The 56623-nt window shown below is 62.9% G+C and carries 55 protein-coding genes and 2 tRNA genes (1 of these 57 cut by a window edge); 21 read left to right on the forward strand and 36 right to left on the reverse strand.

The window, feature by feature from the left end; all coding sequences use genetic code 11:
- From JWP26_RS12435 to JWP26_RS12465, 7 genes are all read right to left on the reverse strand, one after another.
- Positions 1-792, reverse strand: a 792-nt coding sequence (locus JWP26_RS12435; RefSeq protein WP_299727891.1) for an ABC transporter ATP-binding protein, incomplete at its 3' end; no start/stop codon positions are given.
- Positions 793-801: 9 nt separating this feature from the next.
- Positions 802-1890: a Gfo/Idh/MocA family oxidoreductase gene (locus JWP26_RS12440; RefSeq protein WP_299727894.1), complete on the reverse strand. Its 1089-nt coding sequence runs from the start codon at positions 1888-1890 to the stop codon at positions 802-804.
- The gene (locus JWP26_RS12445) at positions 1887-2906 is read right to left on the reverse strand and encodes a Gfo/Idh/MocA family oxidoreductase (RefSeq protein WP_299727897.1); all 1020 of its coding nucleotides are present in this window, start codon (positions 2904-2906) and stop codon (positions 1887-1889) included. Before JWP26_RS12445 ends, JWP26_RS12440 begins: the two co-directional genes overlap by 4 nt.
- Positions 2907-2909: 3 nt before the next feature.
- The gene (locus tag JWP26_RS12450) at positions 2910-3683 is read right to left on the reverse strand and encodes a carbohydrate ABC transporter permease (RefSeq protein WP_299728039.1); all 774 of its coding nucleotides are present in this window, start codon (positions 3681-3683) and stop codon (positions 2910-2912) included.
- Positions 3684-3792: 109 nt separating this feature from the next.
- Entirely contained in the window at positions 3793-4746 is a 954-nt protein-coding gene (locus JWP26_RS12455) for a carbohydrate ABC transporter permease (protein ID WP_299727900.1), read from the reverse strand.
- Between the two features lie 4 nt (positions 4747-4750).
- Positions 4751-6049 (reverse strand): ABC transporter substrate-binding protein, encoded by a 1299-nt coding sequence (locus tag JWP26_RS12460; protein ID WP_299727903.1) that lies wholly within the window; start codon positions 6047-6049, stop codon positions 4751-4753.
- Positions 6050-6304: 255 nt separating this feature from the next.
- On the reverse strand, positions 6305-6931 hold the full coding sequence (locus JWP26_RS12465) for a TetR/AcrR family transcriptional regulator (RefSeq protein ID WP_299727906.1): 627 nt from the start codon (positions 6929-6931) through the stop codon (positions 6305-6307).
- 265 nt (positions 6932-7196) lie between these two features.
- Between JWP26_RS12465 and JWP26_RS12470 the strand changes: the two genes are divergently transcribed.
- The 3 genes from JWP26_RS12470 (at position 7197) to JWP26_RS12480 (ending at position 10460) form a co-directional block, all read left to right on the forward strand.
- Positions 7197-8321 (forward strand): Gfo/Idh/MocA family oxidoreductase, encoded by a 1125-nt coding sequence (locus JWP26_RS12470; RefSeq protein WP_299728042.1) that lies wholly within the window; start codon positions 7197-7199, stop codon positions 8319-8321.
- A 154-nt stretch (positions 8322-8475) separates the two neighbouring features.
- Entirely contained in the window at positions 8476-9645 is a 1170-nt protein-coding gene (locus tag JWP26_RS12475; RefSeq protein ID WP_299727909.1) for a dihydrodipicolinate synthase family protein, read from the forward strand.
- Entirely contained in the window at positions 9642-10460 is an 819-nt protein-coding gene (locus JWP26_RS12480) for a sugar phosphate isomerase/epimerase (protein ID WP_299727912.1), read from the forward strand. Before JWP26_RS12475 ends, JWP26_RS12480 begins: the two co-directional genes overlap by 4 nt.
- Positions 10461-10536: 76 nt before the next feature.
- On the opposite strand, the gene JWP26_RS12485 is transcribed toward JWP26_RS12480, so the two are convergent.
- The 6 genes from JWP26_RS12485 to JWP26_RS12510 all read right to left on the reverse strand — a co-directional run bounded on the left by JWP26_RS12485 (position 10537) and on the right by JWP26_RS12510 (position 19489).
- A complete protein-coding gene (locus tag JWP26_RS12485; protein ID WP_299727915.1) occupies positions 10537-10986 on the reverse strand; it encodes a hypothetical protein in 450 nt (149 codons plus the stop codon).
- Between the two features lie 108 nt (positions 10987-11094).
- Positions 11095-12291 carry an RNA methyltransferase gene (locus JWP26_RS12490; protein ID WP_299727918.1) on the reverse strand — a complete coding sequence of 399 codons (1197 nt, stop codon included), beginning with the start codon at positions 12289-12291 and terminating at the stop codon, positions 11095-11097.
- A gap of 78 nt (positions 12292-12369) precedes the next feature.
- On the reverse strand, positions 12370-15288 hold the full coding sequence (locus JWP26_RS12495; protein ID WP_299727921.1) for an FAD-binding and (Fe-S)-binding domain-containing protein: 2919 nt from the start codon (positions 15286-15288) through the stop codon (positions 12370-12372).
- Positions 15289-15346: 58 nt separating this feature from the next.
- A complete protein-coding gene (locus JWP26_RS12500; protein ID WP_299727924.1) occupies positions 15347-17314 on the reverse strand; it encodes an NAD(P)-binding protein in 1968 nt (655 codons plus the stop codon).
- Between the two features lie 267 nt (positions 17315-17581).
- Positions 17582-18334, reverse strand: a complete 753-nt coding sequence (locus JWP26_RS12505) for a PadR family transcriptional regulator (protein WP_299727927.1) — start codon at positions 18332-18334, stop codon at positions 17582-17584.
- A 171-nt stretch (positions 18335-18505) separates the two neighbouring features.
- Positions 18506-19489 (reverse strand): complex I NDUFA9 subunit family protein, encoded by a 984-nt coding sequence (locus JWP26_RS12510; RefSeq protein ID WP_299727929.1) that lies wholly within the window; start codon positions 19487-19489, stop codon positions 18506-18508.
- 137 nt (positions 19490-19626) lie between these two features.
- Here JWP26_RS12510 and JWP26_RS12515 point away from each other — a divergent pair, with 137 nt between their 5' ends.
- From JWP26_RS12515 to JWP26_RS12555, 9 genes are all read left to right on the forward strand, one after another.
- Complete coding sequence (locus JWP26_RS12515; protein ID WP_299727932.1) at positions 19627-19989, forward strand: GFA family protein; 363 nt, start codon at positions 19627-19629, stop codon at positions 19987-19989.
- 83 nt (positions 19990-20072) lie between these two features.
- Positions 20073-20157, forward strand: a tRNA-Leu gene (locus JWP26_RS12520).
- Between the two features lie 162 nt (positions 20158-20319).
- A complete protein-coding gene (locus JWP26_RS12525) occupies positions 20320-20937 on the forward strand; it encodes a ribonuclease D (RefSeq protein WP_299727935.1) in 618 nt (205 codons plus the stop codon).
- A 6-nt stretch (positions 20938-20943) separates the two neighbouring features.
- On the forward strand, positions 20944-21582 hold the full coding sequence (locus JWP26_RS12530) for a hypothetical protein (protein WP_299727938.1): 639 nt from the start codon (positions 20944-20946) through the stop codon (positions 21580-21582).
- A complete protein-coding gene (locus JWP26_RS12535; protein ID WP_299727941.1) occupies positions 21579-22040 on the forward strand; it encodes an LptA/OstA family protein in 462 nt (153 codons plus the stop codon). Before JWP26_RS12530 ends, JWP26_RS12535 begins: the two co-directional genes overlap by 4 nt.
- Complete coding sequence (gene lptB / locus JWP26_RS12540) at positions 22037-22795, forward strand: LPS export ABC transporter ATP-binding protein (RefSeq protein WP_299727944.1); 759 nt, start codon at positions 22037-22039, stop codon at positions 22793-22795. Before JWP26_RS12535 ends, lptB begins: the two co-directional genes overlap by 4 nt.
- A 444-nt stretch (positions 22796-23239) precedes the next feature.
- A complete protein-coding gene (rpoN, locus tag JWP26_RS12545) occupies positions 23240-24739 on the forward strand; it encodes an RNA polymerase factor sigma-54 (RefSeq protein WP_299727947.1) in 1500 nt (499 codons plus the stop codon).
- A 358-nt stretch (positions 24740-25097) separates the two neighbouring features.
- Positions 25098-25673 carry an HPF/RaiA family ribosome-associated protein gene (locus JWP26_RS12550; protein WP_299727949.1) on the forward strand — a complete coding sequence of 192 codons (576 nt, stop codon included), beginning with the start codon at positions 25098-25100 and terminating at the stop codon, positions 25671-25673.
- Positions 25674-25718: 45 nt separating this feature from the next.
- The gene (locus tag JWP26_RS12555) at positions 25719-26186 is read left to right on the forward strand and encodes a PTS sugar transporter subunit IIA (RefSeq protein ID WP_299727951.1); all 468 of its coding nucleotides are present in this window, start codon (positions 25719-25721) and stop codon (positions 26184-26186) included.
- Between the two features lie 219 nt (positions 26187-26405).
- On the opposite strand, the gene JWP26_RS12560 is transcribed toward JWP26_RS12555, so the two are convergent.
- From JWP26_RS12560 to JWP26_RS12570, 3 genes are all read right to left on the reverse strand, one after another.
- Positions 26406-26693, reverse strand: a complete 288-nt coding sequence (locus JWP26_RS12560; RefSeq protein ID WP_299727953.1) for a DUF1150 family protein — start codon at positions 26691-26693, stop codon at positions 26406-26408.
- 15 nt (positions 26694-26708) lie between these two features.
- A complete protein-coding gene (locus JWP26_RS12565) occupies positions 26709-27128 on the reverse strand; it encodes an Hsp20 family protein (RefSeq protein WP_299727955.1) in 420 nt (139 codons plus the stop codon).
- A 258-nt stretch (positions 27129-27386) separates the two neighbouring features.
- Positions 27387-28604 carry an FAD-dependent monooxygenase gene (locus tag JWP26_RS12570; protein WP_299728046.1) on the reverse strand — a complete coding sequence of 406 codons (1218 nt, stop codon included), beginning with the start codon at positions 28602-28604 and terminating at the stop codon, positions 27387-27389.
- A 272-nt stretch (positions 28605-28876) separates the two neighbouring features.
- On the opposite strand from JWP26_RS12570, the gene JWP26_RS12575 reads away from it, so the two are divergent.
- From JWP26_RS12575 to JWP26_RS12585, 3 genes are all read left to right on the forward strand, one after another.
- Complete coding sequence (locus tag JWP26_RS12575; RefSeq protein WP_046134535.1) at positions 28877-29215, forward strand: P-II family nitrogen regulator; 339 nt, start codon at positions 28877-28879, stop codon at positions 29213-29215.
- A 23-nt stretch (positions 29216-29238) separates the two neighbouring features.
- Positions 29239-30636, forward strand: coding sequence for an ammonium transporter (locus JWP26_RS12580; protein WP_299727961.1), 1398 nt, complete (start codon positions 29239-29241; stop codon positions 30634-30636).
- Between the two features lie 384 nt (positions 30637-31020).
- Positions 31021-33735: a DNA translocase FtsK gene (locus JWP26_RS12585; protein ID WP_299727964.1), complete on the forward strand. Its 2715-nt coding sequence runs from the start codon at positions 31021-31023 to the stop codon at positions 33733-33735.
- Positions 33736-33746: 11 nt separating this feature from the next.
- Here JWP26_RS12585 and JWP26_RS12590 read toward each other — a convergent pair whose 3' ends face one another.
- The 14 genes from JWP26_RS12590 to JWP26_RS12655 form a co-directional block, all read right to left on the reverse strand.
- The gene (locus tag JWP26_RS12590; RefSeq protein ID WP_299727967.1) at positions 33747-35039 is read right to left on the reverse strand and encodes a folylpolyglutamate synthase/dihydrofolate synthase family protein; all 1293 of its coding nucleotides are present in this window, start codon (positions 35037-35039) and stop codon (positions 33747-33749) included.
- Between the two features lie 222 nt (positions 35040-35261).
- Complete coding sequence (locus tag JWP26_RS12595) at positions 35262-37769, reverse strand: methyl-accepting chemotaxis protein (protein WP_299727970.1); 2508 nt, start codon at positions 37767-37769, stop codon at positions 35262-35264.
- 226 nt (positions 37770-37995) lie between these two features.
- On the reverse strand, positions 37996-38973 hold the full coding sequence (accD, locus tag JWP26_RS12600; RefSeq protein WP_299727973.1) for an acetyl-CoA carboxylase, carboxyltransferase subunit beta: 978 nt from the start codon (positions 38971-38973) through the stop codon (positions 37996-37998).
- 265 nt (positions 38974-39238) lie between these two features.
- On the reverse strand, positions 39239-40063 hold the full coding sequence (gene trpA / locus JWP26_RS12605; RefSeq protein ID WP_299727976.1) for a tryptophan synthase subunit alpha: 825 nt from the start codon (positions 40061-40063) through the stop codon (positions 39239-39241).
- The gene (gene trpB / locus JWP26_RS12610) at positions 40063-41277 is read right to left on the reverse strand and encodes a tryptophan synthase subunit beta (protein ID WP_299727979.1); all 1215 of its coding nucleotides are present in this window, start codon (positions 41275-41277) and stop codon (positions 40063-40065) included. Before trpB ends, trpA begins: the two co-directional genes overlap by 1 nt.
- 59 nt (positions 41278-41336) lie before the next feature.
- On the reverse strand, positions 41337-41984 hold the full coding sequence (locus tag JWP26_RS12615) for a phosphoribosylanthranilate isomerase (RefSeq protein WP_299727982.1): 648 nt from the start codon (positions 41982-41984) through the stop codon (positions 41337-41339).
- 36 nt (positions 41985-42020) lie between these two features.
- Positions 42021-42383: a DUF1049 domain-containing protein gene (locus tag JWP26_RS12620; RefSeq protein ID WP_299727985.1), complete on the reverse strand. Its 363-nt coding sequence runs from the start codon at positions 42381-42383 to the stop codon at positions 42021-42023.
- Between the two features lie 30 nt (positions 42384-42413).
- A complete protein-coding gene (locus JWP26_RS12625) occupies positions 42414-42695 on the reverse strand; it encodes an integration host factor subunit beta (protein WP_299727988.1) in 282 nt (93 codons plus the stop codon).
- Between the two features lie 36 nt (positions 42696-42731).
- Positions 42732-43691: a signal peptide peptidase SppA gene (gene sppA / locus JWP26_RS12630; RefSeq protein ID WP_299727991.1), complete on the reverse strand. Its 960-nt coding sequence runs from the start codon at positions 43689-43691 to the stop codon at positions 42732-42734.
- 63 nt (positions 43692-43754) lie between these two features.
- Entirely contained in the window at positions 43755-44084 is a 330-nt protein-coding gene (locus tag JWP26_RS12635) for a BrnA antitoxin family protein (protein ID WP_299727994.1), read from the reverse strand.
- A gap of 1 nt (position 44085) precedes the next feature.
- Complete coding sequence (locus tag JWP26_RS12640) at positions 44086-44355, reverse strand: BrnT family toxin (protein WP_299727997.1); 270 nt, start codon at positions 44353-44355, stop codon at positions 44086-44088.
- Between the two features lie 48 nt (positions 44356-44403).
- Positions 44404-44910 (reverse strand): GNAT family N-acetyltransferase, encoded by a 507-nt coding sequence (locus JWP26_RS12645; protein WP_299728000.1) that lies wholly within the window; start codon positions 44908-44910, stop codon positions 44404-44406.
- 70 nt (positions 44911-44980) lie between these two features.
- On the reverse strand, positions 44981-46711 hold the full coding sequence (gene rpsA, locus JWP26_RS12650; RefSeq protein ID WP_299728003.1) for a 30S ribosomal protein S1: 1731 nt from the start codon (positions 46709-46711) through the stop codon (positions 44981-44983).
- 179 nt (positions 46712-46890) lie between these two features.
- A complete protein-coding gene (locus tag JWP26_RS12655) occupies positions 46891-47535 on the reverse strand; it encodes a d(CMP) kinase (protein WP_299728006.1) in 645 nt (214 codons plus the stop codon).
- 194 nt (positions 47536-47729) lie between these two features.
- Here JWP26_RS12655 and JWP26_RS12660 point away from each other — a divergent pair, with 194 nt between their 5' ends.
- Positions 47730-48140 (forward strand): TIGR02300 family protein, encoded by a 411-nt coding sequence (locus JWP26_RS12660; RefSeq protein WP_299728009.1) that lies wholly within the window; start codon positions 47730-47732, stop codon positions 48138-48140.
- Positions 48141-48337: 197 nt separating this feature from the next.
- Positions 48338-48413 (forward strand) — tRNA-Ala (locus JWP26_RS12665).
- A 68-nt stretch (positions 48414-48481) separates the two neighbouring features.
- Here JWP26_RS12665 and JWP26_RS12670 read toward each other — a convergent pair.
- On the reverse strand, positions 48482-48826 hold the full coding sequence (locus JWP26_RS12670) for a hypothetical protein (protein ID WP_299728012.1): 345 nt from the start codon (positions 48824-48826) through the stop codon (positions 48482-48484).
- Between the two features lie 136 nt (positions 48827-48962).
- Here JWP26_RS12670 and JWP26_RS12675 point away from each other — a divergent pair, with 136 nt between their 5' ends.
- The 3 genes from JWP26_RS12675 (at position 48963) to JWP26_RS12685 (ending at position 52126) form a co-directional block, all read left to right on the forward strand.
- Positions 48963-50114, forward strand: a complete 1152-nt coding sequence (locus JWP26_RS12675) for a winged helix-turn-helix domain-containing protein (RefSeq protein ID WP_299728015.1) — start codon at positions 48963-48965, stop codon at positions 50112-50114.
- A gap of 333 nt (positions 50115-50447) precedes the next feature.
- Positions 50448-51755 (forward strand): nicotinate phosphoribosyltransferase, encoded by a 1308-nt coding sequence (pncB, locus tag JWP26_RS12680; RefSeq protein ID WP_299728018.1) that lies wholly within the window; start codon positions 50448-50450, stop codon positions 51753-51755.
- A 125-nt stretch (positions 51756-51880) separates the two neighbouring features.
- Complete coding sequence (locus tag JWP26_RS12685) at positions 51881-52126, forward strand: hypothetical protein (protein WP_299728021.1); 246 nt, start codon at positions 51881-51883, stop codon at positions 52124-52126.
- On the opposite strand, the gene JWP26_RS12690 is transcribed toward JWP26_RS12685, so the two are convergent.
- The 5 genes from JWP26_RS12690 to tsaB form a co-directional block, all read right to left on the reverse strand.
- Positions 52123-52302, reverse strand: a complete 180-nt coding sequence (locus tag JWP26_RS12690) for a hypothetical protein (RefSeq protein WP_299728024.1) — start codon at positions 52300-52302, stop codon at positions 52123-52125. The genes JWP26_RS12685 and JWP26_RS12690 overlap by 4 nt on opposite strands.
- Positions 52303-52404: 102 nt before the next feature.
- The gene (locus JWP26_RS12695) at positions 52405-53211 is read right to left on the reverse strand and encodes a 1-acyl-sn-glycerol-3-phosphate acyltransferase (RefSeq protein ID WP_299728027.1); all 807 of its coding nucleotides are present in this window, start codon (positions 53209-53211) and stop codon (positions 52405-52407) included.
- Positions 53208-53600, reverse strand: coding sequence for a Fur family transcriptional regulator (locus JWP26_RS12700; protein WP_299728049.1), 393 nt, complete (start codon positions 53598-53600; stop codon positions 53208-53210). Before JWP26_RS12700 ends, JWP26_RS12695 begins: the two co-directional genes overlap by 4 nt.
- Before the next feature lie 87 nt (positions 53601-53687).
- Positions 53688-54167 carry a GNAT family N-acetyltransferase gene (locus JWP26_RS12705; protein ID WP_299728030.1) on the reverse strand — a complete coding sequence of 160 codons (480 nt, stop codon included), beginning with the start codon at positions 54165-54167 and terminating at the stop codon, positions 53688-53690.
- The gene (gene tsaB / locus JWP26_RS12710; RefSeq protein WP_299728033.1) at positions 54164-54772 is read right to left on the reverse strand and encodes a tRNA (adenosine(37)-N6)-threonylcarbamoyltransferase complex dimerization subunit type 1 TsaB; all 609 of its coding nucleotides are present in this window, start codon (positions 54770-54772) and stop codon (positions 54164-54166) included. The genes JWP26_RS12705 and tsaB overlap by 4 nt, the downstream gene beginning before the upstream one ends.
- Before the next feature lie 267 nt (positions 54773-55039).
- Between tsaB and lnt the strand changes: the two genes are divergently transcribed.
- On the forward strand, positions 55040-56623 hold the 5' portion of the coding sequence (gene lnt, locus JWP26_RS12715) for an apolipoprotein N-acyltransferase (protein WP_299728036.1). 24 nt of this gene lie beyond the right edge of the window; the window shows 1584 of its 1608 coding nt (coding positions 1-1584); it begins with the start codon at positions 55040-55042; the stop codon falls past the right edge of the window.

Raw genomic sequence — 56623 nt, forward strand, 5'->3', positions numbered from 1 at the left:
CGCAATATGCTCCGGCCGGGCCCCGATGGCTGCCGCCCCGTACTTCGCCGCTTCCGCTCCGTCGACGAAATTCATCTTCGGAGAACCGATGAACCCGGCGACGAACCGGTTGGCGGGCGTGCGGTAGAGCTCCATCGGCGTGCCGAACTGTTCGACATTGCCCGCGTTGAGCACGACGATTCGATCGGCCATGGTCATGGCCTCGACCTGGTCGTGGGTGACGTAGACCATGGTGGTCTTGAGCTGCTGGTGCAGCTCCGAGATCTCGAGGCGCATGTTGACGCGCAGGGCGGCGTCGAGGTTCGACAAGGGTTCATCGAACAGGAAGGCTTTGGGTTCGCGCACGATGGCACGGCCGATGGCGACGCGCTGGCGCTGGCCGCCGGACAACTGCTTGGGCTTGCGCTTGAGCAGCGGCACAATCTGCAGAATTTCCGCCGCCCGGGTCACGCGCTGCTCGATCTCGGCTTTCGGCACCCGCGCCGTCTCCAGCCCGAAGGCCAGGTTCTGGTACACATTCATATGCGGATACAGAGCATAGCTCTGGAACACCATGGCGATGCCGCGCTTGGCCGCCGGGATGTCGTTCATGCGCTGGTTGTCGATCACGAGGTCGCCCCCGGTGATCGGCTCCAAGCCGGCGATCATGCGCAGCAGGGTGGACTTGCCGCAGCCCGAGGGGCCGACGAAGACGGTGAATTCACCCGGCTCGATGGTCAGGTCGATGCCGTGGATGACCTCGATGTCCCCATAGGCCTTGACGATCTTGTTGAGCGTGACGCTGGTCGCCATGGCGGTCTCCTAGGTGCGGGCCAAAAACTCGGCGGGCACCCAACTTTTGTATTTGGGATGATCGGCGGCGATAGGCAGTTCGACGTCTTGATGGGTCGTCGAGGACGTATAGAAGGCGGTGACCAGTTCCAGCGCCCGGCGCGAGTCCTGGCTGGTGACGGGCAGCTCGGCCTTGCCGGTCAGCGCATCATGGAACCGGGCCATCTGCGTCTGGAAGCGGCTGGGCACATGTACCCAATCCTTGAGCAGCGCGTCGATCTTGGCCTTCGTCTCGGGATTACGCGGCAGGATCTTCCACACCTTGTCGCCCGGATTATAGGCCTCGTGGTCGCTTTCGAAGGTGACGTTCTCGAACGCAAACCGCAGCCGGGTAATCTCGTCGGCCGAGCCCAGAGTGGCAGTGAAGCTGCCCAGCGCGCCGCTTTCGAGTTCGAGCGATGCGGTGACGCAATCCTCGACTTCGATGTCGTTGACGCGGGTGGCGACGCGGCCGAACAGGCGCTTGATGTCGCCCATCAGGTAGGTGAACAGGTCATGCTGGTGGATGGCGTGCGTCATCAGCACGCCGCCCAACTCGGTGGCCCATTTGCCGCGCCACGGCACGGCATAATAGTCCGCCCCGCGCGTCCACAGCGTTTCCACGGTGCCGACATAGGGCTTGCCGGCAATACCGGCATCGATGATGGCCTTGGCCTGCTCGATGCCATCGCCGAAGCGATACTGGAACACCGGCATCAGCTTGCCCTTGGAGACCTTCTCCTGGGCAATCACGGCATCGACCTGCTCCAGCGAGCCGACCAGCGGCTTTTCGCAGATCACATGCTTGCCGGCCTGCAGCGCCGCCATCACCATGGGGTAATGCAGCATGGGCGGGGTGCAGATGTCGATGATGTCGATATCGTTCATCGCCAGCACGTCGTCGAAACTGGTGACGCGACGCTCGATGCCGAACTCGTCGGCGATCGGGGTCATGCGCTCGACATTGAGATCGCACAGCACCACAACCTTGAACTTGTCGGGATTGGTGATGTAGCCCTCAACGATGTGCGAGCGGCCGATGCCGACGCCGATGATCGCGACTGTCTTGATATCGCTCATTGCGCCCACTCCGTGCCGCGTTCTGCCATCTGCTGCGCCGTCAGCGCCAGCTTCATGGCATTGTAGCAGCGCTCCTGCGGCATGGCGGTTTCGGTGCGGTTGCGTACGTCATCGAGGAATGCCGGGCCGTAAGGCAACACGGTCTTACTGCAATCGATGTGGCGCGGGCCTTCCTTGTTGACGATGAACAGGTGGTCCTGGCCGGGCTGGCCGGCAATGTCGATATACTTACGCAGCTCGATATAGCCTTCGGTACCCAGAATGGTCAGGCGGCCGTCGCCCCAGGCGGGCAGGCCGGACGGAGTAAACCAGTCGACGCGGATATAGCCCGAGGTATTTTCCGTTTTCAGATGCACGTCGCCGACATCCTGGAGGCCCGGCTTGTCCGGATTGGCGCGGTTGGCCACGCTGGCGGAAACCACTTCGGCGTCCATGGCGCCCGAGAAGAACAGATACTGCTCGAACTGGTGGCTGCCGATATCGGTGAGGATGCCGCCGTAGCGGGCACGCTCGAAGAACCAGTCGGGCCGCTGGTTGTTGCGGATGGCGTGGGGGCCTAGGCCGACGGTGTTGATCACCTTGCCGATGGCGCCTTGGGCAATCAGGTTGCCGGCTTCGACGGTGGCGCGCACTTCGAAATGCTCGGAATACATCACGCTATAGATGCGGCCGGTCTCTTTTTGGACCTGCTTGATCTCCTCAAGCTGGGCAAACGTGGTCATGCCCGGCTTGTCGGAGAGTACGTCCTTGCCATGCTTCATGGCGGCGATCGAAATAGCGGCACGGTCAGCAGGGATGGCCGCCGTCACCACGATGGCGATCGAGGCGTCTTCAAGGATCGCCTTGGGATCAGCGACGCGCTTGGCTTCGGGGAATTTTGCCCCGAAAGCATCCGCAAGGTCATCCTCGAGCGCATAGAAGGCGACGAACTGCGCACCGGCAGTCTTGAGGCAATCGACCTGGCCATAGATATGGCTGTGATTGATGCCGATAGCGGCGAATTTCAAATCTGACATTTTTTAGCGTTTCATACCGGTCGTGGCGATGCCCTCGATGAGCAGGCGCTGGAAGAAGAGGAAGAACAGGAAGATCGGTAACAGCGACAGGATGGACATGGCGAACAGGCCACCCCAATCCGATTGTGCCGAGCTGTCCACGAAGGTGCGCAGGCCAAGCATCACCGTATAGGTGCGGATATCGCTCAGGTAGATCAGCGGCCCGAAGAAGTCGTCCCAGGTCCAGATGAAGGTGAAGATGGCGGCGGTCGCCAGCACCGGGGTCGAGAGCGGCAAGAGGATCTTCCAATAAATGCGCCACGGCGAGCAGCCGTCCATCATCGCGGCTTCGTTCAGCTCCTTGGGAATGCCGCGGAAGAACTGCACCATCAGGAAGATAAAGAAGCCATCGGCGGCCAAAAACTTCGGCACCACGAGAGGCAAGAACGTGTTCACCCAGCCCAGGTTGTGGAACAGCACATATTGGGGAATGAGGGTCACCTGATAGGGCAGCATCAGGGTCGCCAGCATCATGGCAAACCAGAACCCACGGCCCCAGAATTCCAGCCGGGCAAACGCAAAGGCGGCCAGCGAACAGGTCGCCAGATTGCCGATGATCGCCAGGATCGCGATGGTGAAGGAGTTGATGAAGAAGGTGCCAAAGCCCAGCCGCAAACCGTTCCAGCCGCGGAAATAGGAGTCGAGGCTGATGGCGCTGGGCCATAGCGAGGTCGAGGTGAAAATCTCGTTTTCCGGGCGCAGCGACGCCGAGAGCATCCACAGCAGCGGATAGAGCATCAGGATCGAAGCGCCGATCAGCAGTACATGCGCCAGGATCGACAGCAGGCGCTTGCGGGTTTTGACGGCCGCGGTCTGCTTTTCGGTGACAACTGTCAGACGCTGAACATCAGTCGTCATAGTGCACCCAGTATTTCGAGGTCAGGAAGGAGAAGGCGGTGAAGAAGCCGACGATCGCCAACAGGATCCAGGCCAGGGCCGACGCATAGCCCATGCGGAAGAAGCTGAACGCCTCCTGATAGAGATAGAGCGTATAGAACAGCGTCGAATTGATCGGATTGCCGGTGCCGCCCGAGATGATGAAGGCCGGCGTGAAGCTCTTGAAGGCCTCGATGGTCTGGATGATGAAGTTGAAGAACACCACGGGCGTCAGCAGCGGCAGCGTGATCTTCCAGAACTGGCGCCACTTGCTGGCGCCGTCGAGACTTGCGGCCTCATACATGTCGACCGGGATCTGGCGCAGACCAGCCAGGAAAATGATCATCGGCGAGCCGAACTGCCAGACCGACAGCACCACCAGCGTCCACAGCGAATAGTTCGGGTTGGAAATCCAGGCCGGGCCCTTGATGCCGAAGATCGCCAGCGCGTCGTTGACCACGCCGTCGCCGGCAAACAATTGCCGCCACAGCACCGCGATGGCCACCGAAGCGCCAAGCAGGCTAGGCAGGTAGAACACGGCGCGATAGAGCGGCAGGCCCTTCATGCCGCGATTGAGCAGCAGCGCCACGCCCAGCGCAAAGGCCAGCTTGAGCGGCACCGAGAACACCACGAAAAACAGGGTGACCCGCATCGAGGTGGAGAATTTCGGATCGGCGGTGAAGATGCGCACGTAATTGGCTGGCCCCACCCAGTCGGGCGCGGTCAAGAGGTCGAAATTGGTGAAGCTCAGATAGAGCGAGGAAATCATGGGCCCGAGCGTCAGCCCGAAAAACCCCAGAAACCAGGGCAGCAGGAACAGGTAGCCGCCTGCATTGCGGCTCCATAACTGGGACCAGACCGAGGGAGAGACCGCACGCTCCGTTGTCGGAGCGCGATTGGCGTCTTGAATGGAGCGCGCGGTCATAGGGTCACTTCTTTGCGCGGGCGAGGATTTCGGTCGCCTGGGCGAAGAAGGCCGGGCCGGCGTCCTGCGGGGACTGCTGGCCGAACGCAACTTCCTGGCTCTTGGTCTTGAGCGCCACGCCCACTTCACCGGCATTGGACGGTGGAGATGGCGGCAAGGCACCCAGCAGATCGCCAAGATTGGACACGAAATTCAGCGCGACCAGGCTCTGCTCGTCGAGCGATGGCTTGATGGCGTCGCGGGTGGAAGACTTGCACGGAATGCCGCGCTCGACGCCCAGAATGGTGGCGGCGTCGGGATTGGAGATGAAGTAGTCGATGAACTTGGCGCCTTCGGCCTGCTGCTTGGAGCTGGCACCGAGCGAGAAGAACATCGAGGGCTTGCGATAGTGACCGCCACCGCTACCCGCCTTGATGCGCGGATAGTTGGTCATGGTCAGCTTGTCCTTGTTCACCGCCTGGAAGGCGATCAGCTGGTTCGAATTGGCATAGGTCACCGGGGCCTTGCCCAGGGTGATCATGGTGTTTTCGATAGCGTCCGTAGCGTCGAGCGCCTGGTCGTCTGGCGACACGATAACGTCGGCAGCCCGCAGGTCGGCCCAGAGCTGGAACCAAGCAGTGATGTCTTCGGCGGTGAAGCCGGCGAGACCATCAGCGGTATAAAGTGCCTTGCCCTGCTGGCGCAGCCAGTTTTCGAGGCCCGGCTCGCCACCCGAATAGTCGCTCCACAGCTTCATGCCGGCGCGCTTGTTGGACGAGTTCCACTTTTCGGCCATTGCGGGCAAGTCGGCATAGCTCAGGTCGCGCGTCGGCAGCTCGATGCCGGCTTCTTCGAAGGCGGTGGTGTTGACCATGATGGCCGTCGAATTGGCGCCCAGGCTGATGCCATAGAGCTTGCCGTCGACCTTGCCGCCGTCGAGCTGGTCCTTGTCGAAATCATCCAGGTTCAGGCCATTGCCGATGAATTCGTCGAGCGGGGCGATGGCGTTGCGCTTGGCGTATTCAACGATATAGCGATAATCCATCTGGATCACGTCGGGCGAATTGCCGCCGGCGGTCTGGGTGGCGAGCTTGGGCCAGTAATCGGCAAAGGCGAGGAACTCGCCGTCGAATGTCGTGCCCGGACTGGCCTTGGTATAAAGATCGGTCACCCCGTAGGTGCGATCGGCGCGGGCCTGGCCGCCCCAGAAGATCAGTCGCATGCGGGTTTCCTGCGACATTGCGGGACCCACGCCGGCAGCAGCGGCGGCGAGCAGCGCGGTGCTGCCCATCAGGAATTGGCGACGGTCGATAGAGATGCTCATATAGTTTCCTCCCGGTGAATTTCGCCGTCCAACAGAGCGGACAGGCATGTGGCCAGCGACCTCCCCGTCGCTAAATAACCAACTGGTTACAACTTTGGGTCAGTGTGGGCGCTGTGTCAACCCGTCGTGACGCAATCTTGTATGGAAGTGTAGCGCGGCTGAGGGGTGCAGGTAAAGGGTAGCTGTTACGGACTCGTTAACACCCCAGTTCGAGCCAGCAAGAAATCCAGCATGCTGGATGAACAGCGGCGCAATTCATGCCGGCTTGGTGCGCAGATAATCGAGCACCATCTGCACCGCCTGGGCCTCGCGCTCCTGCACCATGGCAAAGCCCGAGAGGTCGCGCCCGAAGATCACCGACAGCGTATTCATGTTGGACACATAGAAATAGCCGAGGCCCGCTATGGAGATATAGAGCTGCACCGGATCGACATCGGAGCGAAAAACGCCCGCCGCGCTGCCGCGCTCGACGATCGCCTGTAGTTCCGCCACCAAGGGGGAATGCAGCTGCGGAATGTCCTTCAGCTGTTTGAGAAACCGCGCATTCTGCAGGTTCTCAACCGCCAAAAGCCTTGGAAACCAAGGGTTTGCCAGATAATGCCGGAAGGTGAACCGCACCATGCGCCCCACCGCCTCGACCGGATCGAACTGCCCCAGCGACAGTTCCCGCTCACCCCGCCGGATTTCGCTATAGGCATCGAACAGCACCGCCGAATACAGCGCCTCCTTGTTCCCCCAGTAATGATAGAGCAGCCGCTTGTTGGCCTTCGCCCGCGCCGCGATGGCGTCGACCCGGGCGCCGTTAAACCCCTCGGCACAAAATTCGTCCCGCGCGGCCTTCAGAATCGCCGCCTTGGTCCGCTCCGGATCGCGTGGCCGCACCACTGTCTCCGGACCGCGCGGCGCACTTATCCCTACCGCGTCAGGTTCTGGCAGGTCTAAATTGTCGCGTTTGTCCATGGCGATACGGTGTCCCCTGCTCGCAGGTCAATCTCTTATCCCCTACCAATTCAACCCGGCCGACGGCAATCCTGGACGTTGGGTTAAGCACGGGTCTTGACGCTCTGCTTGCGTCGAGTGTATCTAAGTAACTAACTAGTTACAAGAAGGGAGACACGCAGTGGCGGAACAACGGCTAGGCCTGATCATGCATGGTGTGACCGGCCGCATGGGCTACAACCAGCACTTGGTGCGCTCGATCCTGGCGATCCGCGACCAGGGCGGCATCGCGCTCGCTAATGGCGACCGGCTGGTGATCGACCCGATCATCGTCGGGCGCGATGGCGACAAGATCGAAAGGCTGGCCAAAAAGCACAATATCGCCCGCTGGGGCACCGATATCGATGCGGCCCTGGCCAATCCCGAGGATACCGTTTTCTTCGACGCCGGCACGACGCTGATGCGCGCGTCGCTGCTGGAACGGGCGCTCGACGCCGGCAAGCATGTCTATTGCGAAAAGCCGATTTCGGACGATCTCGACGTCGCGGTCGCTCTCGCCAAGAAGGCTCGCAGTTCGGGGCTCAAGCATGGCGTTGTGCAGGACAAGCTGTTCCTGCCCGGCCTCCTCAAGATCAAGATGTTGGCCGATAGCGGCTTTTTCGGCAAGATTTTGTCGGTGCGCGGCGAGTTTGGCTATTGGGTCTTCGAGGGCGATTGGCAGGCGTCGCAGCGCCCGAGCTGGAATTATCGCAAGGGCGACGGCGGCGGCATTATCCTGGATATGCTGTGCCACTGGCGCTATGTGCTCGATAATCTGTTCGGCGAGGTCAAGGCCGTTTCCTGCCTCGGCGCCACCCACATTCCCGAGCGCGTCGACGAAAAAGGTAATCGCTTCAAGGCCGATACCGATGACGCCGCCTATGCGACGTTCGAACTTGAAGGCGGCGTGATCGCCCAGATCAATTCGAGCTGGACCACCCGAGTGCGGCGCGACGATCTCGTGACCTTCCATGTCGATGGCACGCATGGCTCGGCCGTCGCGGGCCTGCACAAATGCTGGACCCAGCACCGGGTCAACACGCCCAAGCCGGTGTGGAACCCCGACCAGCCGCAGACCATGAACTTCTTCGCCGATTGGGAAGAAGTGCCGGACAATTGGCCGGCGCAGAACGGTTTCAAGGCGCAGTGGGAAATGTTCCTCAAGCACATCGCCGAGGACGCGCCCTGGCCTTACGGGCTGGAAGCGGGCGCCAAGGGCGTGCAACTGGCGGAACTCGGGCTCAAGAGCTGGGCCGAGCGGCGCTGGCTGGATGTGCCCAAGCTGGAATTCTGAGTGGGGCCGAAAGGCCCCCTCACCCGGCCCAATGGCCGACCTCTCCCCCAAGGGAGAGGTGTCGCAAGACCAGTCAATGTGCCCTTTTTCACCTCTCCCTTGGGGGAGAGGTCGGCGCGTAGCGCCGGGTGAGGGGGCCTTTCGGAGGCGCACCATGCCGACCATCAACCTGCCCAATCCCGACCGTACGATCTCGTCTTATAAACTGTCCGGCACGCCCATCCCTTTCGTCCAGCACAAGGCCAGCGACTTCAATCGCATCGCCTATGCGGCGGCCCACGTTGTTGCCGACCCGCTGGCAAACAACGATCCCTGGCTGACCCCCGCCATCGATTGGGACACGACCCTGGCATTCCGCCACCGGCTCTGGGACCTCGGCCTCGGCGTCGCCGAAGCCATGGATACCGCCCAGCGCGGCATGGGCCTGACCTGGACCGACGCGCAGGAGTTGATCCGCCGCGCCCAGGCCGAAGCGCGCACTCGCGATGACGCGTTGATCGCCTATGGGGCGGGCACCGACCATTTGGCGCCGGGACCCGACGTCACCATCGACCAGATTATCCGCGCCTATGAAGAGCAGGTCGGGTTCGTCGAGGGCGAAGGCGGCCGCGTCATCCTTATGGCCAGCCGCGCGCTGGCTGTGGCGGCGAAGTCCCCCGACGACTATGCCAAGGTCTATGGCCGCATCCTGAGCCAGGTGAAGCAGCCCGTGGTGATGCACTGGCTGGGCGAAATGTTCGATCCGGCGCTGGCCGGCTATTGGGGCGATGCGGATCACGACAAGGCCATGGATGTCTGCCTCGACGTGATCGCCGCCAATGCGGACAAGGTGGACGGGATCAAGATTTCCCTGCTGTCGGCAGAGAAAGAGATCGCCATGCGGCGGCGGCTGCTGGCATCGGTCAAAATGTATACCGGCGACGACTTCAACTATGCCGAGCTGATTGCCGGGGACGACCAGGGCTATTCCCATGCCCTGCTTGGCATTTTCGACGCCATCGCGCCGGCAGCATCGGCGGGCCTCGCGGCGCTCGGCAAGGGCAATAACAACGAATTCTTCGACCTGCTCGAACCCACCGTGCCACTGAGCCGGCATATTTTCGCGGCACCGACACGGTTCTACAAAACCGGCGTGGTGTTTCTGGCCTATCTCAATGGCCTGCAGGGCCACTTTTCGATGATCGGCGGGCAGCAATCGACCCGCTCGTTACAGCACCTGGCCGAATTGTTCCGGCTGGCCGACAAGGCGCGGGTGCTGGCCGATCCGGACCTTGCGGTGGCTCGCATGAAGGCGGTCCTGGCTGTACATGGGGTAACGGCATGACCCAGATTTCGCTCAATCTGGCGACGACGCGCGAAGTCTGGGGGTTTAAGGACGCGGTGGACGGGTGCCTCCGCGCTGGCATCACGGCGATTTCGCCGTGGCGCGATCAGGTCGCCGCCATCGGCTTGGACGAGGCGGCGAGAATCGTTGCGGCCAATAATCTGCGCGTCACGGGCCTCTGCCGCGGCGGCATGTTTCCCGCCGAGACGACCGAGGGTCGCCAAAAGCAGATCGACGACAATCTGCGCGCCATCGACGAGGCGGCGGCGCTGAATGCCGATTGCCTGGTCCTGGTGGTGGGCGGCCTGCCGGGCTCATCCAAGGATATCGTGGGGGCACGGCGCATGGTGACCGACGGCATTGCGGCCATGCTGCCGCATGCGCAGGCCTCGGGCATCAAGATTGCCATCGAGCCGCTGCATCCGATGTATGCGGCTGACCGTGCCTGTGTGAACACGATCGATCAGGCGCTGGATATCTGCGAGTTGCTGGGGCCCAATGTGGGCGTCGCCATCGACGTCTATCACGTGTGGTGGGACCCATACCTGGCCGCCGCGATTGCGCGGGCCGGCCGGTTGAACCGGATTTTCGCGCATCATATCTGCGACTGGCTGGTGCCTACCACCGATATGCTGCTGGATCGCGGCATGATGGGTGATGGGGTGATCGACCTGCCTGCCATTCGCGCCATGATCGAAGCGGCCGGCTATTCCGGGCCGCAGGAAGTGGAGATTTTCTCCAAGGACAATTGGTGGAAGCGGCCGGGTGACGAGGTTTTGGCCGTCATCAAGGAGCGCGTGGCGAGCGTCTGCTGAACGGCACACGACGCAGAGCAAAAAAAGGACCCCCGGACAGCTCCGGGGGTCCTTTTGGCAATACGGAACCGAGCGTCTACGACGCGCGGTTATAGGCCAGGGTCTTGCACAGCACCGCGGCGCGGCACCCCTGAATATCGACAGTGTCGGGACCGGTCTGGGTCACGGTCGCGTCGGCACTGATGCCACCGGCGGTTAGCGAGCCCTTCCATTCACTGGGGCCGGTCTGTTTTGCCTGCATCACCTGCTTGCCGACAAAGGCAAGGTTTTCTTCCGTGGCCGATTCGCCCTTCAGAGTGGCCAGCACGGCGCAAAGGTCGGTGCCGGAATCACCGCAGAGTGAAAATTCAAACGACGTACCGAACTCGTCGACAAACGTGCCAGTGGGACCGGCTGCCTGTGCGGCGGCAGGAGCTTCGGCTGCGGGAGCGGCTGGCGCAGGCGCCGCGGCGTCCTGAGCATAGGTCGGCAAAGCCGTGGCCGCAAACAGCAGGCCGATAGACAAAGTCTTGGTAAGGGTATGCATGGGATGCTCCATTCTGTAACAACGCCCGCCCCACGCAGTCGTTTTGATTATTGACGGAGCCAAACGCGCCTTCTCCCGATGCGGTTGCGTCGGCGCGACAAACTGTCGTCAACGGCGGAACGTGGCAGCGATCTCGATATGCGTGGAATGGACAAATTGGTCCACCGCAACGAGGTTTTCCATTCCATAGCCGCCGCCGATCAAAATTGCGGCATCGCGGGCAAAGGTCTTGGCATCGCAGGCGACCATGATGATGGTCTTGACCTTGGACATGGAGAGCTGTTCGACCTGGGCCTGCGCCCCGGCCCGGGGCGGATCGAGCACCACGGCGTCGAAAGCGTCGAGTTCGTAGCGGGTTAAAGGTTCGCGGAACAGATCGCGCGGCCTGGCGGTGATTTCGCGCAGGTTTTTAGTGAAGCGGCGGGCCTTGTCGAGCGCCAGAATGCCGGCCTTGTCGTTGTCAGCGGCATAGACCGGGCGCGTTTCGGCAAGCCGTAGCGCAAAGGGCCCGACGCCGCAGAACAGGTCGGCCACGGCCTTGGATTTGCCGGCGGCCTCGGCGACGTAATCGGCCAGGATGGTTTCGGCAGCGGCGGTGGCCTGCAAAAAACTGCCGATCGGCAGTTCGACGCGGGCGCGGCCCATTTCCACGATCGGCTGCTGCGCCTGCAGCACCATTTCGCCGTTTAGGGCCAGCCGGGCCAGCTTGAAACGACCCATCAAGGGCATCAGCCGCTCGGCGCGGGCCTGCTTCTTTTCGGTGCGCACGGCAACGTCAAGCCCGGTCAGGGTCGCGGTGAAGGCAATATCGGCCTCGCCGATGGCCAGCATGACGGCACGAGCGATTTCCGGCGCGCGCGCGAGGCCGGGCACGAGGATGGGGCAGGCATCGAGGTCATGAACCTGATGGCTGCGCAGGCGCATATAGCCCGAGCCCTCCTTGCGCGCGTGCATGGTGGCGCGGCGACGGCCATTGCCGGAAGCGTCGATAAAGCGCCCGACCTTGGCGTCGATCCCGGCGAAGTGCAGCGGGGTTTCGACCAGTGCGGTCTTGAACGCCTCGTAGCTGGGGCGATCCATGTGCTGCAACTGGCAGCCGCCGCAGGCCCCAAAATGGGGGCAGAATGGCTCAATGCGATTGGGAGACGGCGTGGTCAAGGACACGAGTGTCCCGCGACCGCCTTCCGCATCGAGTTCAATGACCTCGCCCGGCAGGGCCAGCGGCACATAGACCTTCCGGCCGTCAATCTCGGCGACACCCTCGCCCTTTTGGCCAAGGCTGGTGATGGTGGCGGTGAAGGTCATGAGGATCCGGGGCTTGCTGAAGGGGTTCAGTAGCCGGACGGGGCCGATGGGGCAAGGGTAGAGGGCAACCGGCCGCCGTCAGGCGACCGGGCGGCTCACATATTCCAGCAGGCTCGCTAGCCCCACAAAGGGGATGCCGGCCTGTTCGCTCAGCCCCGACGCGCATGTGGATACCGTCGACACACCAAGCGTACAGGATGCAGGTATGTCCTGCCGGACGAATCTTGTGGCGTGCTCATTCAGTTCGGGAATGAACAGGCCCTTGTCACCCGCGTAACCGCAGCAGGTGACGGAGGAGAGCACGGCGATTTCGGTGGCGCAGGCACGGGCGATGGTTTCGGTGGCGGGCTGTTCCTTGAGGCGCTGCGCCGAACAGTTGTGATGCACAGCGACCACCGCTAGCGGCTGGGTGATGGTCAAGCGCGGCAGGATGTGGGTGACGAGGAATTCGGCGGAATCCAGCACCGGGGCGGTGCCGGGAAATTCGCGCAGGTGCTTGGCGCAGGTCGAGGCATCGGTGACGACGGGGACGCTGCCATCGCCGGAGAGCGCATCGAGCTGGGTCTTGAGCGCAGTACCGACGCTGGCGGCCTGCTCGGGAAAACCCTTGGACTGGAAGGGCTGGCCGCAGCATTGGCCATTCAGATGCTCGGGCATGACGGCGTCGAAACCGGCGCGCTCCAGCAGAGCCAGCATGGCGTCGGGAACCGACAACAGATCGTAGTCCGACTTGGTCGCACCGAACATGCGGGTGGCACAGGAGGGGAAATAGACAATGCGTGGCCGGCCCGACAACGCGACCGGCACGGGGAAGCCGGTGGTCTTGGGGTCTTGGCGATCCACTGGAAGCGTCGGCGCGCCCGGGCCAGGCTTCAGGGCCTTATAAATGCGCGGAACACGCTTGCCGGTGAGACGGCGGGCGGTTTCGGTGACAGATTCGACCACGGGAGCGGAAACCACGGACTTGGCCATGTTGGCGAGGCCAACGCCGCCGCGCATCGCGCTTTCGATACTGCCTGTATGTTTGGCGGCAAAGCCGGCGACGCCGCGCGCAAAATCGCCGCGACGTTCGGTGCGCTGGCCGATGATCATGGTGCCGGTTTCGATGCCGACGGGGCAGCGCAGGGAACAGAGATTGCACGCGGCGCAGGTATCGAGGCCGGCATATTGAAAATCGTCGTCGAGCCGCTTGAGCAAGGTGGGATCTTCGCCGCTGCGGCGCAAGCGAGCCCGTTCGCGGGTGACGGCGATGCGCTGACGGGGCGAGAGGGTCATCTGGTGGCTGGGGCAGGCCGGCTCGCAGAAGCCGCATTCGATGCACAGATCGACCAGGTCGTCGGCCAGCGGCATGACCTTGAGATGCTTGATGTGAATTTTGTCATCGGCGTTCAGCAGCACGCCGGGATTGAGCAGGTTTTCGGGATCGAACAGAGCCTTGATGCGATGCATCAGCCCATAGGCCTTGCTTCCCCATTCGGCTTCGACGAAGGGGGCGATGGCGCGGCCGGTGCCGTGTTCGGCCTTGAGACTGCCGCCATAGCGAATCGAGACCAGGTCCGACAAGGCCTTGGAGAACATATCAAATTTGTGGGCAGCGTCGGGTTTCGAGAAATCGTCGCTCATCTGGAAATGCAGGTTTCCGGCGAGAGCGTGGCCGAAGATGATGGCGTCGTCATAACCGTGATCGTCGAGCAGAGCGCGCATGTCGAGCACGAATTCTGCCAGCCGCTCGATCGGCGCGGCGACGTCTTCGGTCAGCATCGAGGTGCCCTTAGGGCGAGCGGCGCCACCCGAGGCGAAGAAGCCTTTGCGGATATCCCAGAGCGCGTGGGAGCGGTGCTCGTCGGTGGAGAAATCGATGTGGGTGGCGCCCTCTGAGGCCAGGAGCGCAACGGCCTTGGCGACTTCGGCCTCGAGCGTCGTGGCGTCGGGCGCGGTGACGTCGATGAGCACGGCGGGGGAATTGTCGGTGAGGTAGGGGCGCAGCGGCGCGAGCGGATCGAGGTGTTCCACCGTGGCCAGGGCGCGGCGTTCGATATATTCGGCGGCAGTAACGCCGGTGGTGACGTGAACGCCGTTATTGGCCAGCTTGATGATGGCGCGACCGGCCGATTGCGGATCGGGGAACGGCACCAAGGCGGTGGACTTGAAGGGGTGCTCGGGGACGGTGTTGTAGGTGACCTCGGAGACGAAGCCGAGGGTGCCTTCGGAACCGACCATGAGGTGGATCAGGATATCGAGAGGGTCGTGATAATCGACCAGCGCATTGAGCGAATAGCCGACGGTGTTCTTGATCTTGTACTTTTTGCGGATCAGCGCGACCAGGTCGGGATCGGCCATCACCTCGTGATGGAGGGTATGGAGGCCCTCGAGCATGGCGGCGTGCGTGGCGCGGAACTCTGCGCGCGAGGCCTCGTCGCCACTATCCAGCATGGTGCCGTCGGTGAGGACGATCCGCAGGCGGGCCATGGTGTGATAGGTGTTCTGGGCGACGCCGCAACACATGCCGGACGAATTGTTGTTGACCACGCCGCCGATCTTGCAAGTGGCCTGCGACGCGGGATCGGGCCCGATCTTGCGGTCGAATTTTTTCAGCGCCGCATTGGCGTTGGCGACGATGATCGCCGGCCCCAGCGTGATCTGATCGGCGCCGGGATGGATGCGCATGGTGCGCCAGCCATCGCCCAGCACAGCGAGGACGCCATCGGTGACGGCCTGCCCCGACAGGGACGTGCCGGCTGCCCGGAAGGTGATCGGCAGCTTTTCGGCGCGGGCGGCAGCCATGACGGCGCGCACATCGTCCTCGGAATTGATGAACACCACCGCGGCTGGAATCAGCCGGTAGGATGACGCATCGCCGGACCAGGCATAGGTCATCAGCGGGTCAGTCATCATCTTATTGGCGGCGATGACGCCCTTGAGCCGGGCGACGAGGCGTTCGCCGGCGGCCTGGCGGTCGAGAAGCTGGGGCGGCGCGATTTCGATGGTGTCTTGCATGGCGTCGGTACTAACATGTTAGTTGGCCCGACGCCAAGCTGAATGCGTTACTGCGTCACTAAAGACCGATCATATCGAGGGGCGGGCCGGGGAATTTCGAGAATTCGGCAAGCTTGGCCTTATCGCCCAGGAGTTCGCTGACGGCGCGGGCGGCCTGGTCCATGGCGGAATGAGCATAGGCGTAAGCGCCGGCATCGGAATTGGCGATGGCGATGCGGCCCCAGCCCTTTCGTGACGCCTCGATGGGGAGGGGGCCATCGGGCCAATACTGGTCCCAAGGGCGCATATATTCGAGGGCGTAGCCGTGGCTCCAGCGATTGCAGGTGATGGCCTCGATATCGGTAGCGGCATCGAAACCGCCCGCCTTGAGGGCGCGATCCAGCATGTCGCGGATTTCAAATTCCATCTGCTCGAAAGTCAGGTCCATCAGGCTATAGCGGCCGGCGGTGGCCTGATCACGGGCGCCCAGGGCCGGATCGGGGGTGACGACGACCTTGGAGATGTGCAGCAGCACCGGATCGTCGGGCTTATCGGCGAAGGCGTAATCGCCCATGGTGACCGGCATATCGATATTGGCGCCATCCCAGAAGCCCGAGGGGCATTCAAAACTGTCGATGCCCAGCTTGGCGAAAGCCTGCCAGTTCTTGAGCTGCACATTGGTATAGATCAGCGGCACCTTGACCTGATCGTTGAGGGCCTCGACCTGCGCGGCCGGCAATTCGCTGGTGATGTGGGGAATGACGCGGTGCCAGCAGGCCAACACCACATTGGCGCCGGTGACGGTTTTGAGCGCGCCGTTATCGACATAGGTCAGGATGACATTGGTGGCCTCAGTTGGCGGGCCATCATGGGCGACGCGGACCACCGAGGCGTTGAGGCGCAGGCGGGTGGGATTTTCGGGATTATCGAGAGCGCCGTAATCGAGCTGGGCGGTGACGAGGTCCTCCATCGTGGTGCCGGGCACGGCAGCAGGCACCAAAGCACGGACCAGCGCACGGGCGACGCCGCCATTGCCGTCGGGGAAATGATAGATGTAGTCGTCCGGATCGGTCAGCACGAGGCGGCCGGAGGGGCTCATGGTTTTATAGGGCACTTCCCCAAGGTCCATGCCGTCGAAGCCGGGATTGCCATTGCCCCAGGCATCGAGCGCCGTGGTGGCTTCGACACCGACGCCGAAATAGGCGCCGGTGGAGGCCTGGAAATAGGCGATGAGTTGCGGATCGTAGCCGCAGGTCTTGGTCAGGAAATCGGCATAGGTGGTCTTGGACAGAACCTCGAATTTTTCATCGCGTGATTTGCCGGGGAGATAATCGGGCGGGGAATCAATCAGCTCGATGAGGTTCGTTTTGGCTTTATCGTTGAGCGGCGTCTGGGGCACCCAATCGGCGGCCAGCTCGGTGGTTTTGACCAGGGTGTCGGCGCCGAACACTTCCTTGCGGAAGAACACCGATTCCCCGAGGCTGCGGTCTTCGGACCAGGACTGGTCGTAATAGTCGTTGAACTTTTCGGTATCGATGCCGATGTCGACCAAGAGCTGTTTGACCAGCGGGGAAAAGTAGCTCGGCGTCTGCAGCGATTCCGAACCGCCATAGCCGATCAGTTTTTTGCCGTTGGAGGCGGTGAATTCGTTGCGGCGGGCATGGCCGCCGAAATCATCGTTGTTTTCGAGGATGAGGATTTTGGCGTCTGGCTGCTGCTGGCGCCACAGCACGGCCGCGGCGAGGCCCGAAATGCCGCCGCCGACCACGACGAGGTCGTAGTGCTCGCCGGAGTCTTCGGGCTTGGGGGCGGTGTCCCAGAAGGTGCCGTCGCGTACGGCGTGCATGATGTCCATGGCCTTGGGGCTATGGCCGCGCAGGCCGGTCAGCGCTGGTGGATAGGGCACCGGAGTGACGGCATGGGCGATACCGGGCAGCAACGTCGTGGCCGCAGCGCCAGCGACGGTGAGGGCGACGCCATTGAGAAAATCGCGGCGGGTAATAGCCCGATCCATGCCCAGCGCCTTGGCGCGATCCGAAAGGCTCATGCAGCTTCTCCCTCAACGAGTTGCCAGTGGCAAGGAGGAGAACATGGCGGGAATTTTGAGGGGTGGCAATGCGGGGGCGGGCTTGAAGCAATAGCAAACTCGGTGTCATCCCGGGGCAGGCCGGGGCCCATCCCGAGATTATTCAACCCACCGCAAGGTCGCAAAGCATGACCACCTTGCGGCTGTGGGGGAATCTCGAGTTGGGTCCCGGCCTGCGCCGGGATGACACCGTTTTTGGGGAGGCGTCCTCGTTCGATTAGAGCGCTCTCAGATATCCACGTCGTCTTCGCGCGGGGTATCGGCGAGGCCGTTGATCTCGACGGCCGCCTTGCGCAGGATTTCGGCGAGGCGGCGTTGAGTGTCTTCGCTTTTGCCGCTGGCGGTTTTGATGGCGGCCTTGAGGTCACGGCGAGCGTCGTTGACCTCAGGCAGCACATCGGCCATGTCGCGATCGGGGCCGAAGGGCCAACCGGGTCCGGGGCCATGACGATGGCCGGGACCACCACGGCGATCGGGGCCGCCGGGCTCGCCTTCGCCGCGATTGAACGGCCAGTCGCTTTTGGCGAAATCGCGGAAGCGGTTCATCTGTTCGCCGGCTTTCGCCAGGAAGTTTAGCGTCGATTCGATGGCTTCGCGATTGTCGGCCAGGTGGGCACGACCTTCGTCGGTGATGGTATAAAGCTTTTTGTTGCCATCGACCTGGCTGGTGACGTAGCCGGCCTCTTCGAGATAGGTCAGCGCCGGATAGACGATGCCGGGGCTGGGCGAATAAAAGCCCACCGATTGTTCCTCGATCGCCTTGATCAGGTCATAGCCGTGGCGCGGCTGCTGCTCGATCAGGAACAGCGCGACGAGACGCAGGTCGCCCGAGGCGAGCATGCGGCCAATGCGGAAATTGCCGCCCATATTGCCAAAACCCTCCCCATCGCCGCCGCCCTGCGCGAAGCGGCCCCAGCCACGGCGCGCCATGGCTTCAAGCCGACGCCAATTGGGTTCTCCGTCCCTAAAATATTGTCCCATGATGGGTCTCCGATATATCTTGGTTGCGTTGAAATCCAAGATGGGCGCCAGTTTTGGCGATTTCAAGATATATCTTACGATTGTTTTTAGATGATGAGTGGACGCAAAAAGAAAACCCCCGGGCAAGGCCGGGGGTCGATTCAGCGTCGCGATGAGTTGGGGCAGAGCCGCCTAGATTTCGCTATGGCTTGCTTCGACGCGGTCGAACTGGCCGTGCTTGCGGAAGCGCCACATATAGGTGGGCAGGATAGTGTCCATCGCGGTGGGCGTGATGCCGAAGGCCGCGAGGGTGCGCTTGTCGCGCATCGCGGCTTCGGAGACGACATTGTCGGTGCCCAGCAGTTCGACCTGGTCGGCGGTGATCAGCGGCTTGAACGGCAGGATGGCGAGAGGCAGCGCCAGCAGACGGGCAACCGCCGATGGCAATGGCAGCAGCGCCGGGGTGCGGCCGGCTTCGCGCAGGATGCGGATCAGCAGATCCTTGTGGGTTTCGATTTCGGGGCCGCCGATCTCGTAAATGCGGCCAGTCTTGACCTGGCCTAGCGCCGCCATGGCGATGGCCTCGGCGACGTCGCCGACATAGACCGGCTGAAAGCGCGTCGCGCCGGAAATCAGCGGCATTATGGGGAGCATGCGGGCGAGGCCACCCATCATGTTGAAGAAGCCGTCGTCGCGGCCGAACATCAGCGAGGGGCGCAGGATCACGGCCTGCGGGAAGGCCGCGAGCACGGCGGCTTCACCGGCCAGCTTGGACTGGGCGTAAAGGCTGTTGGTGGCGATATCGACGCCGAGGGCGGACATATGCACCAAGGAAGTGACCCTGGCGTCGCGCGCGGCGGTGGCGACGTTGGCCGCGCCTTCCGTGTTGATCGCCGAAAACTTCTGCGCGCCGCGCTCGAAGCCGATGGCGACCAGGTTGATGACGATATCGGCGCCTTTGACGGCGCGTTGCACCGATGCAAGATTGCGCACATTGGCCTGGATCGGCAGGATCTGGCCGACCGTGCCCAGCGTCTTGGTGTGGCCGGCGAGGTCGGGGCGGCGGGTGGCGACGCGAATGCGATAACCTTGACGGGCCAGCAACTGGATCACTTGCGTGCCCACGAACCCGGCGCCGCCAAAAATGGTGACGAGTTGCGGTTCAAAACGATCCATGACAAGGCTCCGGCAGGCGCAAGGGTTGGCCTGCTTCTAGCGCAAGGGCGGGCGCGCTGTCGAGGGCCGTGGCGGAATTGACCTTGACTCATTGGCTCGTTTGTTCTTGTTTTGTTCGAACAACAAAGGAGCAGGCCATGGCCGAAGCAAGACTTTATCACGGGCAATGCCATTGCGGCGCGGTGCGCTACACCGCCCATACCGATCTCGAAGGACTGATGGATTGCAATTGCTCGCGCTGCAAGCGGCTGGGCTGGATTTTGAAATCGGTGCCGGCGGCGGAGTTTATCCTGCTCGGCGGGGCGGACAGCCTCGTCGAGTATCGCTTCAACACCGACAAGATCGAGCATCTATTCTGTGGCGTCTGCGGCATCGAATCATTTGCGCGCGGCAAGGACCGGCAGGGCAATGATCTGGTCATGCTCAACGTCAATTGCCTCGACGACGCCCCGGCGATCGACCGCAACAGCATTACGCATTGGGACGGCGCCAATGCCTGAGCGGGCTCGCGTCACCGCCCTGACACATAGCGCGCGAAAGCGTGTTGACATCGGCGCCGGGGCAACCTAGTTACACCGCGCTTGCCCAGATGGCGGAATTGGTAGACGCGCACGGTTCAGGTCCGTGTACCGCAAGGTGTGGAGGTTCGAGTCCTCTTCTGGGCACCAATATCTTGAACCGCAAGGTTCATTCAGTACGCCGACCGCGCAACTCGCCCGGTCGGCGTTCTGGTTTTCGGGCATGACGGCTGGCGTCACACCAGCGTGCTCCCGCCTTCCCAATGCCTTCATGCTGTGCCATCACGTCTCAAACGCAACACCGAGACCGACATGGCTATCAGACTGCATCGCGGGGACTTGCCGAACCTTCATAATTATACCGGTCGGGAAGTGGCGATCGATACCGAGACCATGGGGCTGCATCCGCATCGCGACCGGCTCTGCGTGATCCAGCTGTCGCCGGGCGATGGCAGCGCCGACGTGGTGCAATTGCCCCAGGGCGTCAACGAGGCGCCGAACCTGGTCAAGCTATTGACCGATCCCGATGTGACCAAGATTTTCCATTATGCGCGCTTCGACGTGGCGGCGCTGCAGAACCGTTTTGGCGTGGTGACGGGGCCGGTCTATTGCACCAAGATCGCGAGCAAGCTGGTGCGCACCTATACGGACCGGCACGGGCTCAAGGACATCGTGCGCGAGCTGCTCAATATCGACCTCTCCAAGCAGCAGCAGAGTTCGGACTGGGGCGCCGAGAAAATAAGCGACGCGCAGCTCGAATATGCGGCTTCCGACGTGCTTTATCTGCATGATCTGAAGCGCCATCTCGACCGTATGCTGAAGCGCGAAAACCGCATGGAGATCGCGCAGGAATGCTTCGCCTTCCTCAAAACGCGGTGCGAACTGGACCTGTTGGGCTGGGATGAGACCGATATTTTTGCCCATAGCTGAGTGCCCATGACCGCGCATGCCGACACCGCCCCGCGCCTGCGAACCTATCAGCGCCTGGTGCTGCGCAATCGGGTCGTGGGCGTGTTGCGGCTGGCGGTGCCCCTGCTGGGCGTGGTGGTGCTGGTGCTGCTGGTGGGGCAGATCTATCTGTCGAGCCTGGGCAACCGGTTCGGCGTCGGACAGATTTCGGTGACGCGCGACCGGGTCACCATCGATGCGCCCCAATATTCCGGCGTGCTGGATGACGGCTCGGTCTATCGCGTGTCGGCCACATCGGCCGCTGCGGCGCTGAACGCCACCGACGTGATGGATTTGATGACTGCCAGCATCAACATCGTGCGCACCGATGGGGTGACCATGGATTTGAGCGCCAACATGGCGCGGCTCGACACCACGCGGGAGCTGGTGATTATCGCCGGCGACACGCATGTGGTGGAAAGCACGGGAACCACCAGCACGTTTGCCAATTCAGTCTTCGATTGGCAGAAGCAGGAGCTGACCGGCAAGGGGCCGGTGGTTGTGGACTATGCCGACGGCACCCATCTGGTGGCCAAGGGTCTGCTCTATAATGCCAAGACCGCAGTCTGGACTTTCACCGCCGCGACAGTCACCCTGCCCGATACGCCCGGAGCCGAAGCACCATGAGAATGTTATCCAAAGTGTTCGGCGTCGGATTGAGCCTGTTGCTGGCGGGAACCGCCACGGCGGCCGACAAGGTGCAGATCACCGCCGACACCTTCACGGTGACCGAGACCAGCCATGAGGCGGTGTTCACCGGCAATGTGGTGGTCAATCATCCAACCGTCCTGGTGCATGCCGACAAGGTGGTGGCCACCTATGGGGAAGGCGGCACGACCGATATCAAGACCTTCGTGGCCACGGGCCATGTGGAGCTCAAGACCAGCGACCAAAACGCTACCGGCGAGAAGGCCGTGTTCACGCCGAGCGACCAGTTGTTGCGCCTGACCGGCAATGTGCTGGTGACCAATTCGGGCGGCACGGTGGGCTCGGGCGAGCTGGTGGTGAACCTTGCGACCAATGTGTCGACCTTTACGGGCGGCAGCAGCGGCAAGCGGGTGACCGGGGTGTTCACCTCGCAATGACCGATAGCGTAAGCAAGGCCAGGATCGACCAGACCGGCTGGCTGGTGGCGCATAGCCTGGCCAAGAGTTTTGGCAAGCGCGCCGTGGTGCGCGACGTGTCGATCGCGGTGCGGCGGGGCGAGGCCGTGGGGCTTTTGGGCCCTAATGGCGCCGGCAAGACCACGGTTTTCACCATGATCATGGGGCTGGTAAAGCCCGATAGCGGCAGTATCAACCTCGATGGGCAGGCGATCACGCATCTGCCGCTGTTCCAGCGCGGGCGGCTGGGCATTGGCTATCTGCCGCAGGAGCCCTCGATTTTTCGCGGCATGACGGTGCGCGGCAATATCATGGCGGTGCTGGAAAGCCATGTGCGCAGCAAGGCCGACCGCAAGGCGCGGCTGGAGTCGCTGCTGGAAGAATTCTCCATCAGCCACCTGGCCAGCGCCAATGCGCTATCGCTGTCGGGTGGCGAGCGGCGCCGCGTGGAAATCGCCCGGGCGCTGGCGGCGGACCCGGTGTTCATGCTGCTGGACGAGCCGTTTGCCGGCGTCGATCCGATCGCGGTGGCTGAGGTCAAGGGACTGGTCAAGCAGTTGACGCGGCGCGGCATCGGCGTGCTGGTCACCGACCATGCGGTACGCGAGACACTGGGGCTGGTCGACCGGGCCTATGTGATTCATGGCGGCAAGGTGATGATCCAGGGCAAGCCCGAAACCATCAGCGCCGATCCGGATGCGCGGCGGGTGTATCTGGGCGAGAATTTCGAGATTTGAGAGGCGGCATTGGGCGCAATAGCGCCCTGCCTTGGGATCTCGCGCGCTCTGCCTGAATCCAGCGCGACTTGCAATCTCGCTGCTCCCTGATGCCGCTCCACCCACTCCCTTCCCGCGGACTTGATCCGCGGGCCACCCTCAATACGGCATGCGCGACGAGAGGCCCGCGGATCAAGTCCGCGGAAAGGACGGTGGTTGGGAGGGATCGTGCCGACTGACGGTGCATAGCGTCGCACTAGCTGCAGTTGGTGGAAGGCATTGTGCCGGCTGGGGATGCGCAGCGTTGCATCTGCGGCGACGGGTAAGAGCCTTGCAACCGGCCGACACCTGGCCACTTGGCACGGAACTTGCCCTCGCGCTTGCCCCTCGCGCCGAATTGAGTCATGGTCCGGCCGGGAAGTGGCTGGCAACGGCCAAAAGTTTTGCCTCAGGGACCATTCATTCATGGCGCTTTCGCCGCGGCTGGAGTTTCGCCAGGCCCAAAGCCTGACGCTGACGCCGCAGTTGATGCAGTCGATAAGGCTGCTGCAACTGAGCCACCTCGAACTCAACGATTTCGTCGATGCCGAGCTGCTGCGCAACCCGTTGCTGGAGCGCGAGGATGGCGGCGACACCGACGCGCCCGAAGCGCCGGAGCGCGCGCCCGAGGGCCAATCCTACGAAGACACGGTCGAGCATGGCGACCGCATCCAGAGCGCCGACACCATCGCAGATGGCTATGATACGTCCGTCGAGAATGTATTTCCCGACCAGCCGGGGCAGGATCAGCTCAATCCGCAGAGCCGACTGGATCGCAATGGCGCCAGCGAAGGCGGGGAAGCTCCCGATATCGACCAGTTCGTGGCGGCCCGGCCGCGCCTGAGCGATCATCTGGAAAACCAGACCAACATGATCCTGCGCACGCCGGCCGACCGGCTGATCGCACGCTATCTGATCGATAACCTCAATGAGGCCGGGTATCTGGCGGTCGAGCCGCAGGCCATTGCCGACCAGCTTGGAGCCGAGCTGGCCGATGTCGAGGCGGTGTTGCAGGCGGTGCAGGGCTGCGATCCGCTCGGGGTATTTGCGCGCTCGGTCAAGGAATGCCTCGCCATGCAGTTGCGCGAGAAGGATCGGCTCGACCCGATCATGATGCGGCTCTTAGATAATCTGGAAATGCTGGCAGACCACAATATGCCGGCGCTGATGCGGGCGGTCGGCTGCGACCGCGAGGACATCAACGAAATGCTGGCCGAACTGCGCCAGCTCGACCCCAAGCCGGGCCGCGCCTTCGACGTGGGGCCGGTGGAAGCGGTGGTGCCCGATGTGTTCGTGCGGCCGGGGCCGGCGGGCGACTGGCAGATTGAGCTCAATACCGAAGTGCTGCCCAAGGTTCTGGTCAACCGGGTCTACTATGCGACGGTGACCAAGAAGGCCCGCGACAGCAGCGAGAAGGCGTTTCTGAGCGACTGCCTGCAGACGGCGAATTGGCTGACCAAGAGTCTCGACCAGCGGGCGCAGACCATTTTGAAGGTGGCGGCCGAAATCGTGCGGCAGCAGGACGGGTTTTTGCTGCATGGCATTGCCCATTTGCGGCCGATGACGCTGAAAATGGTGGCCGAAACCATCGAGATGCACGAATCGACGGTCAGCCGGGTGACCTCGAACAAATACCTGTCGACCCCGCGCGGGCTGTTCGAGATGAAATACTTCTTCACCACCGCGATTGCGTCCAGCGATGGCGGGGTGGATCATTCGGCCGAGGCGGTGCGCCATCGCATCCGGCAGTTGATCGATGCGGAAGCGACCAGCGACGTGCTGAGCGACGACACCATCGCCGAAGTGCTCAAGCGCGAACAGGGAATCGACGTGGCGCGCCGCACTGTGGCGAAATATCGCGAGGGCATGAACATTCCCTCATCGGTGATCCGGCGGCGGCAGAAGAAGAATCTGGAACAGGCCTAGGCAGAGCCGCGTTTGCGGCTCCTCATGCGAGCTCACCACAACCACGACGTCATTCCCGCGCAAGCGGGAACCCATTCGTCGGCCGTTTTTTGCTATATGGGCGTCAAAGGGCGCGGCGACGGGCACTGTCCGCTTTCGGACGGAAGGCTAAAGCCCTTGCCCCCTCATGTCACGCTTTTAAACGAACTCTTGCGGGGTGTTGCGCATTGCCTCCCTTAGCCGAGCGGGTCTAGCATCGGGGGAACGGCACACCCATATCCAACAGGTATGAGCGTGACGTGATCCCGAAGGACGGGAACCCGGCTTTCGGCTACTCAAGCGTCGGTTTTCGACGACAAAAACAGCGAAAGAGGAACCCATGACCTTACGAGTTTCCGGCAAGAACATGGATGTTGGCGATGCCTTGCGCGGCAAGGCGGAGGATCACTTTGACGCCGTTGTCGCCAAGTATTTCGATGGCGGCTATGACGGGCATTTGACGCTAACCCCTGATGGCATCGGCTTTAGGGCCGATTGCATCGTGCATCTCGACAGCGGCGCCATGCTGCAATCGAGCGCCCAGGGCGGGGACGCGACATCGGCCTATGAGGTGATGGCGCTCAACATCGAAAAGCGGCTGCGCCGCTACAAGCGGAAACTCAAGAGCCACGGTAAGGGTATCAAGGCCAATGGCGACGACACGTTGGCCCAATATACCGTGCTGGGCGCGTCCGACGAACTCGACGAGCTAGACGAAGACTATGCACCACCCGTGATTGCCGAGACCACCAAGAACCTGCGTTCGCTCAGCGTAGGGGAGGCGGTGATGGAACTGGACCTGACACAATCGGGTGTAGTGGTATTCCGCCATGCTGGACATGGCGGGCTGAATGTGGTCTACCGCCGCTCCGATGGCAATATAGGCTGGATTGATCCAGCGCTGGGGGCAAATTAGGTCCCCACCAGTACAGACCAGAAGAACTATTGCGGGACTGAATTCATGGAATTGGCCGATATCCTGGCTGAGCGCGCCGTGCTGACTTGCACGGGCGTCAAAACCAAGCGCCAACTGTTCGAACAACTGGCCAACAAGGCTGCTGAACTCACCGGACGCTCCAAGACTGAACTCTTCGAGGCTATCGAAAGCCGCGAAGAGCTTGGCTCGACCGGCTTGGGCAATGGCATTGCGATTCCCCATGGCAAGGTGGCGGGGCTCAACCGGGTGTGTGCGGTTTTTGCGCGCCTGGACGAGGCCATCGAATTCGACGCGCTCGACGACCTGCCCGTCGATATCGTGATGATGCTGCTGGCCCCCACCGGGGCCGGCGCGGACCATCTCAAGGCCCTGTCGCGCGTGGCGCGTGTGCTGCGCAACGAGCATGTTTTGGACGAACTGCGCCGGCTCGATACGTGCGACGCGATCTATGGCCTGCTGACCGCTCCGGTGGCTTCCACCAAGGCGGCTTGAGTTCCGCTCGATCCTCAAAAACGCAAAACCCTCGGGGAAGCCCGAGGGTTTTTTGGTTTTGATGCTCACGCTATCCCACCCACCGCCTTCCCGCGGACTTGATCCGCGGGCCACTCGCCGCATGTGCTGCCGCTGGCTTTGGCCCTTGGAGACCCGCGGATCAAGTCCGCGGGCATAACGGCGGGGGTGGAGCACTTTGGGCCCCGATGGCAGCGGCGATCAGTGCAGCGTCGCCAGACCCAGATTCTTGTCACCAAGCCAGTCGGTGACCGCGTCTTCGGTGTCGGTAACCAGCAGTGGGGTGCCGTCGGCCGACATCACCAGTTGGTAAAGCCCGTCGGTGTCGAATTGCGCGTCGGTAATCATCTGCGAGAGCGCATCGCCGCCAATGGCGCGCACATAGGCCACGGCATTGCCCCCAAGGGCAGCAAACTGGGCGCTCGTCAGATCCTTGAGCGGGTGGATAACGTTACCGACATTGGCCTCGTCATTGCGTTTTTCATACATTTTCAGGCCCTTTCCTCATAATGAGCGAATTTCGATACGGCGGGCGACCTTCAGCGCTTGCGGGCGCTCTAATGCAACAACGAGCATACCATGCCCTAAAGTTGCATCTTTCACGATCATCCCATCGGCCAGGAGGAACGAGCGCTGGAATTGCCGCGCCGCGATACCGCGGTGCAGATACTCCTTGCCGGGTTCATCCTTCTGGCGTCCGCGCACCATGATCTGGTTATCCTCGGCCATGACTTCGAGTTCGTTGGCGGCAAAGCCCGCCACCGCGATCGAGACCAGGAATTTCTCGGTGCCGTCGGGCAGGACGGTTCGCTCGATATTATAGGGCGGGTAGCCGTCGGCGGATTTTGCCAGCCGATCGACCCGCTCTTCGAACGCATCGAAGCCCAATAGGAACGGGGCAGAGAACACAGAAATACGCGACATCAGGGGCGTCCTTGATAGCAAGCAACGTCTGGGCCGGACCCGTAGCAAAGTGGCATCCGGCGCCCATGCCAAGATATGGGGAACGGCGCGGTGGGTTCAAGTGTGGAGGAGTGGAACCGTGCCACGCCGTCGTGGTTCGAGGCTCGCGAAGGGCTCGCACCTCACCGTGAGGGCTACTCTCAGATCGCCATTCTCCCAGTAGCCCTCGTGGTGAGGTGCCTCTTCGGCGCCTCGAACCACGGGGGCGAGGCACTATGCCTAGATCGGTAGCCCCGATAACAACCTTGGCCCATTCGACCCCACCCCCGCGGCGGCGCGGATCATGGCGGATTTGACCGGTTCGGAACGGTCGACGAGGCCGAGGCCGAAATCACGGAGGGCGCGAACGGGGGCGATTTCGTTGGAGAACAGGCGGTTCATGGTGTCGGTGACCATGGCCATGGCGGAGGTGTCGAGGCGGCGCCAGCCTTGGTAGCGGGCAAGCACATCGTCGCTGCCGTGGTCGAGGCCGAGGCGGAGGGCCTCCACGACGACTTCGGCCAGGGCGGCGACGTCCTTGAGGCCCAGGTTCAGGCCCTGGCCGGCGATGGGGTGCACCACATGGACGGCGTCGCCGACCAAGGCCAGGCGGGGCGCGACGAAATCGCGGGCGATCCTCATGTGGAGGGGGAAAGCCTGCAATTTGTCTTGGGCAATTACGGCGCCCAGCGTCGAACCCATGACCGATTCGATGGTAGCGTTGAGCTCGTCCGGGCCCATGGCGAGGAATTTCGGAGCGTCGGCGCTGGCCTCGGTCCAGACCAGAGAGGAGCGATTGCCCTTGAGCGGCAGGCTGGCAAAGGGGCCGGCAGGCCGGAAATGCTCGTAGGCGGCGCCATCATGGGGAAGCTCGTGACTGATCGTCGTCACGAGGCCCGATTGCTTATAGTCGTGGGCGACGGTGGTGATGCCCGCCATGGTGCGCAGTTTTGACTGGCCGCCATCGGCTCCGACGACGAGAGGGGCGCTGAGCAGGCGTCCGTCGGCCAGCGTTAGCACGCCCGCCATGCCGTCGGCGGCAAAGTGTTCGATCTCAACAGGGGCGATCACGGTAATGCTGGCGGCGGCGGCATCGAGCAGGACCTGCCCCATGATGCTGTTGGGCACCATATGGGCAAAGGGCTCGCCCGGCGCGACATCGCCCGCAAAGCTGAGGAAGAGCGGCCGCGACAGGTCGCCGGTACCCGAATCGGTGATGCGCATCGCCGTGATGGGTTGCGCGGCCTCGACCATTGGGGACCAGACGCCCAGTGCCTCAAACACCCGGCGCACGCCTGCCCCAACGGCCGAGGCGCGATTATCGCGCGGCACGGCCAGCGGGCGGCGATCGACCAGGCCAATGCGAATGCCCCTGGCGGAACGGGCCAGCGCCAAGGCTAGCGTCAGCCCGACCGGCCCGCCGCCCACGATCAGCACATCGAACCGCTCGCTCTGCATCGTCATCCGCCTCGTTTGAAGACCACAGTTTCGCCGCCCAGACATGGCGATGCAAGACGCGTCAGCGCCGCGGGCACTGTGCCGTAATATTGCCCAAATTGGCCAGGTTCTGCACAAAAATCAGGCATCTTTTCATCCTGCTCGGGCAAATCTGCATTATGGATTTGGTAACCCCTTGTTTTCAAGGCGTATTTCGGTCGTCAGCCGACTTGGCACGGGTCTTGAGTCTATAGGGCTATTCCAGACTGACGCCAAATTGCAAAGGGGCTCTCATGAAACTGGTGATAGCGATTATCAAGCCATCACGCCTCGAAGAGGTTCGCCAGGCTCTCAACTCACTCGACGTCCACGGCATGACCGTGACCGAAGTGAAGGGATACGGCCGCCAAAAGGGGCATTCCGAAATCTATCGCGGCACCGAATACGCCGTGCACTTCCTGCCCAAGCTCAAGGTCGAGATCGCGGTCGATGATGCCCTCGCCGATGCCGTGTCCACGGCTATCCGCGACAGCGCCCAGACCGGCCGGATCGGCGATGGCAAGATCTTCGTCCTCGATCTGCTCGCTGTCACCCGCATTCGCACCGGCGAAACCGGCGCGGCCGCCCTTTAAGCGTCATTCGGAGAGAAACAGAAATGACAGGTCTCAAGACGTCAAAACTACTCGGGGGGTCACTGCTCGCTTCCCTGGCGATGAGCGTCGCCGCTTTCGCCCAAGACGCGGCCGCTCCCGCCGCTGATGCAGCCGCCGCCGTCGTCGCCGAAGTCGCCCCCCATGTCGACAAGGGCGATACCGCCTGGATGCTGGTGTCCACCATGGCGGTCATCGTCATGACGGTGCCGGGCCTGGCTCTGTTCTATGGTGGCCTCGTGCGCTCCAAGAACGTGCTCTCCGTGCTGACGCAGGTGTTTGCCGGCTTCGCCATGATCGCCCTGCTCTGGGTGGCTTATGGCTATACGCTGGCCTTCAACGGCGCGACCGATGGCAGCGGCCTGTCCAACTTCGTCGGCGACTTCTCGAAGTTCTTCCTCGTGGGTATCGGCCCCGACTCGACCACCACGACCTTCTCGGCGGCCTTCCTGCTGCCCGAAATGGTGTTCGTGATCTTCCAGCTCACCTTCGCGGCCATCACCGCCACCCTCATCGTCGGCGCCATTGCCGAACGCATGAAGTTCGGCGCCTTGCTGGCGTTCCTGGCCATCTGGTTCACCTTCTCCTATATCCCGATCGCCCACATGGTCTGGTATTCGGGCGGTCTGCTGTTCAAGCTGGGCGCCTATGACTTTGCTGGCGGCACCGTGGTTCATATCAATTCCGGTGTGGCCGCCCTCGTCGCCTGTCTGGTTCTGGGGCCGCGTATCGGCTACCTCAAGGAGCCGATCGCTCCGCACAATCTGGTGCTGACCTATATCGGCGCCGGTCTCCTCTGGTTCGGCTGGTTCGGCTTCAATGCCGGCTCCAATCTCGAAGCCAACGGCCTCACCGCCATCGCCCTGCTCAATACCATCACTGCTCCTGCTGCCGCAGCCCTGGTCTGGATCCTTTGCGAAAAGATCAGCCGTGGCCATGCTTCGGCCCTGGGCGCCGTGACGGGTGCGGTTGCGGGTCTCGTCGCCATCACCCCGGCTGCCGGTTTTGCCGGTGTGGCGGGCGCCATGGTGCTGGGCGGCGTCGCCAGCGTGGTCTGCTTCTGGGCGGTCGTGTCGCTCAAGCAGATGTTCAAGTATGACGACAGCCTGGACGTGTTCGGCGTGCATGGTGTTGGCGGTATCGTCGGCGCCCTGGGCACCGCCATCGTCGCCACCCCGTCGCTGGGCGGTTACGCCCTCGGCGAGGCGGCGGCCTATTCGTGGACCAGCCAGTTCATGATCCAGCTCGAAGCCGTGGCGATCGCCGTGGTGTGGTCAGGCGTCGTGGCCTTCGTCGCGCTGATGATCGTCAAGGTGGTGTTCGGCGGCCTGCGGGTTGCGGAAAGCGCCGAAAGCGATGGCCTGGATATCGCCACTCATGGCGAGCACGCCTACAACAGCTAAGTGCAATTTTCCGGGCGGCGAGACTCGCCGCCCGGCTCCCCCGTCTGCGCATGATCTGGTCCGAAAACCGGCTTCCACTTTTCGGGATCATGCGAACGCCAAAAGAATTGATCGCCGCGTGCAGCTCGTGTTCCTCTTGGCCCGCCACAGAGGCTTCCCACTCGCAAAACCGCACGGGCTGCACACCACGATCAATTGGCTGAACAAAGTGCCGCACTGCCAGTCCTCCCCGAGGGCAATGCGGACGACAAGGGCCTGCCGGACCGGCGGGCCCTTTTTCTTGGACCGGCGACCGATGGTTAGCATGAGATTAACCCCAGCCTTCTAGCATGAGGCAACATTGGGCAAGGATCGTCCGCGCCCGGTAGAGACTGTTGCCCGCCCATGCCGACACATCCCACCCCCATGCTCGACGAAGTGCGTTCCATGCCCGCGCGTGGTCCCAAGCCCCGGGCCAAGATTGCTGCACCCGTGGCGCCCAAGGCGATTGCCATCCATATTCCGCTGCGACTGGTCGGGTTGATCGTGCTGGCGGTGGTGGGGATATGCCTGGCGGCACTGGCATCGTGGTCGGTGGATGATCCCAGTTTTTCCTATGCGACCAGCAAGGCGCCGGCCAATTGGCTGGGCTTTCCGGGCGCGGCTATCGCCGACATCGCGTTCCAGACGCTGGGGTTGGCGGCTTTGGTGCTGGTCGTTTCTCCGGCCCTGTGGGGCTGGGCGCTGGCGCGCAAGCGCGTCGTCACCGGCATGGGGCTGCGCGCCCTGGCGTGGATCGGCTCGACCTTTTTGGCGGCCGGCGTGCTGTCCTTCATCGCCATGCCGGCCACCTGGCCGCTGCCGACGGGTCTGGGCGGCCTTGTGGGCGGCCTGTTCAGCAACACCGCGGCTTCGATCGCCGGGGCGCCGGTCAGCGGGCTGATGGGCACGCTGTTCGCTATCATCATCGCCATTCCGACTTTGGCGCTGTTCTGGATCGGCATGGGGCTGGGCCATACCATTTCGGCCGCGCCGCAGAAGGTATCTGCCGCGGCAGCGCGTCGTGGGCAGCCGGCGGTTGCGGACGATGAGCCCGAAACCAACCCACTGGTCGATATCGTGCTCGGCGCCATGGTGCATACCGGCTACTCCTTGCGCACCGCCTTCCGCCGCGCTCGCGAAAGCCATGCGCAGCGCCGCGAGGATGAAGCCGCGTTCCGCGATAGTGACCGCGAGCCGGGCATGGACGTGGCTGTCGAGCCTGTCGTCGGCCGCCAGGAGCCCTCGATGGCCCCGACGCAGCGCCGCATTCACGCGCCGGCCGAGCCGGCGTTCGAGCAGCCCCGCGCCGAGCCGCGCATCAACGCGCCCAGCGACTATGACGATACCGAGCTCGACTATCCGGCCGAGCCTGAAGATGACGACCTGCCCTTCGTGCCCGACGTGCCGGCACCGGCCGTGGTCAACCATCACCAGCGCGGCGATTCGCGCTTTCATCCGGCTCCGCCACCAAGCGGCATCTCGCCGCGCGTGTCCGCCCCCCCTGCCCGCCCCGTGCAGGGCCAGCGTATTGCCCGCGAAGCCCAGGGCTCGTTCCTCGACGCGCCGCTTGGTTTTGAGCTGCCGCCCCTGAGCCTCTTGGCCGAACCCAAGCACAAAGGCCCCTCCGAAGAGCACAATCCCGAGCGGCTGGAAGCCATGGCGCGTCAGCTCGAAGGCGTGCTGGAGGATTTCGGCGTCAAGGGCGACATCATCAATGTGCGCCCCGGCCCGGTGGTGACGCTGTTCGAACTGGAGCCGGCTCCGGGCATCAAATCGTCCCGCGTGATCTCGCTGGCCGACGATATCGCCCGCTCGATGAGCGCGATTTCCGCTCGCGTCGCCGTGGTGCCGGGCCGCAATGCCATCGGCATCGAGCTGCCCAATCACAATCGCGAAATGGTGTATTTCCGCGAAATGCTGGCCTCGACCGATTTCGAGAAAATGAAGGGCAAGCTGCCCATCTGCCTGGGCAAGACCATTGGTGGCGAGCCGGTGATCGCCGATCTCGCCCGCATGCCGCATCTGCTGATCGCAGGCACCACCGGTTCGGGCAAGTCCGTCGGCATCAACACCATGATCCTGAGCCTGCTCTACCAGATGACGCCCGAGCAGTGCCGCATGATCATGATCGATCCGAAAATGCTCGAACTCTCAATCTATGACGGCATTCCACATCTGCTGACCCCCGTCGTCACCGACCCGCAAAAGGCGGTGGTGGCGCTCAAATGGGCCGTCCGCGAGATGGAAGACCGCTATCGCAAGATGAGCAAGATCGGCGTGCGCAATATCGACGGCTTCAACCAGCGCGTAAACGAATCCAAGGCCGAGGGCCGGGTCATCACCCGCACGGTGCAGACCGGGTTCGACCGCGAAACCGGCGAGGCGATCTTCGAGAGCGAGGAATTCAACCTCGAGCCGCTGCCCTATATCGTGATCATCGTCGACGAAATGGCCGACCTGATGATGGTAGCCGGCAAGGACATCGAAGGCGCCATCCAGCGGCTCGCCCAGATGGCCCGCGCCGCCGGCATCCACATCATCACCGCCACGCAGCGCCCGTCGGTGGACGTCATCACCGGCACGATCAAGGCCAACTTCCCTACCCGCGTCAGCTTCCAGGTGACCTCAAAGATCGACAGCCGCACCATTTTGGGCGAACAGGGCGCCGAGCAGCTGCTGGGCAATGGCGACATGCTGTATATGGCGGGCGGCGGCCGCATCAAGCGCCTGCACGGGCCGTTCGTCGCCGATAGCGAAGTGGAAGCCGTGGTCGCGCATTTGAAGACCCAAGGCTCGCCGGATTACCTCGATAGCATCGTGGCCGATGAGGACGAGGGCGGCGGCGACATGGGCGACAGCGGCGGTGGCGACGATTATGCCGGCTCGGGCGACGAGCTTTACGACAAGGCCGTCCATATCGTTCTGACCGACAAGAAGGCCTCGACCTCCTATATCCAGCGCCGCCTGGCCATCGGTTACAACAAGGCGGCGACGCTGATCGAGCGCATGGAACGCGAAGGCGTCATCTCCCAGGCCAACCATGCCGGCAAGCGCGAGATTCTGGTGGGTTCGGACTAGGTCCGAGCCGCCTAGTCGGGAATCGTGCCGTTGCGGTGCAGGACCTGGCCCGCGAGGTAGAGCGAGCCGGAAATCACCACCCGGGCATTGCGGACTTCGGCCGCCGACCGCAGGGCCGCGTCGATCGAGCGGCTGGCGGTGGCGGGGAAGCCGGCACCGCGCAAGGCATCGGCGATGAAGGCGGCCTTGTGGGCGTTGGGCTCGCCCGGAATGGTCAGCGTCAGGATGCGCTCGGCCATGTTGGCAAACGGGGCCAGCACGTCGGCGGGGACGCGGGTGTTCATCATACCCATGATCAGCACCAGCGGCGCCGGACGGGATAGGTTCATATCGGCCAGCGCCCGGGCCAAGGCGCGCGTGCCGTGGGCATTGTGACCACCATCGAGCCAGAGTTCGGCACCGGGGCCGAGCAGGTCGCGCAGCGGGCCCTGCAGCGACGATAGCCTCGCCGGCCAAACCACCGTCTGCAGGCCCTTTTCAATCGAAGCGCTATCGACCGGCAGGTTGAAATGGCGCACGGCCGCAATGGCGGTGCCGGCATTGTCGAACTGGTGCGCCCCGATCAGTTTGGGGCGTGGTAGATCGAGGAGCCCGGCTTCGTCCTGATAAACCAGGCGGCCATCCTGTTCGTAAGCATCGAAATCCTGGCCAGCGACGAAGGGCGTAACGCCGAGGCGGCGGGCAACCCTGTCGATACTGGCCAGCCCCTCATCGGCTTGACGGGCGATCACGGCGGGACTGCCGCGCTTGAGAATGCCGGCTTTTTCGACGGCGATCTTGCCGATGGTATTGCCGAGGAACGCCATGTGGTCGAGATCGACCGGGGTGATGATGGTGCCGAGCGGATGCTTGACCACATTGGTGGTGTCATAGGTGCCGCCCATGCCCACTTCGAGCAGCACGTAATCGGCAGGGGTTTCGGCAAACAGCACGAAGGCGGCGGCGGTGGTGATTTCGAAATAGGTGATGTTTTGCCCGGCGTTCACCGTCTCCAGCCGCTCCAGCACGGCGTTGAGGCGGCGGCTGGTGACCAGCTTGCCGGCGAGGCGAATACGCTCGTTGAAGCGTACGAGATGGGGCGAGGTATAGACATGCACGCTCTTGCCAGACGCCTCCAGCATGGCGCGCAGGAACGCGACCGTGGACCCCTTGCCGTTAGTGCCGGCGACATGGATCACCGGGGGGATGCGGTCTTCGGGGTTGCCGAGATCGGCCAACAGCCGTTCGAGCCGTTCCAGGCCCAGATCGATCAGCTTGGGGTGGAGGCCCGAAAGGCGCTTGAGAATGGCATCGGTTCGCGACATGAGCAGGTCCGGATCAGGGAAGCGATCTGGTAGCGCGCAATCGCGGCGGGCTCAATGGGGATGAGTCTCCAAGCCAAGGAAGGCCCCCTCACCCGCCGCTGTGCGGCGACCTCTCCCCCAGAGGGAGAGGTGAAGAAAGGATCGCGCGCAGCGCACCTCTCCCTTTGGGGGAGAGGTCGGCCGCAGGCCGGGTGAGGGGGCCTTGCAGCGGATCGAAAGCTATCAGAACTCGCTCCAGTCCTTATCCACCGCAGTCGCCGTATTGCCCCGGCGCAGATAGGTGCCGGCGACGGCTTTGAGTTTCTGCTGGATACCACGGGCGCCCGCCGGTTGCGGGGTGGGAGCCTGTCGAGACGGCGCCCGGGCCGGAGCTTCGGCAAGGGTGAAGATGTCGACGATACGGTCGAGTTCGCTCGCTTGCGCCTCGGTCTGCTCGATGGCGGCGTTGGTTTCCTCGACCAAAGCCGCGTTGTGCTGGGTCATTTCGTCGAGCACCTGAACGGCGGTGCTGACCTCTTCGATCGAGAGCGCCTGCTTGCGGCTGTCGCGCGAAATGGCTTCAAGCGCGGCGGTATTGTCGCGGATGGCGCCCAGCATGCTGGAAATCTTGGAGGCAGCATCGGAGACGAGGCGCGATCCACCGCGCACTTCATTAGCCGACTGCTCGATCAGCGCCTTGACGTCCGACGAGGCGCTGGCGGCCGATTGGGCCAGCCGGCGCACTTCGACGGCGACCACGGCAAAGCCCTTGCCAGCATCGCCGGCCCGGGCGGCCTCGACCGAGGCGTTGAGCGCCAGAAGATTGGTCTGGAAGGCGATGTCGTCGATCAGGCCAATGATGTTGGAAATCTTGGCCGACGATTGCGTGATGCGCTCCATGGCGTCGTTGGCCTCGGCCATCACGGCGCCGCCGGCTTCGGCGGTTTTGGTGACGGCCTGGGCCTGCACGCTGGCCGATTCGGCCTTCTTGGCGTTCTCTGCGACGGTGTTGGCGAGTTGTTCGATGGCGGCCGAAGTCTCTTCGATGGTGGCGGCCTGCTTGGTGGTGCGTTCGCTCAGGTCATTGGCGCCGGAGAGGATTTCGCCAGTGGCACGTTTAAGGGCGCCAGAGGTGTCGCGGAGCTGGCCGACAATGTCGCCGAGCTTTTCCGCCACCGCATTGGTATCGGTCTTGAGACGCGCGAAGGCGCCTTCGTAATCGCCGCGCACGCGCAGAGTCAGGTCTGTTTCGGCGAGAGCCGCCAGCACTTCGCCGGTTTCACCCAGGCCACGGTCGACGGTTTCGACCAGGGCATTGACGCTCTTGGCGAGGCCATTGAGTTCGGCATCGGGGAATTGAGCATCGACGCGCTTACTAAAATCGCCCGCGATGGCAGCATCGACCACATCGCCGAAGGAGCGCTGCAGGCTCTGCATCATCGAGGCACGATCAGCGCGGCGGGCGATCGACTGGGCGGCTTCGGCCTCGGTCAGCTCGGTGACCTTCTGGCCGTTTTGACGGAACACTTCGACGGCGCGCGACATGGCGCCCAATTCGTCGGTGCGGCCGGCGCCTTTGATGCGAATGTTGAGGTTACCCTGGGCCAGCTCCTGCATGGCGCCGGTCAACAGCGTGATCGGCCGCGTGACGCTGCGCGAGAACAGCCAGCCGGCCAAAGCCACGACGGCCAAGAGCGCTGCACCGATGGCGAGCATCATGTTGCGCATGTCGACGATGGGAGCGAGCACTTCGCCGGTGGCCATCACGGCGACGACGGCCCAATTGCCGGCGCGAGTAGTGACGGGCGCGGCGGCGACCAGCATTTCGGTGCCGCGATAGGCGGTGGAGGTGCCTTCGCCAGTGTTGCCGGCAATCGCAGAATCGAGTGCGGGCGCGGCGAAGCTGGTGACCAGCGCGTCATTGGCTTCGGTAAAAATCGAGTTGGAGCGCAGCAGCCCGTCGGGACCGACGACCAGCGCCTCGCCGGTTTCGCCGAAGCCGGTGCGGTTGCCGATGACGGCATCGAGCCGTTCGGAGGGGAGCTGGATGGCCAGCACGCCGACCTTGCGGCCGGTGGCATTGAACACCGGCTTGGCGAAGAAACTGGCGGGCAGGTTGTTGGCCGCCGCATAGGGGGCGAAATCGGCAAACACCAGGTCGTCGGGGGTTTCGATGGCGACGGCCTTGGCAAACACCTGTCCCAAGGCCGAAGAGGCTAGCGGGCCGGTGACGAAATTGGTGCCGAAGTCCTGGCCCTTGTCGACGGAATAGACCAGCGAGCCCTTGAGATCGAACAGATACAGATCGCGATAGCCGCGTGCCGCGATCTGGCTGCGGAAGCCGGGATGGAAGCGGGTGTGGGTGACGTCATAGGCGCCGGTGGTGCCCAGAGTATCCAAAGCCGCCAGATCATCTTTTTTGGGATTGTTGGTGACGTAGAGGGTGCGCACTTCCTCGGTCGGGTTGACCTTGAACTGCAGCCAGGCGCCGCCGAAATCGCGCAGGGCCTGCACGGTGGCCTCGGAGCGCGAGGTGGCCGTCAGGTCATCCTCGACCGATTTGAGATAGGTCGACACCTGGGTGGCGCGTTCGGAGGCCAGCGTGAGCAGCCGGCTTTCGGCCGAACTGCGCAGCGCGTTCGAGCCGATCAGGTAGCTGGCGCTGCCGACGCCGATACTGACCAGCAGGGCCGAGCCGATCAGCGCCAATGGCAGCTTACGGGCAATCGACATCGAACGGAATTTGAACATGCAGTTCCCCCTCGCGAATGCCGCTGGCTGGCGGCGACGCAAGAGAATGCGCGCTGAGCTCTTTGGCAGCGCGCAATAGTACCTGAAACGATATTAAGTGGCGGTAAAGGAAGTTCGGACGGTTGGAGCTTGATGACTTCTGGTCAAGGCGTCATCAACCCCGCGTTTCTATCGGCCCACAATCTGTTCGGAAAAGCGGCACCCGCTTTTCCCGATCATGCTCTAATTATTCGGCATGCGCCGCCGGCGGCATTAGCGCCAGGTCGTCGTCGCTTTCGGCGGCGGCGGCGGCATCGCGCAGGCTAACCCGGGTGGTGGTGGTCATGGCCGAGGAGGCCAATTCATCCACCGCCTCGTTGCGCATCAGGATGCCGGCGAGCGAGCCGATGGTGGAGCGCAGCTTGTGGCGATGCACCACCATATCGACCATGCCGTGCTCGAACAGGTATTCGGAGCGCTGGAACCCCTTGGGCAGCTTTTCGCGAATGGTCTGCTCGATGATGCGGGCGCCGGCGAAGCCGATACGCGCGCCGGGCTCGGCAATGTGGATATCGCCCAGCATGGCATAGGAGGCGGTGACGCCGCCGGTGGTGGGATCGGTGAACACCACGAAGAAGGGCAGGCCGGCTTCACGCAGGCGCAATACTGCGACGGTGGTGCGCGGCATCTGCATCAAGGAAAAAATGCCTTCCTGCATGCGCGCGCCGCCCGAGGCGACGAATAGCACGAAGGGGGTCTTGCGGCTGGCCGCGGTTTCGAGACCGGTGATGATGCCTTGCCCGGCAGCCATGCCGAGCGAGCCGCCGATGAAATCGAAATCCTGCACCGCCACCGTGGTGTCGCGACCATAGAGCTTGCCCGAAGCGACGATGACGCTGTCATCGAACCCGGTCTTGACGCGCCCTTCCTTGAGGCGGTCGACATAGCGCTTCTGGTCGCGGAATTTTAGCGGATCGACTGGCACGGCCGCGATCGGCACCAGGCTATATTTGCCATCGTCGAAGAAGGTTTCCAGCCGGTCGGCCGGCTTGATCTTCATGTGGTAGCCCGAATTGGGCACCACCCACTGATTGGCTTCCAGATCGCGATAAAACACCATCTCGCCAGACTCGGGGTCCTTGACCCAAAGGTTTTCCGGCGTCTCGCGCTTGTTGGAGAGGAACGAGCGGATTTTGGGGCGGACGAAGTTATCGATCCAGTTCATGGCGGGCCTCGCAATAGGCAGTTACGCTTCAGCTAAGCGTCGATTGTGGCAAATCTTATCAGGGTGCGGCGGGGATGGCAAAGTGGGCAACTGTTTGCACACAGGTCACCCCCTCCCGGCCTCCCCATCAAGGGGGGAGGTGTCTGCCGGTGGATAAGGCTCGCCCGAGTTCAGACAGAGCAAATTGAACTCGATTGAGTCCCAAGAGTGGAGAGAACCTCCCCCTTGATGGGGGAGGTAGGAGGGGGTAATGCGGTGGCCGGACTTACGCCCGCGCCCGCTTCACGCCCGCCGCCAGATCGGCGACCAGGTCGCGCAGAGCGCCGACCGTCTTGTCCGTCGGCTTGCCGTCGAGCAGCGAATTGCCCACCGTATCGACCAGGACCGAACCCACCGCGATGCCATCGGCATGGCGGCCGATATCGGCGGCGTCATCGGCGGTCTTGATGCCGAAACCCACCACGATGGGCAGATCGGTATGACCCTTGATGCGCGCAACGGCATCACCCACCGCGCCGCGCGACTTGATCGCAGCGCCGGTGACGCCATTCATCGACACGTAATAGACAAAGCCCGACGTGTTGTTGAGCACGACCGGCAGGCGCTGATCATCAGTGGTGGGTGTAGCGAGACGGATGAAGTTGATGCCGACCGCCATGGCGGGCAGGCACAGCTCGTCATCTTCCTCGGGCGGCAGATCGACCACGATCAGGCCATCGACGCCGGCCTGCACTGCAGCCGTCAGGAAGGCGTCGACTCCCATGGAATAGATCGGGTTGTAATAGCCCATCAGCACGATGGGGGTCGTGGTGTCCTTGCGGCGGAAATCCTCGACCATGGCGAGCACGCCGCGCAGCGTCTGCCCGGCCGCGAGCGCGCGCTGGCCAGCACGCTGGACCGAGACGCCGTCGGCCATGGGATCGGAAAAGGGCATGCCCAATTCGATGATATCGGCCCCGGCCTGCGGCAGCATATCGAGAATGGCCTGGCCGGTGGCTTGATCCGGATCGCCGGCCATCACATAGGCGACGAGCGCGGGACGGTTCTGGGCTTTGAGCGCAGCAAAACGGGTGGCGATACGGGTACTCATTACTTCAACAATCCCAAATACTTGCCAACACTTTCGACATCCTTGTCGCCGCGACCCGACAGGCACAGCACGATCGACTGGTCCTTGCCCATGGTCTTGGCGACCTTCATCAGCAGCGCCAGGCCATGCGCCGATTCCAGCGCCGGAATGATGCCCTCGAGCTTGGTGCAGAGCTGGAACGCTTCCAGCGCCTCGTTATCGGTGATCGGCGCATAGGTGACGCGCTTGGTATCGTGCAGGAACGAATGCTCGGGGCCGACGCCGGGATAATCCAGACCCGCCGAAATCGAATGGCCTTCGAGGATCTGACCGTCCTTGTCCTGCAGCAGATAGGTGCGGTTGCCATGCAGCACGCCGGGACGACCGCCGGTCATGGAGGCGGCGTGGCCGTTTTCGACATCGATGCCGTGCCCACCCGCTTCCGCGCCATAAATGGCAACCGAAGCATCATCGAGGAAGGCATGGAAGGTGCCGATGGCATTGGAGCCACCGCCGACGCAGGCAACCACCGCGTCGGGCAGCTTGCCCTCTGCCTTGTGGAACTGTTCCTTCAACTCGGTGCCGATGACCGACTGAAAATCGCGCACCATTTCCGGATAGGGATGCGGGCCGGCCGCGGTGCCGATCAGGTAATAGGTGGTGTCGACATTGGTGACCCAGTCGCGCAGCGCCTCGTTCATGGCGTCCTTGAGCGTGCCGGCGCCCGCGGTAACGGGGCGCACTTCGGCGCCCAGCATCTTCATGCGCAGCACATTGGGCATCTGCCGTTCGACGTCGGTGGCGCCCATGAAGATGGTGCAGGGCAGGTCGAACTTGGCGCAGACGGTGGCCGTGGCCACGCCATGCTGGCCGGCGCCGGTCTCGGCGATAACGCGGGTCTTGCCCATGCGCTTGGCGAGCAGGATCTGGCCCAGGCAATTGTTGATCTTGTGGCTGCCGGTGTGGTTCAGCTCCTCGCGCTTGAACCAGACCTTGGCGCCACCGAGCTGCTCGGTGATGCGCTTGGCGTAGTAAAGCGGGCTGGGGCGGCCGGCATAGTTGATCGACAGGTCGCTGAGCTCGGCCTTGAATTCCGGATCGAGCTTGGCGGCGCGATAATGGGCTTCGAGATCCAGGATCAGCGGCATCAGCGTTTCGGCGACGAAGCGGCCGCCGAACTGGCCGAAATTGCCGGCCTCATCGGGGCCGTTGCGCAGGGAATTGGTGCCGTCCATATGCTTAGCCTAACCTTGATTGCGGCCGCTTCCGGCCACGAGGCCAGGAACGGACTGCGCTATTGAGCCGCCCGCGCGTTGCGGATGAAGGCTTCGATCAGCCGCCTGTCCTTGACGCCCGGCGCCGTTTCCACGCCCGAGGACACATCGATCCCGAAGGGACGGACGGTGCGGACCGCTTCGGCGACGTTATCGGGCGTCAGGCCCCCGGAAAGCATGAAGTCGAGAGCGGGGTCAAGCGCCTTGAGCAGCGACCAGTCAAAGCTTTCCCCCAGCCCGCCGGGCCGATCGGCGCCCTTGGGCGGCTTGGCATCGAGCAGGATGCGGTCGGCAATCTCGGCGAAATCGGCCACATGGGCGACATCCTCGGCCCCGCCGATCGGCAGGGCCTTCATGATCTCGACGCCGGCTTCGGCCCGGATGGCCTCGACGCGGTGGGGTGTTTCGGGGCCGTGTAACTGGATCCAGTCGGGCCCGAGCGCCGCGATCTCGGCAACGCAGGAATTGTCGGGATTGACCAGCACCACGCAGGTTTGCACCCGGCCGCGCGCTTCGGAGATGAGGCTGGCCACCTCCTCGATGGTGACGTGGCGGGGGGAACGCACGAAGTGCATGAACCCCACCATATCGGCGCCCGCTTCGATCGCGGCCTCCAGCATGTCCGGCGTTTTGATCCCGCAGATTTTGATAATCAGAGGTTCGGCCATGGGGAGGTCAGGCTCGTGGGGTTGGAGAATGGGGGATCATCGCAGTTCCAGCAGGTCGTCGACTTCGCTCAGCGAGCCGCCGGCGGGCTGCGACTGGCTGCGGCGCAGGGCTTCGAGTTCGCCATTGAGCATCTGCGCCTCGCGCCGCCAATGGCGCTCGCGCTGGCGATGCAGGCTCTGGGCGAACCAGGTGGCAGTGCCGCCCAGCAGCACGCCGACCAGCAGCACCACATAGAGCACGAGGAACAGCGGCACCCCGTAGCCGGGTTGCTGCAGCGCTTCGGGCGCCACGAAGGGATTGAAATTGAGCGCCACGAACTGGCGGTTCGCCAGGGCAAAGACGATCAGCAGCGCGCACAGGGGCACCAGGACCAACCAGCCGACGATGCGCTTGACCATTCGTTACAGTGCCTTAATCGCCGAGCGCCGCTATTCGCGGTTCAGCCGCTCGCGGATTTCTTTGCCGGCCTTGAACTGGGGGACGTATTTTTCGCCAACATCGACCTGCTCGCCGGTGCGCGGATTGCGGCCGACGCGGGCCGGACGGTTCTTGACCGAGAAGGCGCCGAAGCCGCGCAGTTCCACGCGGTCGCCGCGCGCCATGGCATCGCCGACCTCATCGAGGATCGCATTGACGATGTTTTCGATGTCGCGCTGAAACAAATGCGGATTTTCGGCCGCCAGCTTTTCGACGAGTTCGGATTTGATCATCGCCTACTCCGGTCGCATACGTATAGAGCCCCTCGCTCAGAACGCCGAGCCAACCTGCCAAAGCGAAACCAGCCCGTCAAGCGTGATGGGGCCCGCAGCGGGTAATCCGAGCACCGAACGGGCCTGTCCGTTGGCAAAATTGGCCAACCAGCCAAAACCTTGCGCCGGCTCAGGATAAACCGTGATCACTTTGAGATCGGCCGGAACCTGGCGATCCGCCTCGAGCCAGGCGACAGCCTCAAGCTCGCCGCCGATCTGGTCGATCAATTTTGTCGCCAGGCCCATGCGGCCGGTCATGATGCGGCCATCGGCGAGCGCCAGCGCTTCGGGACGGGTCAGGCCACGCCGTTCGGCCACCACATCGACGAACCACTGGAAGCTGTCATCGACCAGGGCGGCGATCGAGGCGCGGGGGGCGCCCTCCATCGGCTCGTCGAAATCGGGCTCGGCCTTGAGCGGGCCGGAAGCGACCTTGTCGAAATCCACCCCGATGGTGTCGAGCAGCTTGCCGGCATTGACATGCTGGTAGAGCACGCCGATCGAGGCGACGATGGACAGGCGGCGGGCAAAAATCTGGTCGGTGGCGATGGCAGTCACATAGGCGGCCGAAGCGCCGAGTTCCTTGATCACCGCGACGACGGGCTTTTTGGCGCGGAGCTGGCCGAGGGCTTCGTAGAGCTCCTCGCCGCCGGCCGTGGTGCCGCCGGGCGAATTGATGGCGACTATGACGGCCTTGACGCTGTCGTCCTCGGCGAGGTCATTGATGGCGGCCAGCCGGGCGGGATCGGTGGAGATGGTGCCATCGACGACGAGGCGGGCAATGTGGTCGCCCACGGGGGTATTGGAGAAGGCGAAGCGACCGAGCAGCGCCAGGACCGCGATAGCGAGCGCGACGAAGGCCAGCACGCGCCAGAAACCGCGCGAGCGGCGATAGGTTTCGGCGGCGACGACGCCATGGGCGTCAATAGGGCGAGCAGGGTCGGGCTGATCGGTCACGGGCGCCTCGCGGAACTAGGTGTGCTGGAGGTAGCCCCGCCTCAGCGGTTTTGCAAGGCGGCGTCAGGGCGCCTTCTTGGCCGCCCGGCGCTCCTGGGTCACCACATAAGCCCGCAGCGCCTTGTTGATGTCGGTCTGATAGCCCTTGCCGTCCTTGGCATGGCGCTTGAACCAGTCGAGGATATCGGCGTCGAGCCGGATGGTCAGTTGTTCCTTGAGGGCACGGGCATAATAGGGGTTGCGGATACCGTTTTTCCAGGCCTCCTCACTCAGCACTGGAATATCGGACGTGTCGATGTCCTCGTCGCGCATGTTGGCCAGCGCTTTCAGACGCTCAATTTGTTCGTCCGTGAGGGGGGGTGGATTGAGGAGGTCCAGTTCGTAATAAACCATCTCAGGAGCCTTCGTATCGCTCCGCTTTCCGGGCAGAGATGATACGGATGAACTCTTCGCCGCTTTCCTCGTCCGCCGTGGTGTGCGCGACGACAAGGAGCCTGAAGTGGTCAAAGGTGCCAATGATTTGCCAGCGCTCTTCGCCATCTACGATCCTATCCTGTTCACGAATGGCTAGCGGATCCAGAAAAACGCGGGCAGCGTCCTCGAACGCAACGCCGTGCTTACGCAAATTACTTGCGGCCTTATTCGGATCCCAGCCAAATTTCACGCGTTGCCCCCTCCGCGTCAGACCCCAAATGTAACTACAAAACTGTAGCTACACAAGCGGCTTTACCATGAAGCGGGCTGCCGCCTCATAGCTCGCCAGCTTCTCCTTCAACTCGGGCACATCGACCACGCGAAAACCGTGTTTGTGCCAGAACGGCTGGGAGCTGTTGACGGCGACGAGGCTGAGATTGGGGAAGCCTTGGGCGCGGGCGTGGTTGATGATGTCGCCCACGATCATGGCGGCGGCGCCGGTGCCGCGGGCTTTGTTGAGCAGAGCTAGGTCGTGCAGGTAATAGGTTGAGGCGTGGGGCGGAATGGCGCCGAGGCGGGCATTGAGCGCCGGCAGAGATTTGAACGTCCAGGGATGGCTGATGATGTACCCGGAAGGGACGCCGCCTAGCTCCAGAAACCGCGCGCCATCGGGGTAGAGGCGCTGGCGTTCGGCGAAAATGGCGGTGTCTTCGGGGAAAGCTGGATGCACGACGGCAGCGATCGCTTCGACCGCGGGCAGGTCGAGCGTGCTCAGAGCCCGCCAGTGAATGCCGCGATGATCCATATGCCCCAGCTTCTACAAAAAAGCCCGCGCTGAACAGCGCGGGCTCGATTCACATGATCGGCAACCAGGATTACTTCTGGTCGCGATCCTTGAGGGCGGCGCCCAGGATGTCGCCCAGCGATGCGCCCGAATCGGACGAACCGTAGTTGGCGACCGCTTCCTTTTCCTCGGCGATTTCGAGCGCCTTGATGGAGAGGGAGATGCGGCTGGTCTTGCGATCGTACTGGACGACGCGGGCGTCGACCTTTTCACCCTTGGAGAAGCGTTCCGGACGCTGATCATTACGATCGCGCGACAGGTCGGCCCGGCGGATGAAGGCGGTCATGTCCGAGTCGGCGATGCGCACTTCGATGCCGCCTTCGTTGACTTCGGTCACGGTGCCGGTGACGACAGAACCCTTGCGGATGCCGCCGGCGTCAGCAGTGGACTCACCCGAGGACGAAGCGGGAGCCGACGAGGTATTTTCCCCAGTCGACAGCTGCTTGATGCCCAGCGAGATACGTTCCTTCTCGACATCGACGTCGAGCACCTTGGCGGTGACCATGTCGCCGCGATTGTAGTCCTCGAGCGCGATTTCGCCCGACTTCTGCCAATCGAGATCGCTGAGGTGAACCATGCCGTCCACATCGCCGTCGAGGCCGATGAACAGGCCGAATTCGGTCTTGTTCTTGACTTCGCCTTCAATGGTGGAGCCGACGGGGAACTTCTCGGCGAAGCTTTCCCATGGGTTGGCCAGGGTCTGCTTGAGACCGAGCGAGATACGGCGCTTGTCGGGATCGACCTCGAGCACGACGACTTCGACTTCCTGGGAGGTCGAGACGATCTTGCCGGGGTGGACGTTCTTCTTGGTCCAGCTCATTTCGGAGACGTGGATCAGCCCTTCAATGCCGGGCTCGAGTTCAACAAAAGCACCGTAGTCGGTGATGTTGGTGACGCGACCGGTGAACTTGGAGTTGATCGGGTACTTGGCCTCGATGCCATCCCACGGATCGGCCTGAAGCTGCTTCATGCCGAGCGAGATACGGTGGCTCTCGTGGTTGATACGCACGATCTGGACCTTGATGGTCTCGCCGATCGTGAGCACTTCGGTCGGGTGATTGACCCGGCGCCAAGCGATATCGGTGACGTGCAGCAGGCCGTCAATGCCGCCGAGATCAACGAACGCACCGTAATCGGTGATGTTCTTGACCACGCCATCGACAACCTGGCCCTCTTCGAGCTGCTGGACGATTTCCGAACGCTGTTCGGCACGCGATTCTTCCAGGATAGCACGACGCGACACGACGATATTGCCGCGACGCTTGTCCATCTTCAGAATCTGGAACGGCTGCGGCACATTCATCAGCGGAGCGATATCGCGGATCGGACGAATGTCCACCTGCGAGCGCGGCAGGAAGGCGATGGCGCCTTCGAGGTCGACCGTGAAGCCGCCCTTGACCTGATTGAAGATGACGCCTTCAACGCGTTCGTTGTTGTTGTACATGACTTCGAGCTTGACCCAGCTCTCTTCACGACGGGCCTTTTCACGGCTGAGGACGGCTTCGCCCAGCGAGTTCTCGACGCGGTCGACATAGACCTCGACGATCGAGCCCACCTTGATGGTGCCATCACGGCCAGCCTGGCCGAATTCCTTGAGCGCGATGCGCCCTTCGGTCTTGAGACCGACGTCGATGATCGCCAGATCCTTTTCGATGGCAACCACGGTCCCCTTGACCACGGCACCTTCCAAAGGCTCATTGTCGATGAAAGAGTCCATCAACAGCGATTCAAAATCTTCTTTGCTCACAGTTTGCTGTGCCAAATTCAGTTCTCCAGAGCGCCGGTGGTTTGGGGTTGAGCCATTGCCAGAAACGGCGCCCGCCTGCTGGATTTTTCCAGCAGCCGGCGCACGAGCAAACCGTTCAGAACGGCAATGGAATTGGGTCTAGGTCCGGCCTGGTCGCTGGGTGACCGCGAGGAACGAAAGCCGCAAGGAGGAAATTAGAGGCTAGCCTCTGCCTTGCGCGCCATGGTCCCATCGACAATCGCGATGGCGGCACGGAGTGCGGCTTCTATATCGAGAAGCGTGGTGTCGAGCAAGTGCGCGTCATCCGCTTTATAAAAGCCGCCATTGGGATTGGCCATGTCACGGGCGTCCCGCTCTTCTATCTGGTGATAGAGGGCGTATCTGTCAACGGCAACGCCGCGCGCTTCGAGCTGACGGGCGCGGCGTTCCATGCGCGATTTGCTATCGGCCTGGATGAACAGTTTGACGTCGGCCTCGGGACAGATGGTCGTTCCGATATCGCGCCCGTCGAGCACAGCGCCGTTGTCCTGCGTGGCGAATTCGCGCTGATAGTCGAATAGCGCGCGCCGCACGGCGCCAATGACCGCGACCTTGGAGGCCAGGGTGCCAATCTTGGCGCTGAGCAGGAATTCGGGATCGATATCGCCTTCGTCGAGCGTCTGCGCCGCCGCGATGGCGCGCTCCTCGAATTGTTCGCTGTCCTCATAGGCTTCCACCGCCCGGCCGACGGCGCGGTAGAGCAGGCCGGTATCGAGATAGGGCAGGCGATAGTGCCGGGCCAGTCCGCTGGCCAGCGTGCCCTTGCCCGACGCGGCGGGTCCATCGACAGCGATGATCATCGCGTGGCCTCCATCACATTTGGGGCGGACCTATCACGGAGCCGTGCGCTAACGCCACTCCCCAGTTTGGTGCAAGGCAGCGTTGCCGGGATGGCGCCGGGCATTTTCGGTTTGACAGGGTTCTGGTTTCCCCCTAACCGGACTGACCGAAGCGGGCCCCGCCCGCCATGAAATCTACGATATAAGGAACCTCGATGGCCAGTTCCGACCGCGGCACCAAACGCACAGACCCTGAGACGGGTAAGAAATTTTATGACCTGGGGAACGACCCTATCGTTTCCCCCTATACCGGCAAATCCTATCCGCGCTCGTATTTCGAGACGGTAGCAGCCGCCAAGCCCGCCCCCGCCATCGTCCGCAAGGTCGCTGACGAGGAAGACGAGACGGAAGAAGAAGAGGAAGTCGAAGACGTCGCAGCGCCCGAGATCGTGTCGCTGGAAGACGCCGATGCCGAAGAATCGGGCGAGGAAGAAATTCCCGATACCGAGGATGTCGATGTCGAAGTCGACGAAGAGCTGGCCGACGACGAGGAAGACGTGTTCCTCGAGGAAGAAGACGATGACGACGACCTCGCCTTCGACGTTGGCGGCGACGACGACCGCTGATTCATAACGATATTTCCCCGGTTTGAGGCTCAAACCGGGGAAATAAAAAAGTGTCAAATAGGCACTTGCGTGTGCGGGAAGCCTACACTAGGTTGCGCCACGCTTCGGCAGGGAAACTTCCCCCGAAGACGCACTAGAACGCCGCAAGGTTATCGCGAAAAGCCGGTTTACCACCTTTTCGCACCTTACTCTGGAATGGGGCCTTAGCTCAGCTGGGAGAGCGCTTGCATGGCATGCAAGAGGTCAGCGGTTCGATCCCGCTAGGCTCCACCAATTCCTTCTCACCCTGAGATCGCGATGACAACGGGCACTGCCTGGTGCAGCGTCCTGTTGTGTTGAGATTACCCCGCGCGGCGGGCCATGATCCTGGCGCTGAGCCAGCCGAGGGCCAGGCCGACGGCGGCGCCGGCGAATTTGGCGAGGGCGTCGGCTTCGCGGCCGTGGCGGTCGGGGCGAAGGTTTTGCAGCAGTTCCAGCCCAAAGGTGGCGCAGACCACTACCAGCACGGCCCACCAGATGTGTTTGGGATAGGCCAGGGCAAACAGGTAGCCCACAATCAGGAACGCCACGGCGCGTTCAAATTGCGGCGGGGCGCCGCTGACCGGGCGCAGGTCGATCGGCCCCACGGTGACGATGGCGATGACGATAAGGGCCAGCCAGGCGGCGAGAATGACGATTCGGTTCATGAGACTGTCATAGCCGCTGCGCGGGCCGGTGAAAACTGCCTGCCCTGTGGCATAGGGCGCGCTCGATTTGCAATTTGACCGGCCGGCGCATTGTCGGACAAACATCGTGCCGGCAATCCTCAATCCGAGTCGCGTCTTGGCCAGTACCAAAAAATCCCACGCCATCGACCCCGCTGTGGCCCGCGCCATCTGGCTGCGGGCGCAGCGGCTGGATGCCTCCGCGCCGTTCGGCCAGGGGCCGGAGGCGACGCGGCTGGCGGTCGAGCATCTGGGTTATGTGCAGATCGATACCATCAATGTGATCGAGCGCTGCCATCATCACATCCTTTATTCCCGCATTCCGGACTATCGGCGCGTGCACCTGAGCCAGGCGCAGTCGGTGGACAAATCGGTGTTCGAATACTGGACCCATGCGCTGGCCTATGTGCCGACGCGCGACCTGCGGTTTTTCCTGCCGGCGATGAAGGCCTATCGGGCCAAGGACGGCGGCTGGTATGGCAGCGTCACCCCGGCCGAAATCAAGAAGGTGCTCAAGCGCATCAAGACCGACGGGGCGCTGTCCATTCGCGATATCGACGACGACGAACTGGTGGAAAAGGATCATCCCTGGGCCAGCCGCAAGCCATCCAAGCGGGCGCTGCAACTGGCGTTCTATCAGGGGCTGGTGGCGATCAGTGCCCGTCAGGGCATGCTCAAGAGCTACGAGCTGATGGAGCGCCATTTCGGCTGGGACAAGGCGCCCAAGCCGCCGAGCGCCAAACAGGTGGCCGAGTATCTGCTGGAGCGGGCGCTGACATCGCAGGGCGTGGTGTCGTTGGATTCGATCTGCCATCTCGATGCGCCGAGCAAGGGCGCGGTCAAGGCGCTGATCGACAGCCGGGTGCGGCGCAAGCTGCTGGTGCCCACTCATCTGGAGTCTGCGCCAAAAGTGCAGCATTGGGTGGCGCCAGAGGTTCTGGAGGCGGTGCATGCGCCGGCGGAACTGGTGCATATCCTTTCGCCGTTCGATCCCCTGATCATCCAGCGCAAGCGGCTCGCTGCATTTTTCGGCTATGACCATATTTTCGAGGCCTATGTGCCGGCGGCCAAGCGCAAACTGGGCTATTTCGCCCTGCCGGTGCTGGTGGGTGATCGCATCGTCGCGGCGCTGGATTTGAAGACGGATCGGGCAGCGGGCAAGCTGCTGGTGCAGAAGTGGACGTGGCTGGAGGACGAGAGCGCGGAGGTGAAAGCGGCGATCGAGGACGAGCTGGGACGGTTCGAGCGGTTTCAGTTGGGTCGGGAGTAATCCTCCGGCTTCCGAGAACACCCCCTCCTACCTCCCCCATCAAGGGGAGGTTTCTCTCCACTCCGTGAACTCGATTGTGCCCCAACCACCGGCAGACACCTCCCCCTTGATGGGGGAGGCAGGGAGGGGGTGACGGTTTAGCCACCATACTCGGACTAACATCCCCCATACCTTTGATCCCTCCCCGCGAAGGGGAGAGAGACGACTGCAACTCATCAGCCGCAAAACCTTGAACCCCTGAATCCCAACCGAACGGTTCTACCCCTTCCGCACCTTTCCATCATGGCTTCAGCACGCTAAAAGCGTGGCGCATTTTTAAGCGGGTGAGTGCCGATGGCGACGTATACCGATATTGCCCGGCGGGTTTACAACCACACCTGGAAGCTCGATCCGATCGTGCGCAGCCTGCTCGATACGGACTTCTACAAGCTGCTGATGCTGCAGATGATCTGGGGGCTGTATCCCAAGGTCAACGCCACGTTCTCGCTGATCAATCGTACCAAAAGCGTGCTTCTGGCCGAGGAAATCGACGAGCACGAATTGCGTGCGCAGCTCGATCACGCCCGGACCGTGCGATTTTCCAAAAAGGAAATGATCTGGTTGGCGGGCAACAGTTTTTATGGCTCCCAGCAGATTTTCGAGCCGGGGTTTCTCAAATGGCTCGAGACTTTCAGCCTGCCCGAATACCATCTGGAAAAGCGCGACGGGCAGTTCGTGCTGGAATTCGCCGGCTCGTGGCTGGAAACCTCGATGTGGGAAATTCCGGCGCTGGCGATCATCAATGAACTGCGTTCTCGCGCGGCGATGAAACATTACGGGCCGTTCGCGCTCGACGTGCTTTATGCTCGCGCCAAAGCGAAGATGTGGGAAAAGGTCGAGCGGCTGCAAAAGCTGCCGGACCTGCGCATTTCCGACTTCGGCACGCGCCGGCGCCATTCGTTCCTGTGGCAGCGCTGGTGCGTCGAGGCGCTCAAGGAAGGCATTGGCGAGGCCTTCACCGGCACCTCCAACGTCAAGCTGGCGATGGACAATGACCTTGAGGCGCTGGGTACCAATGCGCATGAATTGCCGATGGTGCTCGCGGCCCTGTCCAAAACCGACGAACAGCTCATCGCCTCGCCCTATCAGGTGCTGCAGGACTGGGAGAGCTACTATGGCGGCAATCTCAAGATCGTGCTGCCCGATGCCTTTGGCACCGATTCGTTCCTCAAGCACGCACCCGACTGGGTGGCCGACTGGACCGGGTTCCGGCCCGACAGTGCCCCGGCCATTGAGGGCGGCGAGCGCATCATCGCCTGGTGGAAGCAACGCGGGCGCGATCCGCGCGAGAAACTGCTGATTTTCTCCGATGGGCTGGACGTCGACATGATCGAGGAAGCGTACCTGCATTTCGACGGCAAGGTGCGCATGGCCTTTGGCTGGGGCACCAACCTGACCAATGATTTCGAAGGCTGCTCGCCAGACCTTAATACCCGCCTCGATCCAATTTCGATCGTCATCAAGGTCAGCCAGGCGAATGGCCATCCGGCGGTCAAGCTGAGCGACAATCCGGCCAAGGCCACTGGTACGCCTGAAGAAATCGCCCGCTATCTGCGGCTTTTCGGCGATGCCGGCAGGGTGGAACACGCCGTCAAGGTGTGACGCGGCGAGCACAGGACGACAATATGTTCCGCTGTGGAGAACTTGTGGCCGGCATCCCCCGTTAAGGGAGCGTGAACCATCCGCGACTAGTTTTCAACGCGGGGGCTCCCACAGGAGCCGAAGCCTTGCCGCATGAATTGATCGATATCGCCGTCACCGAAAAACATGATCACCCCCACCTCAAGGGGCGGGTGACGGGGAAGGTGCGTGTGGTATTGCGCGAAAGTATCGATGGACACGACGCCAACCACGAATTGTTCATCCCGGTCTGGGCGCAATTCGCCGAGCCCAAGAGCGAGGGCGACGTGGACATGGCGCTGATGCTCAAGGCCGCCAGTATCGTGGCGCGGCTCAAGGCCAGCCTGGGCTAAAGCCCAAAGATCTGCGGCTCTTCGGGCTCGGAATAGCGGTAATGCGGAGCCTTGGCGAAACGCATGGCCTTGGCGTTGAGGACGGCTTCGTAGCGGCGCTTCTCGTCGCGCACGAACCAGGTGATGGTCCAGCCGACGATCAGCCACATCGCCAATATCTGTCCGATTACCATCATCGCCGCCTCCTGAACTCGTGCGGAGGATATAGCTAATCAAAGCTTAACGCCCAAGCGGAGGCCGTTGTTAGGCTTAACCGGTGGGGTTTTATCTTTCGGAATTCAGGCAGCGATGTCGGGAATATCGCGGCCGCGATTGAGCGCCACCAGGGTGCGCCGCACCTCGTTTTCGGCCGCCTTGCTGACCGCCTTGCGGTCGGCGCCCTCGCCCAGCGCCATCGGCGTGCCGAAGGCCACGGTGACGTCCTTGACCCCGCCCGAGAGGATTTCACGGATATTCTGCTTGAGCGACTTGGATTTGACCCAGGCAATCAAAGACCGCTCATTGCGGCTGACCGGCAGTCCCTGCAGGCGCGTATAAGCGATGGTCAGCGGCTGGATCAGCACGTCGGTGGCGCCGGCCTCGATCATGGCGATCTGGGCGGCGCCCACCAGCGCCGAGCGAAACGGCAGCACGTGGGTGCCGATATCGGACTGGCCCTCGGCAAACAGCAGCACCGCATTGCCGCCGGCCATGTGCTTGCCCATTTCGCGGCTGGTGCGGCCGGCATCGCTGCGGCGGGTGCGATCGACGAAGATGGTTTTTTGCAGCCGCGCCATCATGCCGACGAAGAACCACTCGCCCACTTCGCGCTTGGCCACGAAGGTGACATCGGCCACCGAGCCGATGGCGACGATATCGGTCCAGGAGATGTGGTTGGAGACGAGCAGCGTCGCCCGCCCGGTCGCCGGCTGGCCGATGACCCGAACGCGCAGGCCGAGGAAGACGCAGCCGACGCGGTGGAAAAAGCGGGGAATGACGTTCCAGAACGGCAGGTGCAGCGCATTGACCAGCGCTTGCGCCGGGATGACGACGATGAGCACCGGGATGTAGACGAAGACGAAAAACAGCGAGCGCAACAGCATCATGGCTTGCCGTCCTTGTCTTTTACCTCCAGCGGCACGGCATAAAGCTCGAGGCGGTGATCGACCAGGCGATAGCCCAGCTTGCGGGCGATGACGTCCTGGATGGCCTCGATTTCCTCGTTGCGGAACTCGATGACCTTGCCGCTGCGAATATCGATCAGGTGATCGTGGTGTTCATCGGGAATCAGCTCGAAGCGGGCGCGGCCGTCCTTGAAGTCGTGCTTGGTGACCAGGCCCGCCTCTTCGAACAGGTTGACCGTGCGGTAGACGGTCGACAGCGAAATGCGGTCATCGATGTCGGAGGCGCGGCGATAGAGTTCTTCGACATCGGGATGATCGGAGGCAGCCTCGATGACGCGGGCGATGACGCGGCGCTGGTCGGTCATGCGCATGCCCTTGGCGACGCAGGCTTCTTCGAGCGTCGGATCGGTCTGGCTCTTGCTCACGCGATTGCCCCAAAATGCGAACCCATGAACGGGTTATCCAAGATCGCGCGCCATGACAAGCGCGGTGGCGGCCGATCCGTCCGGGCGCGGGTAATAGCCGTTGCGGGTGCCGACGCGGGCAAAGCCTTGACCGGTGTAAAGGCGGATCGCAGCGGCGTTCTGCTCATCCACCTCAAGGAACATGCGGCGGGCCGGGGTCAGCAGCAGATCGTCGAAGGCGGCGCGCAGCAGCGCCTGGCCGACACGCTTGCCGCGCCATTTCGGATCGACCGCTATGGTCAGCAATTCGGCCTCGTCGGCGGCGTGGCGGATCAGCGCGAAACCCGCGATGCGGCGCTTGGCGTCGCAGGCCACGTAGAGCGGCGTCGACGGCTCGGTGAGAAAGCCGATGAATTCCTCACGCGGCCAGCCGCGATAGAAGCCCTTGGCATGGATGCGCGCCAGCTCGCCGGCATCATTGGACTGGCCGGGTTCGATATGCAGCCCGCCGGGAGCCATCCAGAGCTTCATCATGGCGTCAGCCTTGCAATCCGCGCCGCCGATTGCGGCTTGGCATCGGCATCGCGCACATAATCGGGTTCGGGTGGATGGAGGGCCGGGTCGGCGGCAGCGCCATAGCGCGCCACCAGAGCGATATCGACAAAAGGCGATGAGATCAGCGTGGTTCCGGGCACGATCGCGGCTTGGGCAATCATCATCGGCACGATGTCGGCTTTGCTGGTCGGCTGCCCCGGCCCGGCAAACATCTGGAAATAGGCTTCGTCGCGCCGCGCATCGAGCAGCACGGTCGAGGGGCCATTGACGGAGAGCGACAGGGCCAGCAGGCTCGGAATGCCGACGGCAGGAATGTTGCGGGCCAACGCGATGCCGCGGGCGGCGGAGAGGCCGATGCGCAGGCCGGTGAAGGAACCGGGGCCGGTGGTGACGGCGACGCGGGCGAGGTCGGGATAGGTTAGATCGTTACGCCCGAGGAGCGTCGCGATGCGGTCGAAGATCAACTCGGCGTGGCCGGTGGCGATGTCATCGATGGAGATATCGGTGGTTCCATCGGCACGCAGCACGGCCAGTTGCAGGCGCGGCGCGGCGGTGTCGATGGCGAGCGTGATGGGCAAGGACATGGCACCGCTCTAGCCCGAGTGCCGCGCGGAGTCGAGCCGGAGCGGTCGATTTGGGGCCCGTTCACCTCTCCCTTTGGGGGAGAGGTCGGCGCGCAGCGACGGGTGAGGGGGCCTTCCCCTCGCACATCACCCAGTAAAGGCCCCCTCACCCGACCCAAGTGGGTCGACCTCTCCCCCAAAAGGAGAGGTGAAGGGCCGCCTTGACGCCCCTGCCCCCGACAGCGAGTTTGCCAAGATGCATTCTGATTCGCTTTGGGCTTCCGCGCCATGACCTGGCTGGCTGAAACCGCCATGCTCAGCCATGGCTGGCGGCGTTTCCTGCTGCTGGTGATTGCCGGCGCGATCGCGGCGCTATCGATCGCGCCCTGGTTCATCCTGCCCGCGATCTTCATCACCTTCCCGATCTGGGTGTGGTGCCTTGACGGCGCCGAGCGCCGGCGCGGCTGGCGCCTAGTCTTCGGGCCGGCATTCAATATCGGCTTCGCTTTCGGCTGGGGCTATTTCACCGTGGCCTTCCACTGGCTGGGCGCTGCTTTCTTCGTCGAAGGCGGGGTGATGATCGCGTTGATGCCGTTCGCCATCCTGGCGCTGGCAGCGCTGATCGCGTTTTTCTGGGGCCTGGCGAGCGCGGCGGCGCATCTGTTTTGGTCCAATGGCGCCTGGCGCATCGTGACGCTCGCGACCTTCGTCACCATCGCCGAATGGGCACGGGGCCATGTGCTGACCGGGTTTCCGTTTGATCTGCTGGGCTATTCGCTGACCGGTACCGATGAGCTGATGCAGCTCGCCTCGGTGATCGGCGTCTATGGGCTGACGCTGTTGGCGGCGCTGCTGGCGATGACGCCGGCGCTCATCTGGCCGGCTGACGGACGGACCCTCAGCCGCCGCCTGTTCCCGTTTTTCCTCTCCATCGCCATTTTGGCGGCGCAGCTGGGCTATGGTTTTAACCGGCTGCGCGAGCCGGAAACGCCGGAGCGCACCGATGTGGCGATGCGGCTGGTGCAGCCGCTAATCTATGATCATGCCGACTGGAGCCATGTCGATCCGGTGGCGCTGATCGACAAGCTGCTGATGCTCTCGGAAATGCAGACCGGGCCGGACGACAAGGGGCTGGCCGATATCACCCAATTGGTGTGGCCCGAATCATCGCTGCCGTTCTTTTTGAGCCAGTATCCGGACGCGCTGGCGCGGATTGCCCGCATGTTGCCCGACACCACGACGCTGCTGGCCGGCGCTCCGCGCGAGCAGTACCAGCCCGATGGCAGCCAGGCGCCGCCGTTCAACGCGATCCTGGCCATCGACACCAATGGCGAAGTGGTGACCAGCTATGACAAGTCGCATCTGGTGCCGTTTGGCGAATTTTTGCCGTTCCAGGCGTTTTTCTCCAAGCTGGGCATCAAGCAGTTCGTGCCCGGTGCCAATGGCTGGGCCCACGGAGATGCCAAGCGCCGGCTGATGAGCCTGCCCGGCGCACCGTCGTTCCTGGCGCTGATCTGCTACGAAATCCTGTTTTCGGGTGATCTGGGTGATGCCGCCAACGCGGCCTACCTGTTCAACGTCACCAATGACGCCTGGTTCGATGGCTCGATCGGGCCGGCCCAGCATGCTCACCACGCCAGGCTGCGCGCGGTTGAGGAAGGCATGAGCCTGATCCGCGCCGCCAATTCGGGGCTGACTTTTGCCACCGATCCGTGGGGGCGCATCACCGCGCAACTGGCGCCGCAGGAAATGGCCGTGCTCGATGTCAGCCCGCGTGAGCGGCTGGCGACCACGGTGTTTGCCCAAGTGCGGTATTGGCCACTGCTGATAGCGCTGGGGCTGGGGTTGGTGATTTCGGTTGTGGCCGCGAGG

It is taken from the genome of Devosia sp., from assembly GCF_028290435.1.
Taxonomy (GTDB): domain Bacteria; phylum Pseudomonadota; class Alphaproteobacteria; order Rhizobiales; family Devosiaceae; genus Devosia.

Bases quoted from the DNA above. Each gene is read 5' to 3' on its own strand.
- JWP26_RS12440 (WP_299727894.1), bottom strand. From the start codon at position 1,890: ATGAGCGATATCAAGACAGTCGCGATCATCGGCGTCGGCATCGGCCGC.
- JWP26_RS12445 (WP_299727897.1), bottom strand. From the start codon at position 2,906: ATGTCAGATTTGAAATTCGCCGCTATCGGCATCAATCACAGCCATATC.
- JWP26_RS12450 (WP_299728039.1), bottom strand. From the start codon at position 3,683: ATGCTCTATCCGCTGCTGTGGATGCTCTCGGCGTCGCTGCGCCCGGAA.
- JWP26_RS12455 (WP_299727900.1), bottom strand. From the start codon at position 4,746: ATGACCGCGCGCTCCATTCAAGACGCCAATCGCGCTCCGACAACGGAG.
- JWP26_RS12460 (WP_299727903.1), bottom strand. From the start codon at position 6,049: ATGAGCATCTCTATCGACCGTCGCCAATTCCTGATGGGCAGCACCGCG.
- JWP26_RS12470 (WP_299728042.1), top strand. From the start codon at position 7,197: ATGCATGGTGTGACCGGCCGCATGGGCTACAACCAGCACTTGGTGCGC.
- JWP26_RS12475 (WP_299727909.1), top strand. From the start codon at position 8,476: ATGCCGACCATCAACCTGCCCAATCCCGACCGTACGATCTCGTCTTAT.
- JWP26_RS12480 (WP_299727912.1), top strand. From the start codon at position 9,642: ATGACCCAGATTTCGCTCAATCTGGCGACGACGCGCGAAGTCTGGGGG.
- JWP26_RS12485 (WP_299727915.1), bottom strand. From the start codon at position 10,986: ATGCATACCCTTACCAAGACTTTGTCTATCGGCCTGCTGTTTGCGGCC.
- JWP26_RS12490 (WP_299727918.1), bottom strand. From the start codon at position 12,291: ATGACCTTCACCGCCACCATCACCAGCCTTGGCCAAAAGGGCGAGGGT.
- JWP26_RS12495 (WP_299727921.1), bottom strand. From the start codon at position 15,288: ATGCAAGACACCATCGAAATCGCGCCGCCCCAGCTTCTCGACCGCCAG.
- JWP26_RS12500 (WP_299727924.1), bottom strand. From the start codon at position 17,314: ATGAGCCTTTCGGATCGCGCCAAGGCGCTGGGCATGGATCGGGCTATT.
- JWP26_RS12505 (WP_299727927.1), bottom strand. From the start codon at position 18,334: ATGGGACAATATTTTAGGGACGGAGAACCCAATTGGCGTCGGCTTGAA.
- JWP26_RS12510 (WP_299727929.1), bottom strand. From the start codon at position 19,489: ATGGATCGTTTTGAACCGCAACTCGTCACCATTTTTGGCGGCGCCGGG.
- JWP26_RS12515 (WP_299727932.1), top strand. From the start codon at position 19,627: ATGGCCGAAGCAAGACTTTATCACGGGCAATGCCATTGCGGCGCGGTG.
- JWP26_RS12525 (WP_299727935.1), top strand. From the start codon at position 20,320: ATGGCTATCAGACTGCATCGCGGGGACTTGCCGAACCTTCATAATTAT.
- JWP26_RS12530 (WP_299727938.1), top strand. From the start codon at position 20,944: ATGACCGCGCATGCCGACACCGCCCCGCGCCTGCGAACCTATCAGCGC.
- JWP26_RS12535 (WP_299727941.1), top strand. From the start codon at position 21,579: ATGAGAATGTTATCCAAAGTGTTCGGCGTCGGATTGAGCCTGTTGCTG.
- lptB (WP_299727944.1), top strand. From the start codon at position 22,037: ATGACCGATAGCGTAAGCAAGGCCAGGATCGACCAGACCGGCTGGCTG.
- rpoN (WP_299727947.1), top strand. From the start codon at position 23,240: ATGGCGCTTTCGCCGCGGCTGGAGTTTCGCCAGGCCCAAAGCCTGACG.
- JWP26_RS12550 (WP_299727949.1), top strand. From the start codon at position 25,098: ATGACCTTACGAGTTTCCGGCAAGAACATGGATGTTGGCGATGCCTTG.
- JWP26_RS12555 (WP_299727951.1), top strand. From the start codon at position 25,719: ATGGAATTGGCCGATATCCTGGCTGAGCGCGCCGTGCTGACTTGCACG.
- JWP26_RS12560 (WP_299727953.1), bottom strand. From the start codon at position 26,693: ATGTATGAAAAACGCAATGACGAGGCCAATGTCGGTAACGTTATCCAC.
- JWP26_RS12565 (WP_299727955.1), bottom strand. From the start codon at position 27,128: ATGTCGCGTATTTCTGTGTTCTCTGCCCCGTTCCTATTGGGCTTCGAT.
- JWP26_RS12570 (WP_299728046.1), bottom strand. From the start codon at position 28,604: ATGCAGAGCGAGCGGTTCGATGTGCTGATCGTGGGCGGCGGGCCGGTC.
- JWP26_RS12575 (WP_046134535.1), top strand. From the start codon at position 28,877: ATGAAACTGGTGATAGCGATTATCAAGCCATCACGCCTCGAAGAGGTT.
- JWP26_RS12580 (WP_299727961.1), top strand. From the start codon at position 29,239: ATGACAGGTCTCAAGACGTCAAAACTACTCGGGGGGTCACTGCTCGCT.
- JWP26_RS12585 (WP_299727964.1), top strand. From the start codon at position 31,021: ATGCCGACACATCCCACCCCCATGCTCGACGAAGTGCGTTCCATGCCC.
- JWP26_RS12590 (WP_299727967.1), bottom strand. From the start codon at position 35,039: ATGTCGCGAACCGATGCCATTCTCAAGCGCCTTTCGGGCCTCCACCCC.
- JWP26_RS12595 (WP_299727970.1), bottom strand. From the start codon at position 37,769: ATGTTCAAATTCCGTTCGATGTCGATTGCCCGTAAGCTGCCATTGGCG.
- accD (WP_299727973.1), bottom strand. From the start codon at position 38,973: ATGAACTGGATCGATAACTTCGTCCGCCCCAAAATCCGCTCGTTCCTC.
- trpA (WP_299727976.1), bottom strand. From the start codon at position 40,063: ATGAGTACCCGTATCGCCACCCGTTTTGCTGCGCTCAAAGCCCAGAAC.
- trpB (WP_299727979.1), bottom strand. From the start codon at position 41,277: ATGGACGGCACCAATTCCCTGCGCAACGGCCCCGATGAGGCCGGCAAT.
- JWP26_RS12615 (WP_299727982.1), bottom strand. From the start codon at position 41,984: ATGGCCGAACCTCTGATTATCAAAATCTGCGGGATCAAAACGCCGGAC.
- JWP26_RS12620 (WP_299727985.1), bottom strand. From the start codon at position 42,383: ATGGTCAAGCGCATCGTCGGCTGGTTGGTCCTGGTGCCCCTGTGCGCG.
- JWP26_RS12625 (WP_299727988.1), bottom strand. From the start codon at position 42,695: ATGATCAAATCCGAACTCGTCGAAAAGCTGGCGGCCGAAAATCCGCAT.
- JWP26_RS12635 (WP_299727994.1), bottom strand. From the start codon at position 44,084: ATGGTTTATTACGAACTGGACCTCCTCAATCCACCCCCCCTCACGGAC.
- JWP26_RS12645 (WP_299728000.1), bottom strand. From the start codon at position 44,910: ATGGATCATCGCGGCATTCACTGGCGGGCTCTGAGCACGCTCGACCTG.
- JWP26_RS12655 (WP_299728006.1), bottom strand. From the start codon at position 47,535: ATGATCATCGCTGTCGATGGACCCGCCGCGTCGGGCAAGGGCACGCTG.
- JWP26_RS12660 (WP_299728009.1), top strand. From the start codon at position 47,730: ATGGCCAGTTCCGACCGCGGCACCAAACGCACAGACCCTGAGACGGGT.
- JWP26_RS12670 (WP_299728012.1), bottom strand. From the start codon at position 48,826: ATGAACCGAATCGTCATTCTCGCCGCCTGGCTGGCCCTTATCGTCATC.
- pncB (WP_299728018.1), top strand. From the start codon at position 50,448: ATGGCGACGTATACCGATATTGCCCGGCGGGTTTACAACCACACCTGG.
- JWP26_RS12690 (WP_299728024.1), bottom strand. From the start codon at position 52,302: ATGATGGTAATCGGACAGATATTGGCGATGTGGCTGATCGTCGGCTGG.
- JWP26_RS12695 (WP_299728027.1), bottom strand. From the start codon at position 53,211: ATGATGCTGTTGCGCTCGCTGTTTTTCGTCTTCGTCTACATCCCGGTG.
- JWP26_RS12700 (WP_299728049.1), bottom strand. From the start codon at position 53,600: ATGCGCATGACCGACCAGCGCCGCGTCATCGCCCGCGTCATCGAGGCT.
- JWP26_RS12705 (WP_299728030.1), bottom strand. From the start codon at position 54,167: ATGATGAAGCTCTGGATGGCTCCCGGCGGGCTGCATATCGAACCCGGC.
- tsaB (WP_299728033.1), bottom strand. From the start codon at position 54,772: ATGTCCTTGCCCATCACGCTCGCCATCGACACCGCCGCGCCGCGCCTG.